This window comes from Gemmatimonadaceae bacterium, assembly GCA_036003045.1.
GTDB lineage: Bacteria > Gemmatimonadota > Gemmatimonadetes > Gemmatimonadales > Gemmatimonadaceae > JAQBQB01.
Genome location: DASYSS010000046.1, coordinates 1 through 57,118, shown reverse-complemented (window position 1 = coordinate 57,118; position 57,118 = coordinate 1). Strand labels below are relative to the sequence as shown.

53 protein-coding genes and 3 tRNA genes (1 of these 56 cut by a window edge) are annotated in these 57,118 nt (G+C 66.7%); 25 read left to right on the top strand and 31 right to left on the bottom strand.

Annotated features, from left to right (window positions below; translation table 11 throughout):
* The 7 genes from VGQ44_11730 to VGQ44_11700 all read right to left on the bottom strand — a co-directional run.
* On the bottom strand, window positions 1-1,288 hold the beginning of the coding sequence (locus VGQ44_11730; protein ID HEV8447487.1) for a 4Fe-4S dicluster domain-containing protein. It extends 1,544 nt beyond the left edge of the window; 1,288 of the gene's 2,832 nt are visible here — the first part of the coding sequence; the start codon lies at window positions 1,286-1,288; its stop codon lies off the left edge, out of view.
* Window positions 1,285-1,944, bottom strand: coding sequence for a cytochrome c3 family protein (locus VGQ44_11725; protein HEV8447486.1), 660 nt, complete (start codon window positions 1,942-1,944; stop codon window positions 1,285-1,287). Before VGQ44_11725 ends, VGQ44_11730 begins: the two co-directional genes overlap by 4 nt.
* A 55-nt stretch (window positions 1,945-1,999) precedes the next feature.
* Entirely contained in the window at window positions 2,000-2,962 is a 963-nt protein-coding gene (gene coxB, locus VGQ44_11720) for a cytochrome c oxidase subunit II (GenBank protein HEV8447485.1), read from the bottom strand.
* A 60-nt stretch (window positions 2,963-3,022) separates the two neighbouring features.
* Window positions 3,023-4,213 (bottom strand): cytochrome c oxidase assembly protein, encoded by a 1,191-nt coding sequence (locus VGQ44_11715; GenBank protein ID HEV8447484.1) that lies wholly within the window; start codon window positions 4,211-4,213, stop codon window positions 3,023-3,025.
* Window position 4,214: 1 nt separating this feature from the next.
* The gene (locus VGQ44_11710; GenBank protein ID HEV8447483.1) at window positions 4,215-4,820 is read right to left on the bottom strand and encodes a heme-copper oxidase subunit III; all 606 of its coding nucleotides are present in this window, start codon (window positions 4,818-4,820) and stop codon (window positions 4,215-4,217) included.
* On the bottom strand, window positions 4,817-6,757 hold the full coding sequence (locus VGQ44_11705; protein ID HEV8447482.1) for a cbb3-type cytochrome c oxidase subunit I: 1,941 nt from the start codon (window positions 6,755-6,757) through the stop codon (window positions 4,817-4,819). Before VGQ44_11705 ends, VGQ44_11710 begins: the two co-directional genes overlap by 4 nt.
* Before the next feature lie 86 nt (window positions 6,758-6,843).
* Window positions 6,844-7,254, bottom strand: a complete 411-nt coding sequence (locus VGQ44_11700; GenBank protein ID HEV8447481.1) for a hypothetical protein — start codon at window positions 7,252-7,254, stop codon at window positions 6,844-6,846.
* A gap of 213 nt (window positions 7,255-7,467) precedes the next feature.
* Between VGQ44_11700 and VGQ44_11695 the strand changes: the two genes are divergently transcribed.
* Both VGQ44_11695 and VGQ44_11690 read left to right on the top strand, forming a co-directional pair.
* A complete protein-coding gene (locus VGQ44_11695; protein HEV8447480.1) occupies window positions 7,468-8,118 on the top strand; it encodes an Hsp20/alpha crystallin family protein in 651 nt (216 codons plus the stop codon).
* A 31-nt stretch (window positions 8,119-8,149) separates the two neighbouring features.
* A complete protein-coding gene (locus tag VGQ44_11690) occupies window positions 8,150-8,644 on the top strand; it encodes a DUF6496 domain-containing protein (protein HEV8447479.1) in 495 nt (164 codons plus the stop codon).
* Window positions 8,645-8,659: 15 nt separating this feature from the next.
* On the opposite strand, the gene VGQ44_11685 is transcribed toward VGQ44_11690, so the two are convergent.
* A complete protein-coding gene (locus VGQ44_11685) occupies window positions 8,660-8,983 on the bottom strand; it encodes a DUF3175 domain-containing protein (protein ID HEV8447478.1) in 324 nt (107 codons plus the stop codon).
* A gap of 146 nt (window positions 8,984-9,129) precedes the next feature.
* Here VGQ44_11685 and VGQ44_11680 point away from each other — a divergent pair, with 146 nt between their 5' ends.
* Entirely contained in the window at window positions 9,130-10,461 is a 1,332-nt protein-coding gene (locus VGQ44_11680; GenBank protein HEV8447477.1) for an NAD(P)/FAD-dependent oxidoreductase, read from the top strand.
* 20 nt (window positions 10,462-10,481) lie between these two features.
* On the opposite strand, the gene VGQ44_11675 is transcribed toward VGQ44_11680, so the two are convergent.
* Window positions 10,482-10,631 (bottom strand): lmo0937 family membrane protein, encoded by a 150-nt coding sequence (locus VGQ44_11675; protein ID HEV8447476.1) that lies wholly within the window; start codon window positions 10,629-10,631, stop codon window positions 10,482-10,484.
* A 144-nt stretch (window positions 10,632-10,775) separates the two neighbouring features.
* Between VGQ44_11675 and VGQ44_11670 the strand changes: the two genes are divergently transcribed.
* The 4 genes from VGQ44_11670 (at window position 10,776) to VGQ44_11655 (ending at window position 16,085) form a co-directional block, all read left to right on the top strand.
* A complete protein-coding gene (locus tag VGQ44_11670) occupies window positions 10,776-11,417 on the top strand; it encodes a UdgX family uracil-DNA binding protein (protein HEV8447475.1) in 642 nt (213 codons plus the stop codon).
* Window positions 11,418-12,482, top strand: a complete 1,065-nt coding sequence (waaF, locus tag VGQ44_11665) for a lipopolysaccharide heptosyltransferase II (GenBank protein ID HEV8447474.1) — start codon at window positions 11,418-11,420, stop codon at window positions 12,480-12,482.
* A 3-nt stretch (window positions 12,483-12,485) separates the two neighbouring features.
* On the top strand, window positions 12,486-13,505 hold the full coding sequence (locus VGQ44_11660; GenBank protein ID HEV8447473.1) for an ROK family protein: 1,020 nt from the start codon (window positions 12,486-12,488) through the stop codon (window positions 13,503-13,505).
* A gap of 201 nt (window positions 13,506-13,706) precedes the next feature.
* Window positions 13,707-16,085, top strand: coding sequence for a DUF2723 domain-containing protein (locus VGQ44_11655; protein ID HEV8447472.1), 2,379 nt, complete (start codon window positions 13,707-13,709; stop codon window positions 16,083-16,085).
* Here the strand turns inward: VGQ44_11655 and menC are convergent.
* Entirely contained in the window at window positions 16,082-17,218 is a 1,137-nt protein-coding gene (gene menC / locus VGQ44_11650) for an o-succinylbenzoate synthase (GenBank protein ID HEV8447471.1), read from the bottom strand. The genes VGQ44_11655 and menC overlap by 4 nt on opposite strands.
* Window positions 17,219-17,246: 28 nt before the next feature.
* Complete coding sequence (locus VGQ44_11645) at window positions 17,247-18,296, bottom strand: cytochrome D1 domain-containing protein (GenBank protein HEV8447470.1); 1,050 nt, start codon at window positions 18,294-18,296, stop codon at window positions 17,247-17,249.
* Between the two features lie 136 nt (window positions 18,297-18,432).
* Between VGQ44_11645 and VGQ44_11640 the strand changes: the two genes are divergently transcribed.
* The 3 genes from VGQ44_11640 to VGQ44_11630 all read left to right on the top strand — a co-directional run bounded on the left by VGQ44_11640 (window position 18,433) and on the right by VGQ44_11630 (window position 20,180).
* Window positions 18,433-18,515: transfer RNA gene (locus tag VGQ44_11640), tRNA-Ser, on the top strand.
* 507 nt (window positions 18,516-19,022) lie between these two features.
* Window positions 19,023-19,445: a hypothetical protein gene (locus tag VGQ44_11635; GenBank protein HEV8447469.1), complete on the top strand. Its 423-nt coding sequence runs from the start codon at window positions 19,023-19,025 to the stop codon at window positions 19,443-19,445.
* A gap of 36 nt (window positions 19,446-19,481) precedes the next feature.
* Window positions 19,482-20,180, top strand: a complete 699-nt coding sequence (locus VGQ44_11630) for a hypothetical protein (protein ID HEV8447468.1) — start codon at window positions 19,482-19,484, stop codon at window positions 20,178-20,180.
* A gap of 6 nt (window positions 20,181-20,186) precedes the next feature.
* Here VGQ44_11630 and VGQ44_11625 read toward each other — a convergent pair whose 3' ends face one another.
* The 7 genes from VGQ44_11625 to VGQ44_11595 all read right to left on the bottom strand — a co-directional run bounded on the left by VGQ44_11625 (window position 20,187) and on the right by VGQ44_11595 (window position 28,940).
* On the bottom strand, window positions 20,187-22,589 hold the full coding sequence (locus tag VGQ44_11625; protein ID HEV8447467.1) for a carboxypeptidase regulatory-like domain-containing protein: 2,403 nt from the start codon (window positions 22,587-22,589) through the stop codon (window positions 20,187-20,189).
* An 11-nt stretch (window positions 22,590-22,600) separates the two neighbouring features.
* A complete protein-coding gene (locus VGQ44_11620; GenBank protein ID HEV8447466.1) occupies window positions 22,601-23,506 on the bottom strand; it encodes a diacylglycerol kinase family protein in 906 nt (301 codons plus the stop codon).
* 58 nt (window positions 23,507-23,564) lie between these two features.
* Window positions 23,565-24,266 carry an EpsI family protein gene (locus VGQ44_11615; protein HEV8447465.1) on the bottom strand — a complete coding sequence of 234 codons (702 nt, stop codon included), beginning with the start codon at window positions 24,264-24,266 and terminating at the stop codon, window positions 23,565-23,567.
* Window positions 24,259-25,194, bottom strand: a complete 936-nt coding sequence (locus VGQ44_11610) for an exosortase/archaeosortase family protein (protein HEV8447464.1) — start codon at window positions 25,192-25,194, stop codon at window positions 24,259-24,261. The genes VGQ44_11615 and VGQ44_11610 overlap by 8 nt, the downstream gene beginning before the upstream one ends.
* A 185-nt stretch (window positions 25,195-25,379) precedes the next feature.
* On the bottom strand, window positions 25,380-26,018 hold the full coding sequence (locus VGQ44_11605; GenBank protein ID HEV8447463.1) for a PEP-CTERM sorting domain-containing protein: 639 nt from the start codon (window positions 26,016-26,018) through the stop codon (window positions 25,380-25,382).
* Window positions 26,019-26,383: 365 nt separating this feature from the next.
* On the bottom strand, window positions 26,384-26,998 hold the full coding sequence (locus tag VGQ44_11600) for a hypothetical protein (protein ID HEV8447462.1): 615 nt from the start codon (window positions 26,996-26,998) through the stop codon (window positions 26,384-26,386).
* Window positions 26,999-27,050: 52 nt separating this feature from the next.
* Window positions 27,051-28,940 carry an ABC transporter ATP-binding protein gene (locus VGQ44_11595; GenBank protein HEV8447461.1) on the bottom strand — a complete coding sequence of 630 codons (1,890 nt, stop codon included), beginning with the start codon at window positions 28,938-28,940 and terminating at the stop codon, window positions 27,051-27,053.
* On the opposite strand from VGQ44_11595, the gene VGQ44_11590 reads away from it, so the two are divergent.
* From VGQ44_11590 to VGQ44_11580, 3 genes are all read left to right on the top strand, one after another.
* Entirely contained in the window at window positions 28,932-29,543 is a 612-nt protein-coding gene (locus VGQ44_11590) for a sigma-70 family RNA polymerase sigma factor (GenBank protein HEV8447460.1), read from the top strand. The two genes, VGQ44_11595 and VGQ44_11590, sit on opposite strands and share 9 nt — an antisense overlap.
* Window positions 29,544-29,610: 67 nt before the next feature.
* Window positions 29,611-30,012 carry a hypothetical protein gene (locus VGQ44_11585; GenBank protein HEV8447459.1) on the top strand — a complete coding sequence of 134 codons (402 nt, stop codon included), beginning with the start codon at window positions 29,611-29,613 and terminating at the stop codon, window positions 30,010-30,012.
* Window positions 30,009-30,458, top strand: coding sequence for a hypothetical protein (locus tag VGQ44_11580; protein ID HEV8447458.1), 450 nt, complete (start codon window positions 30,009-30,011; stop codon window positions 30,456-30,458). Before VGQ44_11585 ends, VGQ44_11580 begins: the two co-directional genes overlap by 4 nt.
* An 11-nt stretch (window positions 30,459-30,469) precedes the next feature.
* On the opposite strand, the gene VGQ44_11575 is transcribed toward VGQ44_11580, so the two are convergent.
* The gene (locus VGQ44_11575; GenBank protein ID HEV8447457.1) at window positions 30,470-31,207 is read right to left on the bottom strand and encodes a YdcF family protein; all 738 of its coding nucleotides are present in this window, start codon (window positions 31,205-31,207) and stop codon (window positions 30,470-30,472) included.
* Window positions 31,208-31,420: 213 nt separating this feature from the next.
* On the opposite strand from VGQ44_11575, the gene VGQ44_11570 reads away from it, so the two are divergent.
* A tRNA-Ser gene (locus tag VGQ44_11570) sits at window positions 31,421-31,511 on the top strand.
* Window positions 31,512-31,587: 76 nt separating this feature from the next.
* On the top strand, window positions 31,588-33,114 hold the full coding sequence (gene gltX / locus VGQ44_11565; protein HEV8447456.1) for a glutamate--tRNA ligase: 1,527 nt from the start codon (window positions 31,588-31,590) through the stop codon (window positions 33,112-33,114).
* Here gltX and VGQ44_11560 read toward each other — a convergent pair.
* The 11 genes from VGQ44_11560 to trxA are packed head-to-tail and all read right to left on the bottom strand — an operon-like array spanning window position 33,104 to window position 47,757.
* Complete coding sequence (locus VGQ44_11560) at window positions 33,104-34,033, bottom strand: hypothetical protein (GenBank protein ID HEV8447455.1); 930 nt, start codon at window positions 34,031-34,033, stop codon at window positions 33,104-33,106. The genes gltX and VGQ44_11560 overlap by 11 nt on opposite strands.
* Window positions 34,030-35,220 carry an aminotransferase class I/II-fold pyridoxal phosphate-dependent enzyme gene (locus VGQ44_11555; protein HEV8447454.1) on the bottom strand — a complete coding sequence of 397 codons (1,191 nt, stop codon included), beginning with the start codon at window positions 35,218-35,220 and terminating at the stop codon, window positions 34,030-34,032. Before VGQ44_11555 ends, VGQ44_11560 begins: the two co-directional genes overlap by 4 nt.
* Window positions 35,220-35,867, bottom strand: coding sequence for a fumarylacetoacetate hydrolase family protein (locus VGQ44_11550; GenBank protein HEV8447453.1), 648 nt, complete (start codon window positions 35,865-35,867; stop codon window positions 35,220-35,222). Before VGQ44_11550 ends, VGQ44_11555 begins: the two co-directional genes overlap by 1 nt.
* Window position 35,868: 1 nt before the next feature.
* The gene (locus VGQ44_11545) at window positions 35,869-38,439 is read right to left on the bottom strand and encodes a helicase C-terminal domain-containing protein (GenBank protein HEV8447452.1); all 2,571 of its coding nucleotides are present in this window, start codon (window positions 38,437-38,439) and stop codon (window positions 35,869-35,871) included.
* Window positions 38,440-38,454: 15 nt separating this feature from the next.
* Window positions 38,455-39,723 (bottom strand): hypothetical protein, encoded by a 1,269-nt coding sequence (locus VGQ44_11540; protein ID HEV8447451.1) that lies wholly within the window; start codon window positions 39,721-39,723, stop codon window positions 38,455-38,457.
* Window positions 39,720-41,441: a hypothetical protein gene (locus tag VGQ44_11535; protein ID HEV8447450.1), complete on the bottom strand. Its 1,722-nt coding sequence runs from the start codon at window positions 41,439-41,441 to the stop codon at window positions 39,720-39,722. Before VGQ44_11535 ends, VGQ44_11540 begins: the two co-directional genes overlap by 4 nt.
* Entirely contained in the window at window positions 41,422-44,859 is a 3,438-nt protein-coding gene (locus VGQ44_11530) for a hypothetical protein (GenBank protein HEV8447449.1), read from the bottom strand. Before VGQ44_11530 ends, VGQ44_11535 begins: the two co-directional genes overlap by 20 nt.
* On the bottom strand, window positions 44,856-45,548 hold the full coding sequence (locus tag VGQ44_11525; GenBank protein ID HEV8447448.1) for a DUF4159 domain-containing protein: 693 nt from the start codon (window positions 45,546-45,548) through the stop codon (window positions 44,856-44,858). The genes VGQ44_11530 and VGQ44_11525 overlap by 4 nt, the downstream gene beginning before the upstream one ends.
* On the bottom strand, window positions 45,545-46,423 hold the full coding sequence (gene rsmI / locus VGQ44_11520; GenBank protein HEV8447447.1) for a 16S rRNA (cytidine(1402)-2'-O)-methyltransferase: 879 nt from the start codon (window positions 46,421-46,423) through the stop codon (window positions 45,545-45,547). Before rsmI ends, VGQ44_11525 begins: the two co-directional genes overlap by 4 nt.
* Window positions 46,420-47,400, bottom strand: coding sequence for a hypothetical protein (locus VGQ44_11515; GenBank protein HEV8447446.1), 981 nt, complete (start codon window positions 47,398-47,400; stop codon window positions 46,420-46,422). The genes rsmI and VGQ44_11515 overlap by 4 nt, the downstream gene beginning before the upstream one ends.
* 18 nt (window positions 47,401-47,418) lie before the next feature.
* The gene (trxA, locus tag VGQ44_11510) at window positions 47,419-47,757 is read right to left on the bottom strand and encodes a thioredoxin (protein HEV8447445.1); all 339 of its coding nucleotides are present in this window, start codon (window positions 47,755-47,757) and stop codon (window positions 47,419-47,421) included.
* 113 nt (window positions 47,758-47,870) lie between these two features.
* Between trxA and mce the strand changes: the two genes are divergently transcribed.
* A complete protein-coding gene (gene mce, locus VGQ44_11505; protein ID HEV8447444.1) occupies window positions 47,871-48,293 on the top strand; it encodes a methylmalonyl-CoA epimerase in 423 nt (140 codons plus the stop codon).
* Window positions 48,294-48,301: 8 nt separating this feature from the next.
* On the opposite strand, the gene VGQ44_11500 is transcribed toward mce, so the two are convergent.
* Window positions 48,302-48,616: a hypothetical protein gene (locus VGQ44_11500; GenBank protein ID HEV8447443.1), complete on the bottom strand. Its 315-nt coding sequence runs from the start codon at window positions 48,614-48,616 to the stop codon at window positions 48,302-48,304.
* Window positions 48,617-48,813: 197 nt separating this feature from the next.
* On the opposite strand from VGQ44_11500, the gene VGQ44_11495 reads away from it, so the two are divergent.
* The 9 genes from VGQ44_11495 to ychF all read left to right on the top strand — a co-directional run bounded on the left by VGQ44_11495 (window position 48,814) and on the right by ychF (window position 56,811).
* On the top strand, window positions 48,814-49,542 hold the full coding sequence (locus tag VGQ44_11495; GenBank protein ID HEV8447442.1) for a pyridoxine 5'-phosphate synthase: 729 nt from the start codon (window positions 48,814-48,816) through the stop codon (window positions 49,540-49,542).
* A 57-nt stretch (window positions 49,543-49,599) separates the two neighbouring features.
* Window positions 49,600-51,132, top strand: coding sequence for an Hpt domain-containing protein (locus tag VGQ44_11490; protein HEV8447441.1), 1,533 nt, complete (start codon window positions 49,600-49,602; stop codon window positions 51,130-51,132).
* A gap of 6 nt (window positions 51,133-51,138) precedes the next feature.
* A complete protein-coding gene (locus tag VGQ44_11485) occupies window positions 51,139-52,158 on the top strand; it encodes a lysylphosphatidylglycerol synthase transmembrane domain-containing protein (protein ID HEV8447440.1) in 1,020 nt (339 codons plus the stop codon).
* Complete coding sequence (gene ispE / locus VGQ44_11480) at window positions 52,155-53,039, top strand: 4-(cytidine 5'-diphospho)-2-C-methyl-D-erythritol kinase (protein ID HEV8447439.1); 885 nt, start codon at window positions 52,155-52,157, stop codon at window positions 53,037-53,039. The genes VGQ44_11485 and ispE overlap by 4 nt, the downstream gene beginning before the upstream one ends.
* Window positions 53,040-53,053: 14 nt before the next feature.
* Window positions 53,054-53,124: transfer RNA gene (locus VGQ44_11475), tRNA-Gln, on the top strand.
* 80 nt (window positions 53,125-53,204) lie between these two features.
* Window positions 53,205-54,188 (top strand): ribose-phosphate pyrophosphokinase, encoded by a 984-nt coding sequence (locus tag VGQ44_11470; GenBank protein ID HEV8447438.1) that lies wholly within the window; start codon window positions 53,205-53,207, stop codon window positions 54,186-54,188.
* A 158-nt stretch (window positions 54,189-54,346) separates the two neighbouring features.
* A complete protein-coding gene (locus VGQ44_11465) occupies window positions 54,347-55,015 on the top strand; it encodes a 50S ribosomal protein L25/general stress protein Ctc (protein HEV8447437.1) in 669 nt (222 codons plus the stop codon).
* Window positions 55,016-55,023: 8 nt separating this feature from the next.
* Entirely contained in the window at window positions 55,024-55,704 is a 681-nt protein-coding gene (gene pth, locus VGQ44_11460; GenBank protein ID HEV8447436.1) for an aminoacyl-tRNA hydrolase, read from the top strand.
* A complete protein-coding gene (gene ychF, locus VGQ44_11455) occupies window positions 55,705-56,811 on the top strand; it encodes a redox-regulated ATPase YchF (protein ID HEV8447435.1) in 1,107 nt (368 codons plus the stop codon).
* Window positions 56,812-57,118 lie beyond the last annotated feature (307 nt).

The window sequence follows — 57,118 nt, the reverse complement described above, 5'->3', positions numbered from 1 at the left end:
AAAGCGTGCCGTCGTACGCTCGCGCGTCGCCCCACGACTCCAGATAGTGGGATTGCGGAACGAACCAGCGTGCGACCCGCGCGGTCTCGTTCTCGTAGAGCCCCACGTAGCCGACGTTGGGCACGCTTCGTATGAGCGACGCGAGAGCGAGAGCGGCGGGCGAAGCGTAAATCGGATTCCCTCCAACCACGATGAGCGTGTCGACCACCTTCGCGTGCAGCTCGGCGAGCAGCTCGGCGAAGGACCGGATCGGCACCGACCGGCCGATCAACGGGTTCGGAGCGTGCCACGCGAGACCCCCTGCCCCGGTCGCGCCAACGGCGCCATTCAACTGATCGACGATGCTCCGTTCTTCGGCCGACAGACGCGAGCCTCCGATGACAACGCTGCGACCGGGCCGGCTTTTCAGGTCTCTTGCGACCCCCTCAATCCACGCTGGTGCGCTCGGCCCACTCGAGTTCGCGACCTGAGCGATCAGAGCGCTCAGCACCATCGCGCGGTCTCGTGGTCGCACGGCGAATCGGTGGTCGGCCGCCGAGCCCGTCGGCGTGAAATCCGACTCGATCGCGTACAGGCGGTTCATCGCGTCGGTCGGAGCCTTCAGGCGGCGATTGTCGGCGAACTGGCGAGCGTATCGAAGGTGAAACGGACCGCTGGCCAGGAAGTCGGCGTCGACGGCAAGAATCACGTCGGCGCGAGAGACGTCGTGGTGCGGGACGAGCGGCGAGGTCGCGCGCTCCGCGACCATCGGCGCATACATGTGAACCGTCGCGCCCGGATACCGCTCCAACACCTTCGCCAGCAATTCTTCCTCGAGCGGCGACGACGTGGGCTCGATGAGAATTCTCAGTCGCTCCCCTCGAGATCCGACCCGCGCTCCCAGGCTCGACGGCGACAGTTCGGCTTGAATCTCCTTCCAGCTCGACCGTTTCTCTCCGATGCGGGCGAACTTCGCGCGATCCGGATCGTACAGTTGGAGAATCGACGCCTGCTCGATCGGGCCGCTGGCGCCGAGGCTCGCGGGATGATCGGGATTGCCTTCGATCTTCGTGGGCCGTCCCTCGTGGCTCTCGACGATCAGCCCCGTCGCGATTCCGTCGAGACACATCGCGGTCGCGTAGTGCTGACCGACGCCCGGCGTGAGCTCGGGACGATTGTCGACGTACGGCAGAATGTTTTCCGCCGGCATGCGAGTGCATCCGTCGAGTCCGGCGAGCGCGATGCTTGCACCGGCGAGCCGAAGAAACTCGCGGCGGTCGAGGCCCGCATCGCGCTCCCTGTCGTTCATCGGTGGCACGTGGAACAACTCGTGAGGCTCAATACGCCGTTCGTGTGCATCAGGCGCGCGCCGATCGAGTCGCGAGATCGCGCGGTGTGCGTTTCGAGCCAGCCCATCGTCGTGATTTCGTCGCGCGGCCGCAGGCTCGCCACCGGATTCCGATGGCAGCTGACGCACCATCCCATCGACAACGGCGTCGCTTGCGACACCTGCGCCATTTCGTCGACGCGTCCATGACACGACTCGCATCCGACGCCCTTGGCGACGTGGATCGAATGGTCGAAGTACACGAAGTCCGGCAACGCGTTCACGCGCCGCCACGGGATCGGCCGGCCCGACGCGAGACTCGCTCGCACGGGCGCGAACGTCGGAGACTCCTGGAGCGCTTTGGTGTGGCAGCCGACGCACGCCGTCGTCGGAGGAACACCGGCCGTCGCCGCGAGCTCGACCGACGCGTGGCAAAACCGGCAGTCGACGCGAAGCGAGTGCGCGTGTACGCGATGGTCGAAGGGCACCGGCTGGGCAACCATCCCCCCCTCACCGGTCGCGAATGGCGTGCGCACCCACGCCATCAGCGCCACCGGAAGTCCCACCACGAGCAGCGCAGCCACGAGCAACGATGCTCGCGCGAGGGAGTTCGTCCACCACGGAAAAAGCGCTGGCATCGTTCCGATTTTGACCTGCACCGGCGTTGCATGAATCGATCCCTCGCGTTCGTCGTCAACGAAGATTCGCCACGTAGGCCGCGAGCGCGCGCAACTCGGGCCCGCTGTACGCGTTGAGCGTCGGCATCGCCGCCCCGGGCTTGATGGCCTGCGGATCGGCGATCCATCCCTCGATCGCGCCGAAGGAGTTCGTCAGCGAGCCGGCGGCGATCGTCAGTCGACTTCCAACGTGCGTGAGATCGGGGCCGACCGGCCCACGCGCGTCGGTGCCGCGAACCGTATGACACGTCGCACACACACCCTTCGTGAACAGCTGCTGGCCCGCCGCGGCGGTCGAGTCCAGACTCGAAACACTTGGCGCGGCCTCGGCCGTTACCCAACGAGCGAACGATGCCGAATCTTCAGCGACCACCGTGATCGCCATGTGCGCGTGCTGCGCGCCGCAGTACTCCGCGCACGCGCCGGTGAACGTTCCGGCTCGGCGTGCCTCGACCCTCAGCTCGTTCGTGTCGCCAGGGAGGAGATCCATCTTCCCGGCGAGCGACGGAACCCAGAAACTGTGAATCACGTCGCTCGTCGTCAGCTTCAGGAGGACCGGGCGGCCGACGGGAACGTGGAGCTCGTTGGCCGTACGAAAACGCGTTTGAGCGGAGCCCAGGTCGTAGTCCAACTGCCACCACCACTGATGGCCGGTCACGAGGATGGTGACCGCGTTCTCTGCGGGAATTCGCTGACGCATGACGCGCACGGCGATGACCGACACGAGAGAGAGCACGACGACGGGGAGCACGAGTCCACCCCAGAGGAGCCAGCCGCGTCCGCGCTCTTCGAGACCCACGATCCCTCGCTCGCTGCCCTTTCCGCGCGCGATCGCCGCGACCATCACGACGCAAACGAGGATGAAGATCGCGGTCGACACCGCCACCATGAGCCACGAGAGGGTCGCCGTTCGCTCGGCCGCGTCGCTGGCGTGCGAGAACGTGCTGAGCGGCGTCGCGCAGCCCGCCCCGTAGAGCAACGCGGCGATCGCCGCGCACGGCAGAACGAGCCGTCCAACTCGCGAGCGTCGAAGCGTCGGTCACCTCTTCGAGTACAGGTACGCGGCGATGTCGCGAGCGGCTGCCGCTGAGAGACCGAGGTTCGGCATGGTCGTGCGCGGCGCGTACGCAGGCGGATCCTCGAGCCACGCGATCAGATTGTCCGGAGTGTTCGGCAGCACGCCGCCGACGATCGAACGGTCGCCCACGCCTTTCAGCGGCGGGCCGACCTGCCCGGCGGCGCCTTGAATTCCAGGGATGACATGACACGCGCCACAACCCGCCGCCACGATCGCCGCACGGCCGCGCGCCGCGTCGCCACCAGGCACGGTTCGCGCTTCCGCGCGGCCGCAACTCATCAGCCCGATCGCTCCGGAGGCGACCGTCAGCGCCGTCCTCGCACGGCGCGCCGGCCCGTCCAGCCATGCGACGAACAGGACACTCATCATGATCACATATACGATTCCGCCGGGAATCCACATCAGCATTCCGGCAAGCCGCTGATCCTCGAGCGGCGTCACACCCCACGTGGCGGCCGCCGTCGATTGCGACGGATAGATGACGTGGCGCGACAACGCGAAGAGCGCGCCGAGCGCGCCGGTTTGCAACGCGGTCGCAAAGATCGTGATGATTCCCAGGGCGAAGGCCGTGCGGCGGGCATCGAGCCCCGCCTTCCGGGGGCGAAGGATGCTCCACCACAGGCACACGCCCGTCCCAACCAAGCTCACGTGTTGGACGGCGTGGACGGCGTCATTCCGCAGCGAACGCTCGTAAAGCGCGGGAGCGTGCCATGCCCAGATGGCGAGAGCGTGTAGACCGCACGCGACGACAGGCAGAGACGCAAACCGCCACGCGCGACCGAGCCCCGTTCTCTCGGCGAAAACACCCAGCCACCGATCCATCGTCGGCGCCGCGAGGCGAATCGCTCGGGCGGTCGGCGCGCCGAGAACGAGGAGAGGCGGCGCAACCGTCGCCAACAGCAGGTGCTGGATCATGTGGGCGGCAAACAGGCGTTCGCTCAACGGCTCGAGCGGAGACACGAGCGCGACGGCGAGAACGAGAAAACCGGCGGAGAAGCACGCCAGCTGAGTTTTGGTCACGGCGCACGCGCGTCGAGGGCGCATCGCCCCCGCCGCGATCGCGTACGCAACGCCGAGAGCCGCGGCGGCAACCGTGGGCGCACCGTCGTCAAACCAGCCAGGCCAGCGCGCGACCTCCAAGAGCATTGTCATGTCACGACCAGCGCGGCGAGAGATACAGCGACGTCACGATCACCAGCCAAACGCCATCCACGAAATGCCAGTACCACGAGGCGTTGCTGATGGCGAGCGACTTCGGCGGGTGAGCGGTGTTTCGCACCTCTCGCAGCAGCGCCCACAACAGGAACAGAAGACCAAATGCCACGTGCACGCCGTGCAATCCGGTAATCGTGTAGAAGAGCGAGGCGTACGAGTTCTGCGAGGGGCGCAGGCGCTCGAGTTTGTCGGCGTACTCCACGCCCTGGAGCACGAGAAAAGCCGTACCGAGCGCGATGGTGAGCAGAACTCCGACCCGGTAGCGCAGCCGCCGTCTCGCCGCGAATCCACGCTCCGCGATCACCAGCACCCCACTGCTCGAGAGCAGCAATGCCGTCATTACCGCCGGAATGGGAAGCGACGGCTTCTCGACCCCAGCGGGCGGCCACGCGGGATTTCGTAGGGCGAGATAGAAGTAGCTGCTGACCAGACAGGCGAAGAGGGTCCCTTCGTTGATGAGGAAGAGGGTCATCCCCCACCGGCCGACCTCCGCGCTTCCGCGCCGCCCCGAAGTCGAACCGTTCGTCCATGCGACGCTCGTCATGCTTCCGCGGCTGCCGGGGTGTGGGCGCTCGCCGGCCACATCCAGCGGGCAAGGCACAACAGCGTCGTCACGAAGCCGGCGGCCGCAAGCACGTCGATACGCGCCAGCAACGCGGCGAACGCGACCAGCATCGCGACGGCGATCGCCACGCTCCACACGTTGTCTTCTGGGAGCGCGATCGGAGCCACCGGCTCGCCGTCTACTGCCGTCGTCAGCGGCGAAAGGCGCGCGCCGTCGAGTGACGGGCCTACGGAGTACGCACCGTCCCAAAGCGGATGGCGCGAGTCGACCAGAGGAACGTGAGCGAAGTTGAACGGCCGCGGCGGCGACGTGGTGAGCCATTCCAACGACGCCGCTCCCCACGGATTCGCGCCGGCCGCCGGCCCATGCGAGCGGCAGCGATACAAACTCCAAAGCCCGATCGCGATCCCGATCGCCAGCAAATAGGCACCGACGGTCGAGATGAGGTTGAGTCCCGCGAGACCGCTCGACGCCGCGTACGTGTAGACACGCCGCGGCATTCCGAGCAGCCCGCTCATGTGCATCGGAAAAAACCCGACGTTGAATCCGACGAACATGAGCCAGAACGCGAGTTTGCTCACCGCCTCGTTGGGCATGTGGCCGTACGCTTTCGGCGCCCAGTAGTACGCTCCGGCGAACAACCCAAAGACGCTTCCGCCGAGCAACACGTAGTGAATGTGCGCGACGATGAAGTAGGTGTCCGTCGCCTGCCAATCGAACGGAATCGCGGCGGTCATCACGCCGCTCACGCCGCCGATGACGAACTGGACGATGAACGCCAGCGCGAAAAGCATCGGAGTCGCGAGAACGACGCGTCCGTACCACATCGTCGCCAGCCACGCGAAGATCGTGACCGCGCTCGGAATCGAGATGAGCATGCTCGCACCGCCGAAGAAGCTCATCTCGAGCTGAGGCAGCCCGGTCGCGAACATGTGATGCACCCACACGCCAAAGCCGATCGCCCCGGTGGCCACGGTCGACAGTGCGACGTACGTGTGTCCGGTGATGGGCCGGCGGCAGAAGGTCGGAATGACCATCGACAACATCCCGGTCGCCGGCAGAAACACGATGTAGACCCAGGGATGCGCAAAGACCCAGAAGAGATGCTGCCAGAGGAGCGCGCTGCCTCCGCGCGCCGCGTCAAAGAACGCGAAGTGCCATTGTCGCTCGAGCTCCAAGAAGCCGAGCGCGACGGTAAAGGCGGGCATCGAGAACACGACGGCGAACGACACCGTCAACGAGCTCCAGAGAAAGAGCGGCATGGTCGACAGCGACATGCCGGGCGCGCGCAGCTTGAGAATGGTGACGATCGAGTTGAACGCACCCGCCGTCGTCGACGTGCCGAGGAACAGGAGCCCGAGAACGTAGAAATCGATGTTCCGTCCCGGGTCGTGAACCGCGTCGGCCAGCGGCGTGTAGTTGAACCAGCCGGCGTTGGGCGCCTGGCCGATCGCGAAGCTCGCGTACATGAAGACGCCGGCGAGCAGAAACGCGTAGTAGCTAAACGCATTCAGCCGGGGAAACGCCAACTCGCGCGCCCCGATCATGAGCGGCGTCAAGTAGAAGCTGAACCCCGACAGCACCGGCTGGATGAAGAGGAACATCATCGTCACGCCGTGCATCGTCATCAGCTGGTTGTACGCGTTTGGCGAGATCAGCGTGTTGTCCGGCCGCGCCAGCTGCAGACGGATCAGCAGTGCCTCGATGCCACCGAGCACAAAAAAAACGAACGCGGTGTAGACGTATCGTTTGCCGAGCGTCTTGTGATCGACCGTCGCGATCCGGGCGACCCACGTGTCGGGCGTCTCCCACAGCGCCGTCAATCTGGTGCTCAACGCGGGGTCGCCGCGGCCGATATCGTCGGCTGCCGATGACACCGGGCGCAGTCCGCTCACGCCGCCGTCGCTTGCCAGCACGTCTAGCCTATTGCTCGAGTTCGCCGCGCGAAAACTCCGGGCAATGTGAGACTGCATCACATGTGCCCCCAAGCCGAGCCAATCGCTCAGGCGGCTCGAATCAACTTGTCGCTGCGTCGACGATCGCGTGCCCGCGTCGCGAGGAGCGCCAAACCGAAAATCGTCGCGAGCACCGCCTGCGCCACCAGGCTCGGCCACGCCGCGCCGGGGAGTTGATGCGTCACGATGCCGGCGCCGCGCAACGCGAACCCGGCAACATGTACGAACAGGTTCGCGATCAGTATCGTGCGCAACATCTTCCCTTCGGCATTTCGACCCAACCAGTCCAGCACGGCAAATCCGAACACGAGGATCGACATATCCCGAGCAACGAGAATTCCGTCGCCGTGCGGCTCGAGGCCGAGACCGCGGAGGATTCCGTCGGGTGACGTGAGGAGCATCGCCCCGAACAGCAGCGCGCACGCGGCGCCGATGACGAGAGCTGTCTTTGGTTTCACCGCCCATCCAGGGTAAGGTTCGCCCGCCGCCGGCTAGTCAATGCAGTGCTCGCGCCAAACACCTCACGCGGTCCATCACGCCGCAACGCTTCTTACTCAGGGCATGCTGATTGCGGCGCGAAGCAGATCTGCCCATCGCTCGGCGCAATCGGCGTCGAGCACTTTCCCCACGCACGTCCCTCCCCGAGCACTCGGGGCACAAGGGAGAATCCAATGGCCGACGATCGAGACTACACACGGGATGAAAATCCGCACCAAGGGGCGAGCCACAGCTTCGGCAAGAACATCGGCACCGGTGACCGCGAACGGTCTATTTCGACCGAACGCGAAACCCGCGGTCAAGCCGCGACGCGGGCGCCCGCGGCTGAATCCGCGAACGCCCCGGTTCGCGGACCGCGCTCCGGAGCATTCACCTTGATGCGGCGCATGGCCGACGACATGGATCGCTTGTTCGAGAACTTCGGGCTCGGACGCGCGTTCGGTCTCGGGGCATCCGCGGGACCATGGCGAGGGTTTCTCGACGAAGACCAGTCGGCGTGGGCGCCGCAGGTCGAGACCTTCCGCCGCGGCGACAAGCTCGTCGTGCGCGCCGACCTTCCAGGTCTCAAGAAAGAGGACGTGAAGGCGGAGATCGAGAACGGCGTGCTCGCGATCTCGGGGCATCGCCATTCCGAACGAGAAGAAAACCGCGACGATTTCTATCGCAGCGAGCGGAACTACGGCTCGTTCTATCGGGCCATCCCGCTCCCCGAAGGCATCGAGTCCGACAATTGCGAGGCGAGCTTCAAGGACGGCGTTCTCGAGATCACGCTGCCGGCGCCCAAACTCGACGAGCGTCGTGCGCGCCAGATCCAGATTCGCTGACGTCGGACGCCGCCGAACCAACGGAGGGACAATGCCGGAACGTGAAACGATCGAGCGCGCACACGAGGACAAAGCCGAGGGCAAATCACCCTCGACGCAGGCCGGCGAGTTCGTGCGCGAGGAGATGCATCACATTCGCGAGGGCAAGCACGGCGCCCGGTCGACGAAGCAGGCGATCGCCATCGGACTGTCGAAGGCGCGACGCTCGGGCGTCAAGCTCCAGCCGAGCAAGAGCAGCTCGTCACGCACGCGCACGAAGGCGAAGCGCGACCTCGCCAAGGGAAAGTCGCGACGCCGAAAGACGTCGCGCAAGCGGTCGCGCGCCGTTGAGGGCGCGCTGCGCCGCGAAGGGCACAGCGCCGCGAGCCGAAAGTCGCTCAGCAGCCAGGCGCGCTCCAGCGCACGTCGGCGAGGCGCGTCGGCGCGCTCGGCGGCCGCGCGGAAGGCCGTTCGCACCAAGGGCGCTCGCGCACGGTCTGCCGCCGCCAAGAAGGCCGCTCGCACTCGCGCCCGGCAGTCGCGCTGATCGGCGTGTTCGCCGTTAGTCGCGGCCAAACGCGTGCTTGAGCTCCGCTTTCGCGCTCTCGAGCACGCGTCGCCGCGTCGGCGACAGGTTTTTTCCCGCGCGGTTGACGTAAAAGGTCAACATCGACATCGCCGATCGATACGGTTCGCTCCTGCGTCGCCGGCTGTGCTCGGCCGACCGCTTGAGCGATCTCGCGATACGCTTCGGGTCATCCCATGTGAATACGTCGCGATCCAGATCGAGCGCGTTGCTCTCGCGCGTCACGCGTGCCGACCACCGCCGCGTCCGTTTCGGTTTGGCCGCGCCCGCGCGTCGATGGTTCTTCGTATTCGTCGTCACGACTCGCCTTCCCTCCCGCCGCATGACGACCGTCTTTTCTTCAACTCGCGCGCCGTGCCGGTCGCGAACGCCTTGCTCGTCGTTCGACTCTTTGAACCTGGGTACCTTCGCTCGATGTCGCTCTCGCGCGCCCGCCCTCTCGACTCGTGGACTTTGACGTCGCTGTAATCGGCGCCGGCGCGTCGGGGCTCGCCGCCGCCTCCACGCTTCGGCGGGAGGGCTGTCGCGTCGTCGTGCTCGAGGCGCGCGCCCGTCTCGGCGGCCGCATCTTCACGCAGCACCAGTCGGATCTCGAGGTCCCGATCGAGCTCGGCGCGGAATTCATTCATGGCGAGGCCGATCCGATCCGTCGGGTCGCGTCAGAGCATCATCTGCCGACACTCGACATCGCGCCCCACCGTCTGACGCGCGCCGGCAAAGAGCTCGCGGTCATGGCCGACTTCTGGTCGACCATCGACCGCGTGATGCGGCGGCTCGATCCTGATCGAGACCAGGATCGCTCGTTCGCCGACGCCCTTGCGGCGAATCGCTCGTTGAAGCCTAGAGACCGTCAACGAGCGAAGCTGTTCGTCGAAGGCTTTCACGCCGCCGATACGACCGTGATCAGCGAAAAGGCCCTCGCCGACGGCGGTTGGCCCCAAGGCGATCGCCGCGAGATGCGCATGGGACGTGTCGTCGGCGGCTACGACACCTTGATCGAGCGTCTCGCCGATCAAGTGCGCGCCGATGTTCGATTCGAGACGCTCGCCGAGCGCATCGTGTGGCGCGATCGCCGCGTCGAGGTCGAGTGTCGCGACGTCGCCGGGGCGCCCAGCGGAAGCGTGACGGCGCAGGCGGTCGTGGTCACCGCCACGCCGGGAGTTCTGTCCGCACGGGACGGCGCGCCGGGAGCCATTCGGTTCGACCCGCCGCTGCCGTCGGCGATTCTGCGCGCACTGAGTCTCACCGCGATGGGGACCGTCGTGAAACTCGTATTCAGATTCAAGCGAGCGTTCTGGCGGGACGAGAAGCTCGCCGAGCGTCTCGGCCTGCCGGATCTCGACACCACATCGTTCCTTCAGACACGAGAACGTGTTGCTTTCCCGGTCTGGTGGACGTCGTACCCGATCGCGTCGCCCACCATGGTAGGTTGGGTCGGTGGACCGCCCGCTGCCGAGTTCTCCCGCCTACCTCGTGGTGAGCTCGAGAGCCTCGCCATCGCGTCGATAGCGACGGTTCTCGGAATGAAGCCCGCGGCGATACGGCGCGAGGTTGCCGCGGTTTTCTACCACGACTGGATCAACGATCCGTTCTCGCGCGGCGTGTACTCGTACTCACGCGTCGGCGGGGCGACGGCGTGTGAGACGCTCAGCCGTCCGATCCGCGACACGATCTGGTTCGCCGGTGAGGCCGCCGATCGCCTCGGCCGCACCGGAACCGTTCACGGCGCGATCGACTCCGGCTGGCGAGCCGCCGCCGCGATTCTGCGGCGGCGCTGACCACCCCGGACGAACTCGTGTCAGATCGGGCGCCGGCCCTGAATGACGCGAAGCAGAACCGCGATGACGGCGATGACGAGCAGTAGATGGATTAGCCCGCCGCCGACGTGAAACGCGAGGAAGCCGAGGGCCCACAGAACGATGAGTACGACCGCGAGTGTGTACAGCATCCGAGTATCCTCTGTCGAAGTCGCTGCATCGAAAGGCAACTGTCGTACCCAACCGTTGACTGGCAAGCGACCGCGGCCGTCGTCGACCGCATGGGTCCGCGGCTTGCCGCCTCTTGGATGTTCGTCAACGCATCGAGGAGTCGAGTGGCCACGACGATCGAATCAACCGGTACGGCGAACGACTTCATTCCCGCTCGGCCGACGCTTCCCAAGATGCGCGCCGCGGTGCAGGAGTGTCGCGGCTGTACGCTCTACGCGAACGCGACGCAGGCGGTCTTTGGCGAGGGGCCGAAGACCGCGAAGCTCGTCGTCATTGGGGAACAACCCGGCGATGCGGAAGATCGCGCGGGGCATCCGTTCGTCGGACCCTCGGGGCGCTTGCTCGATCGCGCGTTCGAGTCCGCCGGCATCGATCGCAGCGAGATCTACGTGACGAACGCCGTCAAGCATTTCAAATGGGCAAAGGACCGCCGCACGGTGAGACGCTTGCACAAGACGCCGAGTGCCGGCGAAGTCCGCGCTTGCCGTCCGTGGATGCTGGCCGAGCTGACACTGATTCGTCCGCAGGCGATTCTCTGCCTCGGCGCGACGGCGGCGAAGGCGGTGTTCGGTCCGGCGTTCAGCGTGATGAAGCACCGGGGAAAGCCGCTCGAGTCCGAGCTCGCGCCCGTCGCCTTCGCGACGGTGCATCCTTCCGCCGTGCTGCGGGCCCCCGAAAACGAACGGGCCGGCGCCGAGCGTAAATTTTTCGCGGACGTCGCACGAGTCGCCCGACGCATGCGCTGAGTGGACGGGAGGCCGGGCGGCGGACATACTCCTCCTCGCTTGCCTTCCTTTCTCGTCGTTCAAACGAGCTTTCTCGGTGACATGATTCTCACCACTCCGCTCCTCGCCCGCTTGGCGAAGGAGGGAGCGGTGGACGTCGTGTGCACGCCGGCGGCGGGCGCGGTGTTGCCGAATCATCCCGCGGTTCGCGAGGTGATCATTTACGACAAGCGCGGCAAGGATCGAGGCGTGGTCGGAATGGCGGGACTCGCGAGCCGCCTCCGAGCCCGTCGATACGCCGCGGCATTCCTCGCTCAGGGCTCGGTGCGCAGCGGCGCGCTCACGTTGTTGGCGGGGATCCGCGAGCGAATCGGATTCTCGACGTCGGCTGGACGCGCGTTCTACACCACGCGCGTCGTGTCCCCCGAAGGCGAGCACCACGCCTCTCGACTGCTCTCGCTCGCTGATCGCGGCGCGCGCGCGGGCGATGCAGAACGCGCACGCCCGCGTCCGACGCTCTTTCCCGGCGAAGCCGAGCGAGCCGCCGCCGACGCGTTGCTCCACGACGTCACGGCGGGCGTGCCGATCGTCGCACTCGCCCCGGGGAGCATCTGGGCCACGAAGCGGTGGCCCTACTACGCCGACCTCGCGCGAGCTCTGGTCGCCGAAGCCCGGATCGTAGTCATCGGCGGCGAAGCCGATCGTCCGCTGTCCGACGAAATCGCCGACGCGACCGGCGGACGATCGATCGACGCCACGGGGCGGCTTTCCCTGCTCGCGTCGGCCGAGGTCATCGGACGCGCTCGAGTGCTGGTGACGAACGACTCGGCACCGCTCCATCTGGCGTCGGGAATGAACACTCCGACCGTCGCCGTCTTCGGACCGACCGTTCCAGCCTTCGGCTTCGGCCCGCTGGCCGACCGCTCCGCCGTGGCGGAATTCGTGGGGCTCGAGTGTCGCCCTTGCGACCGGCACGGTCCAAGGCGCTGCCCCCTCGGACATTGGCGCTGTATGCGCGAGATTACTGCCGGCGACGTGGCCGCCCTCACGCGCGCCTTCCTCGTTTCCACACCCCGGAGCTCCTGATTCATGGCGACCAAGTCGTCGGCCACGAAGAAGCAGCAGCAATACATCATCGGCGTGGACCTCGGCGGCACGAACATCGTGGTCGGCGCGATGTCGGCCGACGGCAAGCAGCACTACGCCATGCGCTCCATCCCGACGAGTGCCGAATCCGGGGCTGAAACCGTGGCCGATCGCATCGTCGGCCTAATCGAGGACGTCATCAACGCGACGATGGCGGAAACCGGCGCCTCGCGCGACGACTTCATCGGCGTCGGCATCGGCGCGCCCGGTCCGCTCGACCGCGAGAAGGGCATCGTCATCGTGGCGCCGAACCTCGGCTGGCGGAACTTCCCACTCCGCGACCGCATCGCCGAACGGCTCAATCTCCCCGCCACGCTCGACAACGACGCGAACTGCGCCACGGTCGGCGAATGGTGGCAGGGCGCAGCGCAGGGTGCGACCAACGTCATCGGCATGACGATCGGCACGGGCATCGGCGGCGGGTTGATCATCGACGGAAAGCTCTTTCACGGATCGTCCGACGTCGCCGGCGAGATCGGCCACACGACCATCGACCTCAACGGCCGCCACTGCAAATGCGGCAACTATGGATGTCTCGAGGCCTACGCCTCCGGTCCGGCCATAGCCACTCGCGCACGCGAGGTCCTCGTGCGTGAGGAGACCGCGTCGATGCTCCCGTCGATGGTGGATGGGAAGCTCGAGTCCATTACGGCTGAGACGGTGTACAAGGCCGCGCAACAGGGCGACGCCGTCGCGAACGAGATCGTCCGCGACACCGCGCGCTATCTCGGAGCCGGAATCGCCAATCTCCTCAACATCGTGAACGCGGACGTGGTGGTGGTCGCAGGCGGAGTCACCCAGGCGGGGGACACGCTGTTCATGCCGATGCGCGCCGAGGTCCGCCGGCGTGCCTTCCGCCCCGCGGTCGACGCGGCACGGATCGTCCCGGGCGCCCTTCCGGGGACCGCCGGTGTGGTCGGGGCGGTCGCGACGTTCAAGATGCAGCACCTCGGCGGTTTGTAGGCGAGTCCGCTAGGATTGGGTGGACCGGTGGACCGGTGGACCGGCCTCGCAGCTGAGCCCTCTCGGAGTCGGCAGTTTCGCCGTTCGGCAGTTTCGCGGTTCGGCACCTTCGCAGTCTCGGTGTTCGGCAGTCTCGGAGTTTGGCAGTTTCGGAGTTTTGGCAGTTTCGGAGTTCGGCCTCTTCGCCTTTCGTCTTTCTAAATGTCCGCTCCTTCCACGTCCGACCTCGACTACCGCCCGTCCTACGGGGCCGCCCTCGGCGTCTCGTTGGGCGCGCTGCTTCTGTATCTCATCACGCTGTCGCCCTCTACGGCGATGTGGGATACGAGCGAATACATCGCGGCGGCGTACACGTTCGGGCTTCCCCACCCTCCGGGAAATCCGCTGTTCGTGATCTTGGGCCGGACCTTCTCGATCCTGCCGATCGCATCCACGGTCGCGGTTCGGATCAACATTCTTGCGGCGATCTGTAGCGCGGCGTCGGCCGGCATGTGGTTCCTCGTCACCGAGCGGATTCTGGTGGGGTGGTTCCCGGCGCGCTGGCAGCGAATCGTCGGTGGCGTGCTCGGCGCGCTGCTCGGCGCGACGGCGTTCACGGTCTGGAATCAGTCGGTCGTCAACGAGAAGGTCTACACCGTGTCGCTCGTCGGCATCGCGGTGATTTCGTGGTTGATGATTCGCTGGTCCGATGACCCCGACGGTCCCAAGGCCGACAGGATTCTCGTGCTCGTCGCGTATATCTGCGGTCTCGGCTACGCGAACCACATGGCCGGCATGCTCGCGGCGCCGGCGGTCGGCATCGCCGTGCTCATCCGCCGACCGACGACGATCACCCGATGGAGATTGCTCCTCGCCTGCTTCGGCGCGGTCGTCCTTGGACTCACTCCATTTGCGACGCAGCCGATTCGCGCGGCGTACTTCCCGGCGATCAACGAAGGAGAACCGACCGCGTGCCGCACGCACCTCGCGGCATCGTGCACGTTCTCCAAGGGGACGCTCGACGCGTTCGAGTACAACTTCAACCGCGGCCAGTACGGTAAGCCGGACTTGAGCGACCGCCAGGCGTCATTCGGCGAACAGGTCGCGATGTGGTGGCTCTACTTCAAGTGGCAGTGGATCCGCGACGCGCACGGCGACCACCCGTTCTCGCAGGCGCTGCTCGCCGCCGGCGCGCTCGTCCTCGGAGTCTTCGGCGGATGGGTGCACTTCAAACGTGACCAGCGGAGCTTCTGGTATTTCGGCTCGCTGATGTTCACGATGACGCTGTTGTTGATATTCTATTTGAACTTCAAGCTGGGCGCGTCGCAGGATCCGTCGTCGCCGGCGCCGCACGAGGTGCGCGACCGAGACTACTTCTTCCTCTGGAGCTTCTCGGCGTGGGGCGTGTGGGCCGCGCTCGGTCTGCTGTACGTCTGGGAATCGATCGCCTCGCTGCTCGGCACCGAGACGGTCAAGGTGGGACGCGAAGCCATCGTGATGCCCACGCAAAAGAGTTGGCAACTCAGCTCGCCGGTGCTCGCGCTGGCGCTGATCCCGCTTTTCGGGAACTGGCACTGGGCGTCGCGCGCCGGACATCGCGACACGCGCGACTTCGCCGCAGACATGCTCAATTCGGTCGAGCCGTACGGCGTGCTCGTCACCGTCGGCGACAACGACACCTTCCCTCTGTGGTACGCGCAGGAAGTCGAAGGCATTCGGCGAGACGTCATCGTCGCCAACACCTCGTTGCTCAACACCGACTGGTACGTCCGCCAGATCATTCGCCGTCCGATCTTCGAGTACGACGCCGCGAAGGGTCCGGCGATCTACAAAGACCGGCAGTGGCCCAAGCCGACGCGCTCGCCACTCAACATGACGATGCTGGACGCCGACTCCGTGCCGGCGTACTACCCGCTCAACGCGCCGATGAACTTCACCGCGGGTCCGCTCAAGGCGACGATCGACCCGCGGAATCTCGACCACGGCGTCCTGCAGCGCGCGGATCTCTTCGTGCTCCGCATGATCCAAGACTCGTGGCCCAACCGCCCGATCTATTTCGCACGGACGTCGGGGAGCTACGCCAAACAGCTTGGCCTGGGCGACAACGTGCTCACTCAGGGGCTCGCGGCCAAGCTCTTCATGCCGCCGAGCGCCACGCCGAAGGATTCGGTCTACTTGCAGGGAGACGGCTGGCTCGACGTGGCTACCAGCTATGCGCTCTGGACGCAGACGTTCGTCGGACCGCGCTCGGTGCTGAACACCGGCGACTGGATCGACCGTCCTTCCGTCGGCATTCCGTATCTCTACGTCGCGACGGGCATCGAGCTAGCCGAAGCGCTCAAGATGCAAGGCAGAACCGCGCAGGCGAAGGGCGTCTTCAACACGTCGCGCGAAGTCGCGCAGGCGGTTCGCCTCGAGGACTTGCTGCGCGGCGCGGAGGCAGAGTTCAACCAGCCGACCGACACCGGCGCGGCGACGCCGCTCCCTGGCGCCATCCCCACGGCTCCGTCACAAGACTCGGCGGCGAAGCCGAGGCCGGGGACCACCAAGCCCGCGGCGACGAAGCCGCCGGCGGCAAAGGCCCCGGCGAAAAAGCCCTAGTCGCGCCGCGGAGGTCGCAAGACTTCCCGGCGCGTCGTGATCAGGCCGATGCGGTTGGCGTCCACGGCGACGCCAAGCCCCGGCGTTTCCAGCGGCACGCGGACCATGCCGTTCGCGTCCATCGTCCACTCGGGCGACACGATGTCCGTCGCCCAGTAGCGCGAGCTGGGACTCAGATCGCCGGGAAGCGAGAAGTTGGGGAGCGACGCGAGCGCGACGTTGTACGCTCGCCCCACGCCGCTCTCCAACATGCCGCCGCACCACACCGGAATTCCCGCTTCGGCGCAGACGTCGTGAATGGCCTTCGACGCCGCGAGTCCTCCGACGCGCCCCGGTTTGATGTTGACGATCCGGCCGCTGCGAAGCGCGATCATGTCGCGCGCGCGCTTCACGTCGGTGATCGATTCGTCGAGACAGATCGGCGTGTGCATTCGCCGCTGGAGCGCGGCGAGATCCAGCAGATCGTCCGCGCCGAGCGGCTGCTCGAGCATGATGAGACCGTACTCGTCGAGCCGCGTGAGGTGCGTGCCGTCGTCGATCGTGTACGCGGCGTTGGCGTCGGCCATCAGCTCGATGTCGGGACCGACGGCCTTGCGCACCGCGCGGACGAACTCGATGTCCCGCCCCGGCTCGATCTTGAGCTTGACCTTTTGGTATCCGGCGCCGACGGCGGCCTGCGCGCGCTCGACCAACGCGGCGGGCGATTCCTGAAGCCCGAGCGAGATGCCGGTCGGCACTTCCGTACGCGTTCCGCCGAGCAAGGTCGCCAGCGGCAGCTTTCGCATCACCGCCTCGAGACCCCAGCATCCCATCTCGATCGCGGCCTTCGCCATGTTGTGCCCGCGCACGTTCGCCGCGAGCTCGAACTGTGCGTGCGACGCGTCGACGAGCGGGCGGCCGAGCACGCGAGGCGCCAGCCATTTGCTGATCGCGAGCCACGCGGTGTCGATCGTCTCCGAGGTGTAGTTCGGCAGCGCCGAGGCGACGCACTCGGACCAGACGCGGGCGCCGCTCTCGTCGACCAGCTCGAGCAGAAGGATGCGCCGCGTCGACTCGACGCCCGACGAGATGCGAAATGGTTCCTTGAGCGCGAGATGGATCTCGCGCATGGTGATTCGCTCGAGACAAATCATCGGTTGAAAGTCGACAAGCCGGGGAGGGTTACTTGCCGGAACCGCGCGAGGGATGGACGACCGGCGAAAAGGCGACGCCGTCGGACCAATTGCCGGTCGCCGCGAGCGCAATGATCGCGCCATGCTCGAGGTCGATCGTGGCGACCCGGTTGCGCCCCTGAAGGGTGACGAACGCCCACCGGCTGTCCCTCGAAATGGTGACACCCTCCGGCGCGGGCGATCCTGCCACCTCGGTCGTCGCGACGAGACTGTCCGCGGCGACGGCAATGTCGAACCGCTGCCGCCGCGTCGCGGCGTCGAACACGCGCACGCGCGCTTTGATTGGATCGGTGACCACCGCCGTCAGTCCGTCGGGCGAGATGGCCATACGGTACGGCAGCCCGAACCCGCGCAGCGTGTCGACCACCGTCGCGCTGCGCAGATCCACGACGAGCACCACGCTGTCGCGATTGCTCCCCGCCCACGCAAACGATCCATCCGGCGAAATCGCGACCCCCTCGGGCTGCGCAGCAACGCGAATCACGCGGCCGCTGTCCGTCGCGAGCGGATCGAGCACCGTGATCGTGCCGTCGCTGATGTTGCCCATCACGAGGCGGTCGCCACGTTCGCTCAGTCCCAGCATATGTGTGCCGCGGCCGGAGCTCGGCCGCGTCGTGACGACTGTTCCGCGCCTGAGATCGACGAGCAGAACGGCCCGGCTCACCTCCGACGTAACCGCGAGCAGCGTGTCGCCGGGGAGAAAGACCATCCCGTGCGGGCGCTGGTGATCGCGAAGATCGATCGTGCGAATCGTGTCGAGCCTCTCGACGTCGACGAGGGTGAGCGAGTTTCCGGGCTTCCCTCGCACGCCGTAGTTGCTCACCACGGCCCGTCGCCCATCGTGCGACACGGCGACCTCGTGCGGCCCCTCGCCGGTCGCGAGCGTGGCGAGCCTGCGGCCGCTCTCCGCGTCCACGAGCATCGTCGTGTTGTCGTTCATGTTGCTGACGATGACCGTGCCGCGCGGCCGCTCCTGGCTTCGCGCGGTCGATGCGGCAATCGCGACTCCGACGACGATTTGAATCGCTCTGTGCGTCATCCTGGCTCCTCGGCTTGCTGACAATCTATGTGCGGGGCGGGACCTGTTCGCCGTGACGCGGTGTACGGGATCGATGTCCGACGGTCGCCTGTCCACCGCTTTCGCGCTCGTCCCGCTCCGACGATCTTTGATACCGGGAGGGCTGGCAGAATGGCTAATGCACCGGTCTTGAAAACCGGCGTCCGAAAGGACTTGGGGGTTCGAATCCCTCGCCCTCCGTTCCCGGTGCATACCGCCGAGCGTCGCACGTACCCGTTCGACTTTCCGCGACGTTCCCCGCGATGGACCGAGATCGGAGCGTCCGGCATTGCCACGGCCGTGCTGTTTCTCGCCGCGCTGGTCTCCATGACCTCGGTGTCGGACAGAGCCCGGTTCCGTTCGGGGCTCGACGACGGCCGCACGCAGACGCGGGTGACCTTTTTCCCACCGCCCGCGCCCTTGCCCCCCGCGCCGCGGCCGAAAGAGACGCCCGTCCAGCCTCGAACGGCTCCTCGACCGACACCCGTTCCACCGACGGCCGCGCCGGTCCTGCCCGCCGTTCCGACGGCCCCGCCGCGAACCGACACCGCCAGTGTGCCGACGCTGCCCACCGCGCCGCCGACAAACGTCACGCCTCCGAGTGATCGCGTCGAGTTTCGCCCCAGTGCCGGCGGGTCAGGCCTCGGCGCGCCCGCGGCCCCCGCCGGCCTCACTGAGAAATCGCGAGCCGCGCGAGGGGCGTCGACCATGACGTCGCGCGACTCGTCGCTCGCCGCGTGGGCCGCCGCCGCTCACGAGGCTCAGCGCTGGAGCACGATGAGCGACGACATGAAGAAATCGATCGCGGAAAGCAAAAAGGACGGCGTCAAGCTCGCGCAGCGAGTCGGCACAGCGGGGAATTCGGCCGACATCCACGTGATGCAGGGCGAGGGCAAGGACGGCGTCGGTGCCGTCGGCGGAGGCGGAGGATCGTTGGGGAGCATCAGCCTTCCCCTCTTTTCTCGCGGCAAGTCGCGCGAGCAACGCATGCGCGATTCGGTGATCGACGCCGAAATCCGCGCCGGACTCGCTCGATCCGCGGCGATCATCAAAGCGAGACGCGACTCCGTGCTCGCGGACTCGATTCGGGCGGATTCGCTCCGCAAAGTGGCACAGCTGCGCAAGCCATAGCAGTGACTGCCGCCCGCGGCGGCTCGTCCTTGCTGTATGGCGGCCTTTAGAAAAGTCTCTTGCCTGCTCTGGCAAGCGATGCTCGCCCTGGTGATTCCGGTCACGCTGTCGTCGCAACAAACTGATACACGTTTGTCGGCACGCGTGCGCGACGGGCGAATCGTTCGCTCGACCGCGGACGGCGAGGTGGTCCGGTTCGACACCCTCACGGTCGTCGCCGGGCCGGGAATTCGCGGGCAGATCGGCGCGCAGGAGATCCGGCCGGGCGCCACGTCGAGCGACGACATTCGCACGCTCACCGTCGTGTGGCCCCGAGGCAAGCGCCTGCCCTACGCGATCGTGGCCGACGCGGGTTACCAGAATCCGATCGTCCTGCTCGACGATGACTCGATCGGCGTGAAAGGCACGGTCAACCTCACGCGCAGTCGTTCACTCGCCATCGCCGCCGACCGCGCGATCGGCGTGCGCAGCGCCAATCGACAGCTGTACGAGCTATTGCGCCGCCAGCTGACCGCGGCCGATCCGCTTTCCGCTCACGTCGACGTCGAGTGCGAGACGGCGCGGCTCCGGAAAGCGTTCCCCGATTCCGGCGAGACGCTCATTGACGCCGCCGAGCAGCGCGCGATCGACCCGATGCGCGACGCGAAAGCGTTGCGGCGCCTCGACAAAGCGCTGAGCGGACACGCCTTCGAAGGCTGCCGCGCGGACAGGAAGACCTACCAGAAGAAATCGTAGCCCTGTCTACGGACTACGCCGCGTCCAAATCACCAGAACGCCGCACGTCGAGTTGAGGCGCGTGTACTCCGCCGGCGTTTGCGCTGGCGTCGCGTAGTACTCGATCGCCTCGATCTGACTCGGCGGAATCGAGTTCACGTCGAAGAGCGGCTCCGAGTCGCGCCCTTGGTAAATGGGCGTCCGGTCCAGATACACCTGCGCGTAGCAGCTCTGATGCGCACCAAGCGTCTTGTCCTGCGCATCCGGATTGACGAGGCGCAAGCCATGCGCGCCGGTGATCCAAGCGCGTCCGCCCTGTCCCCGCACCATCGAGAGACCGTTGAAGGACTGCAGAACCGACGACGTCGACGGTCCGCCCTCCAGCTTCGCGAGGTCGGCGCGAGTCAAAAAATGACCGAGCCCGAGACGGCGATTGTCTTCGAAACTCGCCATCCCTTTGTCGACCGCCGCTTCGTTGACAATCACCGAATCCAGCGTCACCGCGCGCGTCAGCTCGAATCGGCGTTGCAACGTGCGTCCGATCGGGAACGCGAGATTCGTATCGATCGCGCGATAACCGATGCGGCGCACGAACACGCGCTGAGATCCCGCCGGAAGCCCGTCGATCCGGAATCCACCGGCGGCGTCGGTCAACGTGCTCTTCGACAATTCCGGTACGACGACGTTGGCCGCCACGATCGGCCGGCCAGCCGAGTCGACGACGGTTCCGGCCAAGGTCGCGAAGTCGGTGACCGCGTTCCGCGCAAGCGTGAGCTCGGCTCGAGCGAAGCGTCCCTTCGCAGGAATACGCACGACGACCGGCACTCCGCCCTCGCCGGCCGTCAGTGAAATCGGTTTGTCGACCGGAACTCCGCACACGCGAAACGCCCCGCGCGAATCGGTCCGCGCGTCCAGCCACATCGTTCTGCTGCTGACCTCCGATGCCAGCTGTCCGCCGAGCGGCATCGACATCTGGCTCCATTCGGCGGTGACCTTCACGTTGCGCGGCGGCGCCGAGTCGCCAATCAATGCGACCGTACCGAGCACGATCCCCGGCGTGTCGAGCGACCTGTTGCCGCACAGGTTCGACAACAGCTGCGGCCCGCTGGGGATACGGAGCTCGATCGATGCGGACGAGTCCGTGAACGTGATCGGTACCTGCTGCACCGCGTTCACCGAATCGAGCGACGGCGTTCGCACCTCCATCGTGTATTCCCCGAGCAACACACCGGGCAGAGCGAAACGTCCGCGGCCATCGGTCGCGCCGACGACGGCGGTCCCCATGAGTCTCAGTCGCGCGCCGGCGATCTTGTCACCCGACCCCGAGTCGACCACGATCCCGGACAAGGCGACCGGCGGGCGAGTCCACAGCGTGTCCTTGCCTTGCCGCGCCATCGCGAGCTCGCCTCCGGCGACCCGCACGGCGATCACCTGGATTTGGTCGCCGCCGCGGCTTTGCGACCGCACGACGTGTTCGAGCAGCGGCATGCGGATGTTCCAACGCGAAATCACCCAGGTCCCGTTCGCCATCCGGATGAAGCCGGCCTCTCCGCGCGCGACCGCATCCTGCTCCGGAAGAATGTTGGAATATCTGAACTCCATTGTGCGCAGCTCGGCGCTTTTCGCGTCGAGCCAGAGCGTGCCGCGAACCTCCGGCTTGTTTCGCCTGTCCGGCGTCGGTTCGAACGCGAGGCCGAGCCGATCCCGGTCGCTCGTCAGGTGGAAGCAGTGGTCTTCGACGAACGACGGCGACAGGAGGACGTCGAGCCCGGGCGCGTAGTACGTCATCGAGTTGTCGCGGTCGGTTACGACGTAGCCGTCCCGATGCAGCGCCTCGGGCGAGTGCGACGTCCACGGCTCGCGAGCGTAGCCGGAGGTCACCGTCGAGCTTTGGGTGCGTACTCGCCGCGCGTCTGCTTCGAGCGTTCGCTCGAACGAGATGACCGTCGTGTACAGGTTCTGCGCCGCCGCCGTGAGCGACGCCGCCGTAACGGCGCCGTGAACCTGCTCCCACACCGCGTAAGCGGCACCCGAGTCGCCGAGCGCGCGGCACGCGTTGCGCCCCGCGACGCGAACGGTGTCGAGGCCGACCGGCAATCCCGTCAGGACGATGCGCCGCGACACGTCCGGCCCAGTCTGCAAGACGATCGGCGGCGAGTCCGTCGGATGAAAGCCAATGCGCAGCGTGTGCAGCCGGTAGGTCCCCGCGGTTCGCGCCACGACGCGAAATTCACCCTGCGCGTTGGTCAGGGCGCGACCGGCAATGTGCGACGCGCTGTCGACCAGTTGGACCACGACACCCGGCACCGGGACTTCGGCGCGATCGACGACGATTCCGCGAACGCTTTGCGCCGGGAGTCTGGTTGAGCCGGCGGCGGCGAGCGACGCGGCGACGACCACTGCCGCCCATCCAGAGACGCGAATCCGCATTCTCTACTGTGTCACTTCTCCGCGGCTCGTGCAACGTCACTCGGCGAAGCCGACGGGTCGGGCCGGACGAGCCGCACGGCGTTCCTCTCGAGCGAGAAACGAAGCGGGCTCTCCATCACGACCAACTCGCCGTCGACGGCGATCGTCGCCCGGGCGTGCCGGAGCACGATGTCCGCCCCGGCCGCGAGGTGCGAATCGATCCCGTCGAGTCGAAGAAATTCTTCTCGTCCACGCAGGAGGGCGCCGAACGCCAGCGCGGCAATCCGCGGACGGCGCCGCTCGTTGATCACGATGACATGCAGCGCTCTCGCTCCCTCGGGACGGCGCTTCCCGAGCCCGCCGCGACCGAATTCTCGCTCTCCCACGCCCACGAACAGCAGCGGCGTGCGAAAGGCCTCGCGCTCCCCGTCATCGGTGCGAAGCGCGACCTCGATCCAACGCGGCCGTAGCCAAACTCTGACTGCCGCGACCAGACTGGCGAGGTAGTAGCCAAGGTATCGTTCGCGGGACTCGCGGTGGCGGACGAAGTCGACGTACGCACCGACCGAGGCGGTGTTCACCATGACCCGGCCGTTGACCATGCCGACGTCGATCGGCTGCGACGAGCCGCTCGCTGCCAGCTCGAGCGCCGCGGCCGGATCCAGCGGCAGGTCATAGTCGCGCGCGAAATGGTTGAGAGTGCCCGCCGGCACAATCGCGATCTCGAGCGGCGTCCCGATCGCCGCTCCGGCCGCGGAGGCAATCGTTCCGTCGCCGCCGCAAACCAAGATTCTTTGGCGACCCGCCGCCGCCTCGGTGCGAATCAGCGCTGGGATCTCGTCCGGACCGGCCTCGCGCGGATCGAAACGCCCGTCGCCGGCGAGTGCGCTCCTCACCGCCGCGGCGTTACCGGACTTCGGGTTGACGAATGCCGGAATGCGCCCGTCTTGGGACGGTTCGTCGGGCGTAGGCGCGACGCCGCCGGAGCTTGCCGTACTAGCCGGCGCGACCCGGCAGCGCCCGTGTCACTTCGCGGATCAATCGCGTAGCGACGCTGTCCCCGAGCGAATCGGCGGCGGCGAATGCGCCGCGCGCTTCTGGCGAGTCCGCTGGCGCGGCGCTCGGAACACGCACCGGAATGACGATCCGGACGAGCGCCTCTTCGGTATGCCCGAGCAGCGCCGCGTCGCGGAGAAGATTCCACTTCACGCGATATTCGCTCGCGACGACTCGGCCGCGCCCCTGATACCAGTAGTACACGACGTCCGTCGCCCTGCCGTTCTTGAGCACATAATAATTCACGTCGTGCGATGCGCCCTCGGCCACGATCGCTCGCGTACCGCCGCGCAGCACCTCCCACCCCGCGCCGGGAAGACAATTGCGCGGCGAGTGGATCGTCTTTCCCTGCCCCTGCCGGTCGTAGTACGACACGAGCGTCTGAAACGCCTGCGCGGAATCGCGCACGTACGCGCGGGCCACGTAGTCCGACATGCCGGCGACGCGGCGCTCGTCGTCGCCGATGTGCAGATCCGCGACCTTGTAGCCGTCGAGGGTCGGAATGATCGAGGTCAGCGGCGCGGCAAGCGGCATCTGGCGCTGCGAATGTGTCTGCCACACGAAGCCGCACCCGACGAGCAGGATGAAGGCGGGAACGAACCCCCGCCACCCCAGGCCATCGCTCGGCGTTCGGTCAAGCATGCTGAGGCTCCGCCGCTTGGTCATTCGATTGCGTCAGCCGCTCGACGAGTCCGCCGATCCACGCCATGCCGGCGAGAATGGACAACGACACGAGAAAGAGCAGCCAGCCTTCGGTGACGTGCATGAAGCCCTCGCCATACGCGGGGCTCACGTAATAGACCAGATATCCCGTCAGGAACACGCGAATGCCGTTCACCACGATCGCCACCGGAACCGCGAACAGGAGCAGAGCCATGCGGGTCACCGGCTTCTTGAGCACGAGCGCGCCGAGCAGCACGGACATGCTGAGGAGCGCGGTGAGCGACCGCAGGCCGCTGCACGCTTCGGTGACGAAGAGCTCGCGCCCGGGAAGCTGAATCACGTTGCCGGCCAATCGTACGGGCACGCTCCGCATCTCGAGGAGCGCCGCTCCCATGCGCGACGCCTTGAATTGGAGCGGCAGCGCGAGCGTCTGCGTGATCAATTCCGGCAACGGAATGGAGAGGCAGATGAGCGCGAAGGGCAGCCACCAGCGAAGGAGCTGCCTGAATCCGAATTCGTAGACGGTAATGCCGGCCAGCGCGATCACGACGGAGCCGCGCATCGTGAACAGCTCCGCGGCCAAGCCCGATGCGGTGCGCACGGCGATCGCGAGCAGCAGCAGCGTGATGCCGAGCGTACGATTCGGCTTGGCATCGGGTCCGATCCCCGACCGCCAAGCCATCCAGATCGCCACGGGCGCGAGCAGGAGTCCGTGACCAGCCTCCGGCATCGTCCACCAGTCGCGGGCGAGCAGGTAGATGGGCTTCGCGAATAGCACGGCGAAGGCTACGGCGGTCGCGATCCAGGGCAGAATCGCCGCGGCGCGCACAGTCGCAACTGCTCCGGCCGGAGCAGCGGATTCAGGCGAATCTGAAGAGATCGGCGGTGCGGAGATTCCGGTGCCCATACCTATCGCCTAGTCGAAGCGACCCACGCGTGGCCCACCAACACCCGGGCGTCGTCCCAATATACCGTTTTGACGCCCAAACTCCGCGAAGCCAATTCGATGCAAGATGGGGGGATCCACTCTCACCTCAGAACAAAACGGGCCGGGCGAAGGTCGCCCGGCCCGGAAACGCTCGATACGGCGTGCTATTGTCGCTGGCGACGCTTGCGTGCGGCGCCAAAGCCGCCCAACCCGATGAGCCCCGTGCCGACCAACCAAAGACTCGCCGGCTCCGGTGTCGTCGTCGTACTGGCTCCGCAGCCAGCCTCGACGTCCGTGTAGAACGTGGTCGTGTTCGTTTGCGCGTCCGTGGCAGTCTTGACCGAGCAACTGGCGCCAGTCGGAGTGGTCAGTCCCTGAATATGGGCGGCCACGTCGCCTCCGGAGAGGTCACCGGGAGCGCCCGTGTACGTGAAGGTGAATCTGATATCGGTGGCCTTCGCGCCGTTCTTATTGTCGCAGATGACCGTGCTCTGGGGGCTGAGGTCGGTGCATCCGGTGAAATCCCAGCCGGAGCAGCCTCCGTTGTCACACGGATTCAAACCGGTGAACGTTCCGCTTCCGGTCGTGTTGAACAGACCGAAGGTCGAAAACCCGACGCCGGAAGGGGCGCCCCCGTTGATCGAATTCAAGGTCAGCTCGAGCGAGTACGTCGTCGAGCTTGACCCCCCGATCTGAATCAGGTTGAACCCGAGACAGATGTTGAGGGATCCGCCGGTGCACGAATTGGCGGTGCTTTCAAGTGTCGTGTCCGCCAAGGCGGTCGACAGCGGGAGAAGTCCCACGGCTCCGGCAACCAAGGCCGATCGGCCTGCCCGTCCGAAACTCAGCATCGCCCGATACCCAATCTTATGAGGTTGACCGACACAAGTCGCAGCTTTGCTTCAGCATGGTACGTGCCCGACCGTGAAAATCCACTCGCTTGAGTCCGCAACGCACCGAAACGCTGCAACCAAGCCCGTTTGTAACCGAGTTCGCCCCGCGAGCCGTTCCAATCCGGACATGCAGTTGTCGACGTGACGCCACAGAATTGATGTTGGCACCCAACGGTTCGTCCAGGCCCTGATCCGTGTGAGAAGGACGCCGCGGAGTCCGCGACGGCCGGTCAGATCAGAATCACCAAACTGGCAACGCCATGCGCGACCGCTCCCTACTCATCCTTGATTCTCCCGAACACGTAGCGGAACGACAGGATGACAGCCGCGAGATACGCAATTTCGTACGAGAAACCCATGACCGCCGTGCGCACGATCGCCTTCTTGATCGCCGTCAGCGCGGGTCCCGGTGGGGAACGTAATGCCAACGGGATGTCGAGCGCAAACAGGACCAGCGCGGCGCCGACCACTAAGAAAAGGCAAAGGAAGGCCACACCCATCGCGACCACCCCCTCCCGCTTCGCCCGCGACAGAAAACTCGCAAGGAGAATCGTCATGCCGATAGTCAAAAGCGGCAGCGAGGCGATCGTTACCGCCGCGGTCCCGAACTCCCACTCCGCGCTGTGAAAGGCTGGCGGGTACCACTGCGAGAGGATGTCGCTTCCGCCGACGACCACCAACAGCAGGCCAAACCACCCGAACAACCGCCACGCCGTCTGGGGCGCGCCGTGGGCAAGCGGATCCCGCGCTCGCCGGTCGGACTGAATGACCACATGGGGCGCCGATGTCGGCGTCGTGGCCGGGAGTCCCCCTCCGCTTCGCCCGCGCTTGCTCTCCGTTTCAGCAGCCACAGTCCACTCCCAGTCGCGGATGGCCGCCCCGAAGAGCATGGGGCGACAATGAATGGTGAATATGCCGGCCCTCTAAACAGTCGGCAACCGGTTATCGGTAGCCCGCCGCCTGCATCGAGAACAACTCCGCATAAAGCCCGCCCGATGCCACCAGCTGGTCGTGGGTTCCCTGCTCCACGATTTCGCCCTTGGTCAGCACGACGATCCGGTCCGCCATCCGAACCGTCGAGAACCGGTGCGAGATGACGACCGCCATGCGGCCCGCCATCAGCGCGTTGAACCGAACGAACACGTCGTACTCGGCTCGCGCGTCGAGGGCGGCCGTCGGCTCGTCGAGAATCAGGAGCTGCGCGTCGCGCATGTAGGCGCGCGCCAACGCGACCTTCTGCCACTCTCCGCCCGAGAGATCCACGCCGTCGTCGAAGCGGCGGCCAAGCATCTGGCGGTAGGAGCCCGGCAGTCGCGGCAGCAGTGAGGCGGCGAGCGATTTCTCGGCGGCGCGGGCGATCGCTTCGGGCGGTTGTCCGTTCGTCTTCGACGGCTCCGCGTCGAGGTACTGCCGTACATCTTCGACCTCGCCCACGCCCACGTTCTCGTCGAAGCGCATGTCGTACCGCACGAAGTCCTGAAAGATCACGCCGATCGCGTGCCGCACGTCGTCGAGGTCGTATTCGCGAAGCTCGACGCCGTCGAGCAGAATGCGCCCTTCGCTGGGGTCATAGAGGCGCGCCAGGAGTTTGGTGAGCGTCGTCTTTCCGGCTCCGTTCTCGCCGACGAGTGCGACCCGCTCGCCGGGACGGATCTCGAACGACAGGTGCCGCACCGCCCAGTGCTCGCTTCCCGGATACTTGAAGCCGACGTCCTCGAACACGAAGCCTTGGCGAATCGGTTTGGGAACGGCGAGCGCGCCCGGTTGGCTCCGAATCGACGGCTGCATGTCGAAGAAGTCGAACAGATCCTTCAGGTAGAGGCTCTGCTCGTAGATGCCGCTCGCCGACATGAGCAGCGACTGGATCAGATCGCGGCTCTGGCGGAACGACGCGGCGAGAAAGGTGAGCGTGCCGATCGTGATCGATCCGCCGACCGCGCGCACGAGGACCACGACGTACGCCGCGTAATACCCCGCCGTACCGACCACCGAGAGCAACGAGCTCACGAACGCCTTGCGGATCACCAACGAGCGATTCTCGTCGTAGAAGCGGTCCGACAGCGCGCGATATCGGTCGATGAGCCAGGGCGCGAGGCCGAAGAGCTGCACCTCTTTCGCCGTGCGGTCGCTCGCGCCCACGTAACGGACGTAGTCGAGCTGCCTCCGCTCGGGCGTCCACCGAAAGAGCAGCGCGTAGGAGAGCGCCGCGAAATGCGTCTCGCCGAGGAAGCTCGGAAGCACCGCGAGGACGAGCAGCACGAGCAACCACGGGGCCTGGGCCGCGAGCGCCGCGCTCAGTGAGATGAGCGTGAGCATGCTCTGTCCCATGCCGAGCAACTGCGAGAGCAGCGCGACGCGGCCAGCGGTGCCCTGCCGCGCCCGCTCCAGGTGGTCGTAGAACTTCGGGTCCTCGAACTGGTGCAGGTCGAGCGTCGCCGCGTGCTGCATCAGGCGGACGCTCATCCGGTTGGTGAACCGGTCCCCGAGCAGCGATTCCACGAGCCCCGACGTGCGCGCCAACAACTCCCCGCCGACGACCGTAGCCATTTCGAGCGCAACAAGCATCCACAGGTGGTGCGACGACCCGCCCCCCCCGAACCGCGCCAACCTGATCACTTCATCGATGATGAGCTTTCCAACCCAGAGGGTGGCGACCGGCACGAACGAACGAGTCACCCGGAGCACGATCATGGCCGCGGTGTATCCGCGGTGGGTCTCCCAGACGAGGCGAATGAGCCGCGGCACCAGCCGCATCGCCGCGATCCGCTCGCGAAGCGGTGGTCTGGGAGCTTTCGGATCCGGCCGCCCTCGCACGATCATGGGATGACTCATCAGGACAAAGTTACCGGGGACCGGGACGTCACAAACGATCCTGAACCCGGGGTTGTAGCATCGGCAGCGGAGGAGGAACGGGCGATCGTCGCGCGAGTACAGCGCGGCGACATCGATGCCTTCGACGCTTTGGTACGCCGCTACATCGATCGGGCGCTCGTCGTCGCACGGCGCATCACCGGGAACACGCACGACGCCGAGGACCTGGTGCAGGACGCGTTCATGCGCGCGCTCGAGCGAATCGGCAGCTTCGACAACTCACGTCCGTTTGGTCCGTGGTTCTTTCGCGTGCTCACCAACACCGGTCTCAACGCGCGCCGCGCGCGGATTCTGCGCATGACCGAACCCGAGGCGGTGGACGCGCCCTCGCGGGACGCCGGCCCGGACGAGATGGTGGAGCGACGCGAGATCCGAGAACGATTCGACGCCGCATTGGCAACCCTTTCACCGCGCCAGCGTCTCATTGTGACCTGGTTCGAGGTAGACGAAGTCTCCTCGTCGGAGATCGCCGAGCGCCTGGGGATTGCGCAGGAGACTGTTCGGTGGCATTTGCATCAGGCGCGTCGCGTCTTGCGCGAAGCGCTGGGAATCGTCAGAGATTGAGACGGCCGCGGAGACCCGAATGAGCCGACCCCCGATACGACCTTCCCGGACGAGGCCAGACGAACCATTGGATCGCGATCCGTCGCGAGACCCGCAGTTGGTCGCTGCGCTGCGGCGGCGCGACGCCGTCGTCTCGGACACCGATACGCTTCGCCGCTCGATCGCGGCGAGTGCCCGCGATCGACTCGCGCGTCTCGAGCGCGGAGACGTCAACGGCGATCAGTGGTGGGACTGGACGGCTCGTTGGGCGCGCGCCGCGATTCCGATCGCGTGCGCGGCCGGCTTGGTCGGCGTTGCCGTGACGGCGATGCTCGCGCTTCCTGCCGCCGAGGAGCAGCAGGCGCTGCGCGCTCCCGTCGTCGCGTTCGCGACGGTCGCGTCGCCCGACGCCAGCCCGGCACAACTCATCGACTCGCTCGTCGGCCCGGCGACGCACGACTGGGTGCTGAACGGAGCCGTCTCGCGATGACGGCACGCGGCACCGCCGCCGTCGTCCTCGCGCTGTGCGTTTCGGTTGGCGTCATCGGGGGAGTGGTGCTGGACCGAGTACTCCTCATCCCGAATCAGATCGGGCGCCGCGGCCCACCTCCGCGCGGACAACGGCCGTTGTGGCCGGCCAGCCAGGCCGCGTCGCGCGATCGCTTGGCGACGGAGCTCGCGCTCACCGACGCGCAGCGTGCAAAACTCGATTCGGTGCTCTCTCGCCAGACCGCTCGCTTCCGCTCGGCGCGCGAACAGATCCAACCGCAGATCGACAGCATCTTCCAACAGACGCGCGCGCAGATCGATTCGATGCTCACGCCGAAACAGCGCGAGCAGCTTCAGAACATTCGCGATCGAAATCTGTTCGGATTTCCGCCTGGTATCGGGCCGAGACCGAGCGATTCATCGAGGCCGAGGAGACGAGGGCGCTGAACGCGCCCAACTCAAATCCACCCGCGGACTCGATACTCGAGCAGCGCCAACTGCTCGTACAGCCAATCGGCTGTCGCGTGCAACCGAGTCGTCGACGAATTGAACGTGTTCACCGTGTACTCTCGCTCGTCCGCCGGCACGCACGTCACCTGAAAACCGACTTTCTCGAACGCTCGGCAGGCGCGCGTCGTGTGGAGTGGGCTCGTTACCACGGCGACTCGCTTCTGTTCGAGCGGGAGCAGGAGCGCCGCGGTCCGCAGCGCTTCGTCGCGCGTCGTGGCAACCGGCCCAACCGCGTGCCAGCGCCCGGTGTCGGCGGCGAGATCGACGAGCCGGCGGCGATCCCAGTCCGATTCGAGACGGTTGGTCCCGGGGATCGCGCTGCGTGTGGTCACGAGGAGACGAGCGCCGTTGTCACGGAAGACCGCGAGGCCGGTCAGGAGTCGCTCGAGCGCCGACGGATCGAGTAGGCTGTCGGCGCTTACCGTAGACGACAGCACGATGACCGCGTCGAGCCGATCCGCGGGCATCGGGTCTCGGCGTATCAGCGAGTGAACCGGCCCGCGCATCACCGACGTGAAGCCGATGACGTACACGACGGCGGCGACGATCGCGCTTCCGATCGCAATCGTCCGGGTCGAGACGCGCGCGCCAAGCCACGCGCCGACGGCGACCGCGACGATATGGTCGAACCATGGAAACGGGGCCGGACGTGGGAAGCCCGTCGCGGCGTAGGTGATGACGAACACGAAGCCGATCGACGCGCCGATGATCGCGCCCGGCCAATTCGCGCGGGGATGTTTCCGCGCGCCGTGCAGGTAGACGGGAGTCTTCAGTGGACCGGAGAGGGTGAAATGTTCCTAGCACGACGAGCGAGCGCGCTCGGGCGTCCCACTCTGTAGCGCGACGGTGCGCCGGATAGTTTCGCGGGATTCGAGATCCGTGCTAGATTTGGTGGGTCGGGGGAGGTGGCCGAGAGGCTGAAGGCGGCGGTTTGCTAAACCGTTATACGGGCTTAAACCCGTATCGAGGGTTCGAATCCCTCCCTTCCCGTGAAGAGATGGCGGGGAGCCCGCGACAGCGGGCTCTCGTCGTTTTCGGCATTCCGAATCGCACGCTCCCCCCTCCCATGGCCCATCGTCTCCGCTTTGCTCCGTCACCGACGGGATACCTCCACGTCGGGAGCGCGCGCACCGCGCTCTTCAACTGGCTCTACGTGAAGCACTACGGAGGCCAGTTTCTCCTCCGCGTCGAGGACACCGACCGCGCCCGCAGCACCGAGGAGAGCACGCGCGCGATCTTCGAGGGACTCGGCTGGCTCGGACTCGGCTGGGACGAGGACGTCGTCTTTCAGGGCGGGAACCTGGCGCGACACCAGGCGGATACGCAGCGGCTCCTCGAGGCCGACGCCGCTTATCGCTGCTTTTGCACTCCCGCCGAGCTCGATGAGATGCGCAAGGCGGCCGAGGCTCGCGGCGAGGCGTTCAAGTACGACCGCCGCTGTGCGCGGCTCGACTCGAGCGAGGTTCAGCGCCGCATCGCGGACGGGATGCCATTCGCCATCCGGTTCCGCATGCCCGAGGGTGAGACGTCGTGGACGGATCTCGTTCACGGACCGATCAAGTTCGCCAACAAAGACATCGGCGAGGGCGACTTCATCATTCTTCGCTCGGACGCCACGCCGATCTACAACCTGGCGGTCGTGTCGGACGACATCGCGATGGGCATCACGCTCGTGATGCGCGGTGACGACCACATCTCGAACACGCCGAAGCAGATCCTGCTCTACAGAGCGCTCGGCGCGACGGTGCCGGAGTTCGCGCACCTTCCGATGATCCACGGCCTCGACGGAAAAAAGCTGAGCAAGCGCCACGGCGCGACGGCGGTCGGCGACTACCGGCACATGGGAATTCTGCCGGAGGCGATGCTCAACTTTCTCGCATTGCTCGGCTGGTCGCCCGGCGGCGACATCGAGGTGATGACGGTCAAGCAGATGATCGACGCGTTTTCCGTCGAAGGACTGTCGAAGAACGCGGCGGTGTTCGACACGAAGAAGCTGGAGTGGATGAACGGCCAGCATTTGAGCATGCTGTCCGCTGAGGAGCTGATGCCGACGTTCGTGCAGGCATTGACCACCGTGGATCCGAACGCGCCCGCTCTCGTGTCGCGCGGCGCGCTCGACGCCGGCTACTGGATCGATCCGACGGCCGCGGAGCCGGGGTTGGACTGGCTTCGCATGCTCATTGACCTGCTCAAGGTGCGCGCGCGAACCGTCGACGACATGGTCCGCCAGGCCGCGCCGTATCTGCAACGCGACATCGCGTACGACGAGGACGGCGTCGCCAAGACGTGGAAGGATCCCAAGGCCGCGCACGAGATTCTCTCCGCGACGCGCGACGCGCTCGCCGACGCCAAACCGTGGGACGCCGCCGCGCTCGAGGGTGAGCTACGCTCGTTCGCCGAGTCGCGCGGCATCGCGGCGGGAAAGCTGTTTCAGCCGCTGCGACTCGCGCTCACCGGCGTGACGGCGAGCCCCGGAATCTTCGATGTGCTCGTTTTGTTGGGACGTGAGCGCTCGCTCGCGCGCTTGGACGCGGCGCTCGCGTGGTTGGCCGCCGCCGGCGCGACGACCGACGCGGCGGACGCTACGGAATGATCGGCGACTGCGTCGCTTTCGTGTCCGCGGCGTCCTTTCGCTCGCGGTCCATTCGCTCGCGGATTCGCTTCACCGCGGCGCGGAAGTCGTCTTCACTCATCCCCTGCGCATGCGAATAGATGTCCTGCTGAATCCAGTTCGCGTTGCGCGCCTCGATGATGCGCGAGCCGTCGACGCCACCCCGATTGAGCGGTAGCGCGGCGAGAATCGCCGACGGAAGCTTGAACTTGCCGAGGTAGATGTACTGCGAGTCGAGGCCGTACTTCTGGCCGTCGTGCGTCATCGTCCAGTCGCGCGGACTGCGGCCGCGATGTTCTTCGGCCTCGATCTCCGCCTGACGGAACGCCACGTAGATCGCCTTCACGGCGCTGTCGTTCTTCTGTGCCATCGTGAGCGGCAGACGGAGCCCGTTCGGACGCAGCTCGATGCGCGGATCCGGCAGCGCGGGCTCGATTCCGGTGGCAATACCGTTCGGAGCGCCGCCGGTACCGTTCGGCGTTCCTGAGATCGCGCCGGGGCTCGCGGTCGGCGGCGGCAGCGGGGGAATCGAGGTTGGGATCGTAGACGGCGGAAGCAGCTGCGCCGGTGTCGGGATCCGCTTCAGGGTTCGCTTCTCCTGCGCGCCGTTGCCGACGGCGCCCGACGGCGCCGCCGCGGGCACCGAGCGAACGTACTGGATTCGCTCGACCGGCGTCTTGTCGCGATCGGAGTTGAACAGGGACGAAAGCGGATAGCGGAACGTGATTGACGCGATCGCGACGATCACGAACGCGTGGATCACGAGCGACAGGGCGATCGAGCCGCGGTCTCGCTTGGGCGGAGCGATCATCAAACGTCGCGACGCGGACGGCCGTGCGGCCGTCGCGGCTGCGGTCGTTACGGGATCGTTCGTTTTCTTCACGACTTTCGCGCGGCTCATGCGACCTCCGCGGTGATCGATGCCAGCACCTTGCCCGCGCGTCGAGCCGCCTCGGCGATCCGCTCCGGCGACGTGACGAACGAGATGCGGAAGAACCCTTCCCCACCGGCACCAAACGCCGACCCAGGCATCACGACCACTCCTTCCTCCTCCAACAGGCGATCGGCGAAGAGCGCGCTAGGAACTTCGCCCGGGAGAGGGATCCACAAATACATAGTCGCCCGCGGCGATTCGCAAGCAAAACCGGCGGCCCGGAAAGCGGCCACCGCAGAGTCGCGGCGCACGCGGAACGTCGCAACGTTAGACGGCACAAAGGTTTCATAGCTTTCGAGCGCCGCAACGCCGGCCGCCTGGACGGCCATGAACTGGCCGGTGTCGGTGAACATCTTGATGCGGGTCAGCGCCGACGCGATCTCGGGGCGAGCGACGGCCCAGCCGCACCGCCACCCCGTCATGTTGTACGTCTTCGAGAGCGAATGAAATTCGATGGCGACGTCGCGCGCGCCATCGATCTCGAAGATGCTCGGCGGCACGTAGCCGTCGAAGGCGAGCTCCGAGTACGCGTTGTCGTAGACGAGCAGAATGCCAAGCTCGCGGCAACGGGCCACGACGCGCGCGAGATAATCCGTCGGAGCGATCGCGGCCGTGGGATTGTTCGGATAGTTCAGATAGACAACTCCGGCGCGGCGCAGGGTGCCCTCGGGAATCTCGTCCAACTCGACGAGGAAGTTCGTGCGCGGCCGCAGCGCGTAGCGATACACCTCGCCCCCGGCGAGCAGCGCCCCGCCCTGGTACGCGTTGTATCCCGGTTCCGGCACGATCGCCACGCGACCCGGCTCGACGTACGAGAACGCCAGGTGCGCGATCCCTTCCTTTGACCCGATCAGCGGAACGACTTCGGTGAATGCATCGAATTCGACGCCGAACCGCTTGCGCATCCAGGCGGCGATGGTCTCCCGGAACGGGACGAAGCCAAGCCCGAACCCGTAGCGATGCATCGACGGCTGATGGGCCGCGCTTGCGATCGCTTCGATGGCCTTGGGCGGCGGCGCGAGATCCGCGTCGCCGGCGCCGAGATCTATCACATCTACACCTCGCGCGGCCAACTCCCGCTTCTTTTGCGGAATCGTCGCCAGAGGGTACTCCGGCAACGTCTCGAAACGGGCAGTCAATCGCGGCAAAGCCACTAGGCGTCCACCTTCACTGGGTTCGTTACACGAGAATGCCCGACGATCTCTACTTCTACCTCGTCCCCGGGGGAGAGTTTCCCCACGCCAGCCGGCGTGCCGGTCAACACCAGATCGCCGGGCTCGAGCGTCATTACCTGCGAAACGTAGGCGAGCACGTCGGGAATGGGGAACACCATGTCCGCCGCGTTCGCCCGCTGCCGTTCCACGCCGTTCACCCGCGTGACGACGGTCAAGCTGGACAAATCGGCAGGCGGCGGGACGAGTTCGCCCGTCGGGCAGAACGTATCGAACCCCTTGGCACGGGTCCACTGCGAGTCCGAGCGTTGCAGGTCGCGAGCCGTCACGTCATTGACGGCCACGATGCCTGCGATCGCGCCGCGCGCCTCCGTGCTCGTTACACGCCGCAGCGTGCGACCGATGGTCACTCCGATCTCACCTTCGAATTCCACCTGCGTCGATTGCGGCGGAAGGACGATCGCGTCGCCCGTCCCGATGACGCTGCTCGGCGGCTTCAGAAAAATTAGCGGCTCCTTGGGGACCGCGTTCCCCATCTCTTTCGCGTGGTCCACATAGTTGCGGCCGACGCAGACGATTTTTCCGGGACGCTGGGTGCTCGAGGGCGACGGGGGCCGGGGCGGGTTCATTTCAGAGTGAATGGGCGTTGGCGGCGCGCGCGCCGCGTGGCAAACCGGCGCGCTTTGCGCCGGCCGGAATCGTATAGAACTCTCGTATGGCGGGGAGCACCTCCGACCACGGGCCGACGACCCGGCGCGCCGGCGGCAGTCCCTCGATCAACGCGCGCCCGTACGCCTTGGTGACGACGCGCGGATCGGCGATCACCACCACACCGCGATCGGTCCCGCTGCGAATGAGACGTCCAAACCCCTGCTTCAATCGCAGCGCCGCGTGGGGAAGCATGTACTCCACGAACGGATCCCCGCCGCGTTCCGCGATGGCCTCGCAGTTGGCCGCGGTGATCGGTTCGGTGGGCACTCGGAACGGAAGCTTCGCGATGAGCAGCGCGCGCAGCGCGTCGCCGGGAACGTCGACGCCTTCCCAGAACGACGATGTGCCGAGCAGAATCGCGCCGCCCGAATCGCGAAAGCGAGCGAGCAGCGAATCACGGGTGTCGTCGCCGTGGACCAGGACGGGCCAGCGCCGCTCCGCACCCCGCCCTCTCAACTCCGATGCCATGGCGCGCACGTCGCGATGGCTCGTGAACAACACGAACATCCCGCCGTCGCTCGCTTCGGCGAGATCGTGCGTCATGCGGGCAAGCGACGAGAAGTGGCCGCCCGCGTCGACGTTGGGCGGCGGCACGTCGCGCGCGATCGCCAGCATCGCCTGCTCTCTGTACTTGAACGGCGACGCGTAGATCCCGGTCCGCGGTTCGAGCTCCGAGTCGTCGAGCCCCAGGCGCGACGTGAGAAAATCGAAACGGCCGTCGGTGGCGAGCGTCGCGCTGGTGACGACGGTCGTCGTCGCACGCCGGAACAAGTCCTCGCGCAGGATCGGCGCGAGGTTGAGGGGCACCGTCGAGACGCTTGCCGCTCGGTCGCGCCCGCGCGACTCGATCCAGCGAATGGACGGATCGTCGTCCGGCGGCGGGTCGAGCGCGCGCCGCAGGCCGTCGCCCGCCGCTTGCAGCCGCCGCGTCACCGAGCGAATCTCGGCGACGAGCATCATCACCGAATCGTCGGGACGCTGGGCGCCCTCGAGCCGTTCGCGCACGAGATCGAGACCGTCGGCGAGAACATCGATCTGGCTCAGCGTGTCCTCGAGCGCGAGCCGCAGTCCCGCGCGCCAGATCGGGTGCTCGGCGAAGTCCGCGGTCAGCCGCTGAACTTGGTCGCCGCCGTTGGCGAGAAAGGTCTCGAGCAAGTCGAACAGCGTCGAAGCCTTCGTGCGCGCCGACTCGAGCGCCGGCGAGAGCCGCGAAAGCACGAGGTCGAAGCTCGCGGTGCTGAGCAGGTCGTCGGATTTCGCGAGGCGGGCCATGAGCGCGCCGAACAGACCTTTGCCCCGCCGGTCCAGACGACCGAACAAGCGCTGCAGCGAACGACGCGACACCGTCGCGCCGAGGTGGCTCGCGGCCGCTTCCTCGAGATGATGGCCCTCGTCGATGACGAGACGGTTGTAGGCGGGCAGCACCGCGGCCTCGCCCCAGTTGTTCGAGATGCGGCGCACGGCAAGGTCCGACAGCAGCAGATGGTGATTGACGACGATCACGTCGGCCTGCGCCGCTTCACGCCTCGCCTTGAACAAAAAACATTTGTCGTACACCGGACACCGCGCCCGCTGGCAGAGGTCCGGCTCGGCGGCGACCTCGTCCCATACCTCGGGTCGCGGCGAGATGGTGAGATCGCTCAGCGATCCGTCGCGAGTCCGCTCGGACCAGGCGCGAATCGCCTCGAATTCGTCGTTGAGCCCCTCGTCGAAGAGCGCGTTCCCCGCCGCTCTCGCCTGGTCGAGTCGCACGAGGCACAGGTAGTTGCGCCAACCCTTGAGCAACGCGAATCGCACGCGCTGGTCGTCGAGCGCTTTCTCGAGGAACGGCAGATCTTTGCCGACCAGCTGCTCCTGCAAGTTGATCGTGTTGGTCGACACGACGGTGCGTTCGCCATTCGCGGCGGCCCAGCGCAGCGCCGGCACGAGATAGCTGAGCGACTTGCCGACGCCGGTGCCCGCCTCGAGAAGTCCGACGCCGCCGTCGTTGTACAGCTTCGCGATCTCGGCGGCCATCGCGCGCTGACTCGGCCGATCCTCGTAGCGTGGCAGCGCGCCGGCGATTGGTCCGGCCGGGCCCAGGTCGTCGTTCACCGTGCCGGCGTTGAGCTCGCGGAGCGCCGCATGCTCGGGAACTTCGACGACGACGTACAACTCCGTCGCGTCGTTGTCGACGATCGCGAAGCCGATGCCGTCGTCGTGGATCCGTGCGGCCACCTCGAGGTCGGGATGCGACGGATCGAGGTTGCCGGACGGATGGTTGTGGATCAGCATCTGCCCGCGCTGCGCGAAGCCGGGGAGCGCGAGAACGCTCATGGAGTCGCCTCGCGCTACCGTCTTCACTGTCTGGACGACGCCTTCGTCGTCGAGGGTCGCGGTGAAGCACACTTCACGGCCCCCGGCCAATCGGATAGCGGCACGAATGGCAACGGCCGCGGTCGGACTGAGTCGAGTCCCCGGATCCGCGGCCGCGTGTGAGGGAGGGGGCATGCCCCGAAATTTAGCCTACGTCTTGAGCGGCTTCTTCTTCGCGGCCGGGAACAGAACGTTGTTCAGAATGAGCCGGTAGCCGGGCGACGTCTTGTGCAGCGACAAGTCCGTGGGCGGATTGCCGATGCCGTGAGACGGGTCCTCCGGATCGTGGCCGCCGTAGTAAGTCCACGTGCCCTTGCCGTAGTCGCCGTGGAGGTATTTCACCCAGGGAGCGCCTTCCTCGTCGGCGAGGATCGTCACGCCCGGCTTGAGCACCGACTTGCTGAAACTGGTCGTGACCCCGAAAAAGTCATTGATCACCGCGCGGTGGTCCTGCACGAGCATCGAGTTCACCGGATCGATCTTCGCCGAGAAGTTGAACAGCGTGAACGTGCCGAGCGGCTGGCGTCGACCAGCGACGTTGACTTGATGCCCGTCGATGTCGCTCATCGAGTTCACGAACTGCGACATCTCGAGGTGCGCGTCCTTGAACGCGAAGGTCTTGCTCCAGTCCATCTTCTTGTCGGCGTCGGGATCCATCGGCGTGCCGTCGATGAACGGCTGCGCGATGTCGACGTGTTGGCTGGCGATGGCCAACTCGAGCGTCTCGGTCGCGCCGCACATCGCGAACAGAAACCCGCCGCGTTCCACGAACTCGCGAATCTTCTCCGCCACGTCCTTCTTGAGCGCCGGCATGTTGGCGAACCCGAGGCGCTTGGCCGCCGCCGTGTTCTTTTGGAGCAGGTCGATGAACCAGGGCGCTTCGCGATACGTGAGGTAGAACTTGTTGAGCTGCCCCGTGAAGTCCTCGTGGTGCAGGTGCAGCCAGTCGTACTTGGACAGGTCGCCGCGCTCCACCTCGTCGTCGTACACCGCGGTGTATTCGATGCCGGCGTATTTGAGCGCGAGCGTGACGGCGTCGTCCCACGGGAGCGCGTCGGGCGGCGTGTACACGGCGATCTTGGGCGCTTTCTCCAGCGGCACCGACTCCATGTTGCTCGACGCGATCTGGGAGCGAATCTGGCCGAGCTGGGCGTCGTTCAGCGCTTCGATCGTGATCCCGGCGAGCCCCGCTTGCCGCCGGAGCTCGGGCGTGTCCCCGAGCAGAAACGAGCCGCCTCGGTAGTTGAGGAGCCACTCCGCGCTGACGCCGGCCTTGATCGCGTTGTACGTCAGTCCGTACGCCTTGAGGTGGTTCTGCTGCGCGTCGTCCATCGGCACGAGCAGCCGCTGCGCGCCGGCGCGGGCGAGCGCGATCACGACGACGGCGGCGGCAATCGATAGCTGTTTGAGAAGTCTCATCGGCCCGGAGGCGGAGATGTAGAAGGCGGATTTCTGAGGAGGTCGAGCTCACGCCTCGCCTGCGGCACGAGCGAGCCGCCGGGATAGGTGAGGATCAAGTGCTCGAGATGATTCGCGGCACCCGTCGTGTCGCCTTTGCGGCGCAAGAGGCGCGCCCACTCGAGCTCGACTTGCGGCGCTTCGGGCGAATCTTTGTCTTGGTCGAGGACGCGCGTCCAGAGTGCGACCGCTTGATCCTCGCTTCCGAGCGCGAGGTCGATCTGCGCCGCGGTGGTCAGGAGCAGCGACCGCACCGGTGGTGTGGAGTCCGCGGCCGTGACGAATTGCGCGGCGGCGCCGGCGCTGTCGCCGCGCGCCAGTGCCAGAAACGCATGCCCGATCGCCGGCGCGCTGTCCACTTTGAGACGCGCGACGAGCCCCAACGCGAGGGCGAGCTCCGGAGAGCTCTCGGTGCCGCCTCGCAGGAGACCGCGCGCCACCTTGAGGTTGCCGTCGTAGAGCGCCAGCCAGCCGGCGGCGTCGCTGGAATCGCCCTCGACGCCGGTCGCCGCCAGCGCGGCGCGCGCCTTGTCCATGTCGCCCGTGCGCACCCAACCCCACGCGATCGTCCGCGTGAGCGAATTCTTGGCGCCGGGCGTGAGGAATTTGTCATACGTGTCGACGAGTTGTTGCGCCTCGGTCGGCCGACCCACCGCCGCCAGCGCCTTGACCCGCACGGGAAGGTACTCGCGCGCCGCGAGGGCGGAGTCGTTGCCCGCGTCGGCCAACGGTGCGAGCCGCAGCGCGGCGGCTCCGTCACCGGCATTCAGCGCGGCGGTCGCGGCGCGCACCGCGAGGTCCGGCGTCCGTTTCCACCTGAGCGCGGACTCGAGCGCCTCGCGTGCCAGCGTCCAGCGATCTTCCGCCTCGGCCCGCTGCGCGAAGTCCGACCAGGCCGCGGCCGACACGCTGTCGGGCGGCAGGCCCTTGAGGGCGTTCCATCCGTCGGCGAGCGAACCCCAGCTTCCCTCGAGGTCGGCGAGGGCGCGCCTCGCCGCCACCTCGATGGGCAGCGCCAGGAAAATGTCCCGAATCTGATCCCGCGCCGACGACGGGGCCGGCGCGAGCGCGTAGGACGCCGCGGTCGAGAGATAGTCGGCGTTGGACAGCGCCTCGCGCCACGCGCGCGCCGATTCCACCCACTGCCCCTGGGCCGCGCGCGCTTGCGCAATTTCCAACGACAGATCCTTCGTCGTACCGAGCGCCGCGGTCGCACGCGCGATGACGCTGTCCGCGGCCGACGCTCGATTGTGCTGCAGCAGCAGCTTCGCGTACTCTCGGTACGGCGCGGAGCTCGTCGGCTCGTCGCGAATCCACTTGTCGAACGCGCGACGGAGCTCGGTTTCGCGGCCGATGGCGTCGAGCGTGCGCAGCTGCACGGTGCGATACGTGTCTTCGCGCGGATTCGACGCGATCAGCGAATCGAGGGGCGCGACGAGCGAGTCCGTCCAGCCGAGCTCCGCGTACACGCGCTCCAGACCGAGCAGCGCGTTCACGCCGGCGGGCGTGCGGAGGACCGAACGGAAGAGCGGCGCCGCCTCTTTGTACTTGCCCGCGGCCTCGAGCTCCATGGCGCGGTAGAACGCCATAGTGTCCGCGGCCTGCGCAACGAGCGGGGTGTGCGAAGGGGAAAGCGCGACCAGCGCGACCAGCGCGAGGCTACGGCGGATTCCCCGCATTGATCCGCTTGAAGTATTCCAGGATCGCGCGCCGTTCGTCGGCGGTGAGACCGCGCAGCTCGTCCCAGGTCGGCTCGCGGAACTTCAGCGCGGCCTTTCCGGTGGCGTTGCCGTTTTGCGGCTGGAATTCGTTGCCCGGCTTGGCCGACGTCGCCTGCCGCTTGCCGGTGTCCTCTCGGTCTTCCTTCTCGAGCGAACGGCCGGCGTCGAGCAGCCGGCGGAAGAGCTGTTGCTGCCGCGCGACCGTGGCGGCGTCGAGGCGTCCACCCTCGAGCGCGTCGGCGAGCGTCTTCGCTTCCTTCGCCAGCTGCGCGGCGCGGTCGCCACCCACAGACTCGCCCAACTCGTCGAGCTGCTGCGCCACTTGTCGCTGCTCGCGCGCCAATGCGCGCGACGTCGCCTGGTTGCCGGCCGACATCGGTTGGCCGAGACTGGGCAGCAGTCCCTGCGCCTGCGCGTTGATCGATCCCTGCTTCTTCGCCATGTCCTGCAACTGCTGCAGCATGTCCGCGAAGCCGGTCGCCGAGGTCGACGAATTCGCTTTTTCGCGGTCGCGCGCCAACGACGCCGCGGCGCGATTCAGCGCGTCCGCCGCGTCGCCGAGCGCGCTCGCCGTCTGCTGGCTGCCGCGCGCGTCGCCCGTCGATTGGAGCGCTTCACCAACCTTTTGCTGCGCTTCGGAGACCGACCGTTCGGAGCGGCCGGACAGCAGCGAGGACTTTTGTCCCTCCTGCTGCAACCGCTGCGCGGCGTTGTCGAGGCCCTGCTTCACGGCGCTCTGCGCGCCGCGGAGATCCTCGGGCTTCGACTGTCCCGAGCGCGCCTGTTGCTCGAGCGACTGTTCCTGACGCGCCATCTGCAGCATGTCCTGCACGGCCTGATCGAGCGCGTTGGTCAACTCCGACTTCCATTGGTTGACCTGCGACGCGCGCGCCTGCTTCATCGCGTCCGACGCTTTGTCCATCTGCGACGCGGCATCCTGCGCATTCTGCGAGAGCCCGCCGCCTTTCTGCCCGTTCTGTTGATTCTGTCCGTTCTGTTGGCCGTTCTGTTGGCCATTCTGTTGTTGCTGTCCGCTTTGACCGCTCTGCGGCTGACCGTTGGATTGCGGCTGGCCGTTCGCCTGCTGCTGACCGTTCTGCTGTTGACCCGCCTGTTGTTGCCGCTGATCCGACGCGGCTTGGCGCATCGCGTCCTGCGCGGCGTCGGCGTGTTGCTTCGCCTCTTTCGCGCCGTTGGCGCCCGCGTCGGCCTTCGCGTTGTCCAGCCGATCCTGCAGCTTCTTCACTTCGTCGGAGAAACGCTGCGAGCGGTCGGCGAGCTGCTTCGCCTCGCGCTTCTGCGCCTCCGACGCCTTGGCCGCCGCCGAGTCGGCGAGGGCTTTGTCTTTTTGGGCGATGTCCTTGGCTTCGTCCTTGAGCGTTTCCATCGCGCCCTCGAGCGCCGCCCGCTTCAGCATCTCGGCGCTCTTCTCCAACTGCTCTCGCAGACGCTCCTGCATCGCCTGGAGATCCTTGAGCGATTGCTGTGACTGTTCCTTCGACAGTTGCTGCGTCGCGTTCTCGAGCTTTTGCATTTGCGCGAGCAGCTCGGGCGTGAGCGCGTCGCGCAGCATCGCCTGCGCTTCCTGCAGCTGCCGCTGGATGGCGCTGTCGAGTACTCCGGCTTGCTTCAACTGCTGCTCGATGTTCGCCGCCGACTGCTGAAGGTTCTTGACCTGGTCGGTCAGCGCGCGCTGATCTTTCGCGACGGCCTTTGCCTTTTCCGCCGCCTCATACGTCATGTTGCCTTGCTTGCCGTTCGCGCCCGTGGGCGGCGGCGCGTCGGCGGGCGTCCGCTGACGGTCACGCGCTGCGTCGCTGGTGCGCTCTTGAATCGACTTCTCGGCGGCGGCCGTCGCCTTCACCTGGCTCACCGCGGAATCCATCGCGTCGCGCACGATCGCGCGGCGCTCCTCGAGCGTCGGAATTCTGAGGAGGAGCTCGCGGCTTTCACCGCGCTGCGTCCATGGCGAATTGTCGGTGGCGACGAACTTCACGTGCAGCGCGTCGCCGGGACGCAGCTTCAGCTGCGCCAGGTCGAGCGTACTCGTCCCGTTCCAAACGGTGCCGGCCGATTCAGCGGCTTTCTCGAGCACCGGCGGACGCTGGCCGACCCACGAGCTCGCCCAGGACATGATCTCGACCTTCGCGAGTCCGTGGTCGTCGGTGGCCGTCGCGTGCAGTGTGATCTTGTCGTCACCGGCGATGAGCGTGTCGGTCTGCGGCGACACGATGTCGACGCGCGGCGCGGAGTCGGGAACGACCTCGAGCTCGACCGGCGCCGGAACATCGGTGATCGGTCCGGTCGTCCCGGCCGCGATCCACGTGTAGTGCCCTGTGTGACGTGCGGCGAAACGACCCGAGAACACGCGATCGTTCGCGTTGAGATTCACCGTGTCTCCCGACGCGGCCAGGTGTACGCTGCGCAAAGCCGCCGATGCGCGCCCGGAAACGTCGATGACGGTTCCCTGCGGCACTTTCGCGGGTTCGCCGATCGGCAATCCTTCCGGGGGGCGGCCAAGGTACGACGGATAGGTCGCGCGCATCGAGACCGCGCCGACGAACGGACGGTCCGTGACGCGCACGAGACCGGTGTCGCTCGCGCTGCGCCCGTCGCTCGCGACGACGCGCAGATCGCCACGAATCGGGCCGACCTCGACCGACGCGATGCTCGTGCGCGGATCGACCATCAGCGTTTGGGTTCGCCAGGCTTCCCCCGGCACCCGCTGCGACAGCGACACCGACGTGCGACGAGGCGCGGCGATTCGGATTCGCACCGTCTCGCCGCGAAGCACGTCGGGCGGAAGGTTCTCGAACGCGAGATGCGGCAGCAGCGTCCCCTTCCACGCGCTCACCGGTTCGAAAATCGCCAGCATCCCGTCGTTGAAATTCGGAACGGCGAAGACCAACGCCGCGACCGCCATCGTCGCGGCTCCCGTAGCCTGCGCCGCACCGCGCCGGACTAACCGCCGTTCACCGACGGCGAGCTTGCCCGCTTTGGGTCCGAGCCGTTCGCTCAGCGTTGCCGCCGCTCGGCGGCCCAACGCGCCCGAGTTCGCGACCTCGATGACGCCGCGCAAAGATCCCGCGCGGAGCAACTGTTCGCGTTCGATTGCGGCCGCGACGCTGTGCGGCGTGGCGCGACGGCCGAGCCGGCGAACGGTCCAGGCGACGACGGCCACGTCCGCGACAATGACCACGAGCCAGACGAGGAATGGTGTGCCGCGCGGCATCGCGATCCATCGGGCGCCGCCCAACGCCGAGCCGGCAGCCGCGAGCAAAGCGCAGGTCGCGCCGATGGCGAGCGCCGCGCCCGCCAGCACGTACAGGCGCCGCAGCCGCGCGCGCTCGCGCTCGACCAGCTCGACGACGGTCACGGTGTCGGCCGGCTGGTGACGGCGTACACGAACAAGTTCACGCCCATGCGCAGTGCGGCCTCGTGCAATTCCGGCGGGTCGTGGTAGACCTCGGGATCCTCCCAACCGTTCCCGAGGTCGCTGGAGAAGCTGTAATACACCGCGAGCCGGTCTCCAAGGAAGATGCCGAACCCGCGCGCGGGAAGTCCGTCGTGCTCGTGGATCTTCGGAATCCCCTTCGGGAAATCATAGACGACGTGATAGATCGGATGCGTCAGCGGCACGTCGACGAGCGGCCGGTCGGGGAACACGCGCTTGATCTCTCGCCGAAAACTTTCATCGAGACCGTAGTTGTCGTCGACGTGGAGAAAGCCGCCCTTCGCCAGATACTCGCGGAGGCGCGCGATCTCGGCGTCGCTGAAATGGATGTTCCCGTGCCCCGTGACGTGGATGAACGGATAGTCCCAGAGCTTGTCGTCCATCAGCGTGACGCGCGCTTCGGTCTTGTCGACCTGCAGCGACGTGCGTTGACGGATTGCGGCGAGGAGGTTCGGCAGGCTCGACGGGTTCGCGTACCAATCGCCGCCGCCGTCATACTGAAGGCGCGCGATGGTGAGCACGGGCGCAGCCGGGCGCGCTCCAATCCCGAGCGGCAGAAGCGCCGCCAGGAGCGCGAGGCCACGATATCGTTGCAGCCGACCGAAAGTCATTCCGCGGTTTCTCCTCCCTCGGCCTCGCCGCCACCTCGAGCGAGACGATACGCCACGCGCTTCGAAACACCCAGTTCCGCCGCGACCTGCACCGACGCGTCCCGAGTGCTGAGGCCCGCGGCGCGAAGCGATCGAACCCGAGCCGCGACTTCCTCCTCACTCACGATCCGATCGACGCCTTTGGTCTCCACCCGTCCAGCCACAAGGAGCACAACTTCGCCGCGCACGGGCCGTTCCCGATAATACGCGAGGAGGTCGGCGACCGTTCCTCTTTGGATGTTCTCGAATTGTTTGGTCATTTCGCGGGCCACGACCGCGGGGCGGAGTCCGCCACCGAGCCGCTCGAGCTCGGCGAGCGTGGCCGAGAGACGGTTCGGCGATTCGTACACCACCACCGTGTGGGGCGAACCGACAATCTCCTCGAACGCCTCGCGCCTGTCTCGCCCGGTCCGCGGCAGGAATCCGAGGAAGAGAAACCGGTCGGCGTCCAGCCCGGAGGCGACCAACGCCGCGAGCGCGGCCGACGAGCCGGGAATCGGGACGACGCTCACTCCGGCCTGGATCGCGGCGCGCACGAGACGAGCCCCTGGGTCGGACACGAGCGGCGTCCCAGCGTCCGAGACGAGCGCCAGCGATTCGCCGGCCAGCAGACGGGCGACGAATCGCGGCGACGTCTTGGCTTCGTTGTGCTCGTGGTACGCCGCCATCGGTGTCGAGACGTCGTAGCGGTCGAGCAAGCGCCGCGTGTGGCGGGTGTCTTCGGCGAGCACGAGCGCGACAGACTTGAGGACGTCGACCGCACGAAAAGAAAAATCCCCCATGTTGCCGATGGGGGTGCTCACGATGAACAAGGTGCCCGGTTCAGGCGCCGTCACACGACCTTCCAGGGCATCTGATCGAAGAGCCCGGCGGACTGGAAGATGTGCCGTCGCTCGTACGTGAGCTCGCGGAACAGGTCTTCGGGCGGTTCGCCGTCGGGGCCCTTGGCGGTCCAGAGCACCTCGCGGATCCACGCCGCGACGCCGCCCGTGAGCTCGCGCGTGTCGGCCACGGGATCGGGCGGCGCGACCGCGTGCCGGGAGACCGAGAACGATTCGAGCACCGGGTGTTGCGTCGCGAGCATCTGACGTGCGTGTTCGGCGATTGCCGAAGCATCCTCCTGTCCCCGTTCGGTGACTCGAGTGATCAGCGCGCGCACGAGGTCCCGGTAGGCCTGCACGAGAGCGTGCGGCGCTTGCACCGGAACCGGCAGCGGCCTCGCCCAACGCGCGACGCGAAGATCGCCAATCCGCCCCTCCCGGTTGAAGAGCTTCGACACGCGCTCGACGACCGTCCCCATCGCCGGCGTCGTGAGGAACGCCTTGGCCACTGCCCCGTTCTTGAGCACGAGGTAGTTGGCGTGATCGTTGGCGATGATCTCGACGAATCCGTCGAACGTCGTCGCCGCGAGATGCGGAAAGAGCACGGTGGGGTCGGCCGCGTCCATGCCCGATGGCCAGGGGTCGGGAGCGACGGTCCGCGAAGCGAAGATGCAGGCCAGCTCTTCCGGCGCGGCTTCGTGGAAACAGCACTCGCCGTATTCCGGCTCGTGCGGGACTTTCTCGATCGCGCTGGCGATCGAGATCGCGCGGGAGCCGCGCGCGTCCGTCAGGCTCGCGTTGGCCACCTCGCCGTTCAACAAATAGAAAAGGATCAGCTCGTCGAGCTGAGAGACCGCTACGTAGCCGGAAATGCGCGCGCCGCGATCGCGCTTGGCGTCGGTGAGGAGATTCCGAAGGTGGACGTAGGCCAGCCGCGTTCGCGCCAGAAGAACGCGGCTATGCGGAAAATGAAGGGCGGCGTGCGACGACACTGCGCGCGCGCCGCGGCCTTACGCGGCCGAGTTGGCCGAGTGTTGGACCAATTTGGCCTCGATGAATTCGCGACGAACAGCACCGATGATCTGGTCGACGACGCGGCCCTCCTTGAAGAACAGCAGCGTGGGAATCGATCGCACGTTGAAGCGCGCGCTCGTCCGGACGTTGGCATCGGTATCGAGCTTGGTCACTTTGACCTTGCCCTCGTATTCGGTCGCAAGTTGATCGAGGATCGGCGCGATCATGCGGCACGGGCCGCACCACGTCGCCCAGAAATCGACGATCGCCAGGCCGTCGTGTTTCTCGACTTCGGCCTCGAACGTGGCGTCGGTGACATGCAGGACGTTGGACATGGGTTCCTCGGCAATAATCTCACGGCAATCGGCGCTGCGCCGGAGCCAGTTGTGACGGTTGAACGGGCGAGAACGATTGACGCGTTTTCCTCCGCTGCCTGTAGCTTAATCACATGCAAAAGGCTTCGGACAGCGCGCGAGCGCTGGGTGCGGTCATCGCGCACATCGGCATCGCGGTGCGCGGTCTCGACGAGGGCGTTTCGTTCTACCGCGACGTCCTAGGCATGAACGAAGTTCCGCTCGCCGATTCGGACGGAGCGCGGATCGCGGGCTTCGCGGCCGGCGACTCGCTCGTCGAATTACTGGAGCCGGCGACCGACGATTCGCCGATCGGAAAATTCGTCGCGAAGCGCGGCGGCGGACTCCATCACGTGTGCTTCGCGGTGCCAGACCTAGACGCCGCGCTGGATCGCTGCCGCGAATTCGGAATACGCCTCATCGACGAAACGCCGAGGACGGGCGCCGAAGGCAAGCGCATTGCCTTCCTGCACCCGTCGTCGACGTCGGGCGTGTTGGTGGAGCTGACCGAGCGCTGACCGCGTCGTTACGCGACGCAGATCGAATGCAGCGGCTTGAGGTCCACGTTCTGCACGTACCAGCGGCTGTGCGGCCCCGCGACGACGGTGAGATGCGTCGTATTCTCGGCATCGCGATACATGACGTTCACGATCACGTCGCGCGCACCGCCCTCCGTCGGCGCTTCGCCGACGACGGCGTAGCGATCGTGCTTGAGGCACTTGAGCATGATCAGCTCGCGCTTCTCCAGCTCGTCCTTCGCGATCAAGTCGCGCGTGGGTCCCTGCGTATCGCCCCACCACAGCGCGAGCGATTGCACGCTCTGGAGCTTGGCGGCCGCCATGAATCCGCGGACCGCGCTCGTCGCGTCCGGCGCTCCGTCGGATCCCGAATTGCCGCTGGACGCGGATGTCGTTGGGCGCGGGGCGGGCGTCGGAGCCGACGACGAACACGCCGCGAGAGTCGAAAGCGCGATTACCGCCGTGATTACTTTCCTCACACCACCCCCCCTGTGACCGGAGACCTGGGACCAGAGACCGGATGCTCCACCAGCGCCTTTACATCAACGTCGACCACATCGCCACGATCCGCCAAGCGCGCCGATCGACCTATCCCGATCCGGTGGAAGGAGCCGTCGTCTGCGAGCGGGCGGGCGCCGACGGGATCACCGCGCACCTGCGCGAGGATCGCCGCCATATCCAAGACGACGACGTGGACCGTCTCGCAAAAACAGTTTCGACGGTCTTCAATCTGGAGATGGCCTGCACCGACGAAATGATCGGCATCGCGCTCCGTCTTCGTCCGCACCAGGTCACCCTGGTGCCCGAGCGCCGCGAGGAGATCACCACTGAAGGTGGCCTCGACGTGCTCCGCGAGAAGGACCGAATCGCCGCCGGGGTAGCCCGGCTAAACGCGGCGAAAATCCGCACCAGCCTCTTTGTCGGACCCGATCGGCCGACGGTCGAAGCGTCGCGCGCCGCCGGCGCGGCAGCCATCGAGCTTCACACAGGCGCCTATGCCCACGCCGCCGACGATCCGGGCAAGCTCCGCGATCTCCGTGACGCGGCGGGCTACGGGGCGTCGATTGGGTTGGCGGTGCACGCGGGGCACGGGCTCACGACGGACAATGTGGGCCCGGTCGCTGCGATCCCGGAGATCGAGGAGCTAAACATCGGACACTGGGTTATAAGCCGCGCCATCATCGCGGGGTTGGCGGAGGCAGTTCGCGAGCTGCGACAGGCGATGGACGCGGCCCGAGCGACTTTCTAGCTTGCTGGCGCTCGGACGCGGAGAGAGGGGAAGGCAATCGGATCACTCGGAGGACGGATGACCGCACCTGCGGGTTTTCTCGAGTTCTTCATCCTTGAAGCGAGCGAATACGTCGAGCAGCTGGACGGCCTTCTGCTCAGCGCCGGCGCGTCGGGGCCGGACAGCGCCGCGTTCCAGCGAACGGCGCGCGCCCTGCGCGGTACGGCCACCATGGCCAAGCTGGGTCCCTTCGCCGAAGTTGCCGCCGCCCTCGAGCGCGTCGGGCGCGTTTTGCAGGACGGCGCTTTGCGCTGGGAGCCCGCGCTTCGCGGCGCCTTGGTCTCGGCGGTAGACGACCTCAAGGTGTTGCTCCACTCCGTTCGCTCCTGGTCGCCGGCCGAAGATGCCCGGGCCCGGGCGCGCACCTCGGAGCTCGCGAAGTATCTGCCTCGCGCCGCGAGCGCTGCCGCGGCAGCCAGCGCAGCGACGGCCACGGCCGCGCCGTTCCTCGCCGGCGAAGCCGCGAACATCGCCGCGGGCCTCGAGCTTCTCACGACTCGGCCAGGTGACATGGGCACGGCGGCCAACGTGCTCAAGCGCGTTCGCGCGCTTCGCGGGGTCGCCGGCGTGTCGAGCGTCGGGCCGCTCGCCGACGCGCTCGAGGCCACGGAAGACGCAGCGCGTGGCCTGGAAACCGGAAGCGAAGGCATGACGCCGCAAGCGCGCGCACTTCTCGAGGCGGCGGCCGCACATTTACGAACGCTCTCCGCCGCGATGCGCGGTGGCGGCGACGTCAACGCGCCGAGCCAGACTCGCGACGTCTTCGATGCCGCGCTCGACAATTGGAGCGCCAGCACGAGCGAGCGTGAGCGCGTCGTCCCGATCGCTGAGCTCTTCTATGGAGAGAGCGAGGGCGTCGTGTCCGCCGCGTCGGCGCCACCGACGTCCGCGTCGGAGCGATTCCGTCTCGAGCTGGTCAGCCAGGGTGAGCACCTTCGCCAGGTCGTGGCCGCGGCGCGCCAGTCGAGGGACACATCCGGCTTGGCGCGCTCGCAACGCGACCTCCGCCGCGCGTTGCGTGCTTTGCAGGCGGCCGCCGAGAGCTTCGGTGAGACCGAAGTCGCGACGTTGATCGGCCGGCGAATCGAGGCATTGACGCAGCTCGACGGGCGCACGCTCGACGATCTCAACTCGGTCGCCGCCGCCCTTACTGATGCGACCGCGCCGGGGACGGATCTGCGCACGCGGCTTCGACAGATCGCCGACAAGACCGCGACGCGCGCGCCGACGCCGTCAGCGCCGATATCGTCCGCGCCGCCGCCGCTTCGCGCGCCGCTCGAGTCGCCGCGGGGGCGTACACCGGCGCGCGTGGCTGCGCTCCTCGATTCGGCGGTCTTGGCGATCGAGTCTCTCGGCGGGCAGCCGCTTGCCGCCGCCGTCGAAATTCCGGAGGACGCGCTCGTGCCGATCGGGTCGTTGTTGTATCGCGGACGCGCCGCGCTCGATCGTGCCGCCGAGCTTCGCGACGAGATGCGCCAGAGCGGCAGCGCGGCAAACAAGGCGGCGCTCGACGAGCTGTTCGAGTTGATCGATCTCGCCCGCACGGAGTAATTGGAAATGAAGTTCGGCTGGCGTGCCGTCCTTGGGATCGTCGTCAGCATCGCGTTCTTGTACTTCGCGTTTCGGAATCTCGACCTGTCGCGAGCGCGCGCGATGGCGCGCGATGCGAATTACTGGTTGTTGATTCTCAGCGCCGCAGTCGCGACGTGCATGTTTCCGCTCCGCGCGAGACGTTGGAAAACGATCCTCGATCCCGTCGCGCCGAACCTTCCGTTCGGTCCGCTCTGGCGAGCCACCGCCATCGGCGTGATGGTCACCAACGTGATTCCACTGCGAGCCGGCGAGCTGGCGCGACCACTTGCGCTCACGCGCCAGATCCCCTCGGTCAGTTTCTCGACCTCGCTCGCCTCCGTGGCCGTGGACCGGGTCTTCGACGGAATCGTCGTCATGGTCTTGCTGGCGATCGGCGTCTCACTCGCCCACTTCAACCCCAGCACGACCATTGGCGGATATTCTCTAACGCACGCCGCGGGGCTCGTGGTCGGCGGGGCCGTGGCACTGCTGGTCGCATTCTACATTCTCGTATTCTTTCCGAAAACTCTCATTCGAGCGTTCGAGTTGGTTGCGCGACGCGTGTCGCCTACGGTCGAACGGCGGGGCGCTGAGATGCTCGCGCGGTTTTCGGAAGGGCTCAGTGTTTTGAAGACGCCGGGGCACTTCGCCGCGGTGTTCGGTTGGACGCTCGCTCATTGGCTCGTGCAACCGCTGGCGTTCTGGCTGGCGTTTTTGGCGGTTGGCGTCCACGTGACTTTCGTCGCCACGCTCATCGTTCAGGGGATCATCGTCATCCTCGTGGCGCTTCCGTCGGCGCCCGGCTTCTTCGGACCCTTTGAGGTGGGCGCGGCGATCGGATTGTCGCTCTACGGCATCAGCCAATCCGAGGCGACGACGTGGGCGCTTCTCTTCCACATCGCCTCGTACATCCCGATCACACTCATCGGCGGGTACTACGCCTTGCAGCTCGGCCTCTCGCTCGGCGACATGCGCGTCGATCCGACGCCCGACGCCGCCGATTGAACGCCTCCGCTCGCGTCGCGGCGCAAGCCAAGATCAATCTTTTCCTCGACGTGCTCGAGCGGGACGCTCGCGGATACCACGCACTCGAGACCGCCTTTCTCCGTATCGATCTCGCCGACGACGTTGCGATTCGGGAGTCCCCCGGCCGATCCCTGGCCGTCAGCGGTCCTTCGCTCCCGCTTGGCGGGCTCGGACCGAACGAAAAGAACCTCGCGTATCGTGCCGCGGTCGCGTACGCCGACGCAGCGGGATGGCCTTCCGGGTTCTCGATCGACCTCGTCAAACGAATCCCCGCGGGCGCGGGGCTCGGCGGCGGTAGCGCCGATGCCGGCGCGGTCCTGCGGGCGCTCGAGGCCCTCTCGCCTACGCCGCTCGGCCCGCGACTCGCCGAAATCGCCTCGGGGCTCGGCGCCGACGTTCCGTTCATGACCATCGACGAGCCGATGGCGCTCGGGTCCGGACGCGGCGATCGCGTGAAGCCGATTCGCCCGCTCGAACCGCGGGCCATCGTGCTGGCGGTACCGTCGTTTGGCATCTCGACCACCGACGCCTACGCCTGGCTCGATGCCGACCGGTCCGCGCAGTCCGACAGACCGCGGCCTGGTCTGGCCGAGCCGGTGGCGACCTGGGATGACGCGGCGTCGTCCGCGCACAACGACTTCGCCGCGGTCGTCGCCCGGCGCCACCCGGAGATCGCCACCCTGACCGAGCGGCTGCTGGGCGCCGGCGCGTCCATCGCGATGCTCGCGGGCTCCGGATCGACCGTATTCGGCATCTTCGAGTCGGCCCCGGACGTGGCGTCCTTGGGATTCGGCGCGGATGTGCGCGTCATCACCACGCGGACGAGCGATCGAGTTGAACGAGTGACGGTCGATCGGTAGCTTTCAAGGCTCGCTGCCCCCTCGTCCAATGGCAGGACATCGGACTTTGGATCCGAGAATGGTGGTTCGAATCCACCGGGGGCAATGACGCGAGCCCAACGGCATTGAAATGGACGCGCGTTTCGTCCGCCCCCGCGCCAGCTTTCAGCCAACCTCGCTCGTTCGATGCTTACCGCCCAAGCCCCAGCGCCGCGCATGGATGGATTAGCCGTACCGAGCCACGGCCTCAAGCTGCTTTCCGGGACCGCCAACCGGCCGCTCGCCGAGGAGATCGCGCGCAACCTCGGCGTGGACCTGTGTCGCGTGAACCTGGGCCGCTTCGCCGACGGCGAGATCTCCGTGCGCATCGACGAAAACGTCCGCGGCAACGACGTCTTCATCTTCCAGCCGACGAATCCGCCGGCCGAAAACGTGATGGAGCTGCTGCTGCTGATCGATGCGGCGCGCCGCGCATCGGCGGCGCGGATCACCTGCGTCATGCCCTACTACGGCTACGCGCGGCAGGATCGCAAAGATCAGCCTCGCGTGCCGATCGGCGCGAAGTTGATGGCCAACATGATCCAAGCCGCCGGCGTGGACCGCGTGCTCGGGATCGATTTTCATCAGCACCAATTGCAAGGGTTCTTCGACGTTCCCGTCGATCATCTCTATGCGATGCCGGTGTTCACGGCGCATTATCGAAGAATGCAGCTCAACGAGCCGGTGGTCGTCGCGCCGGACGTCGGGTCGGCGAAGATGGCGCGCGGGTTCGCCAAGCGCTTGAACGCGACACTGGCCATCATCGACAAGCGGCGCCCGCAGCCGAACGTCTCTGAAGTGGTGAACGTGGTCGGCGAGGTCGAGGGCCACGATTGTATCCTCGTCGACGACATGATCGACACGGCCGGGACCGTGACGGAGGCCGCACGCGCGCTCCGAAACCTCGGCGCGAAAGACATCTATATTTGTGCGACGCACGCGTTGCTTTCCGGACCGGCGCGGTCGCGCCTCAACGACGCGCCGATCAAGGAAGTCGCGGTCACCGACACGATCGCGATCCCGGAAGAGCGGCGTCCCAACAAGCTCTGCGTGTTGTCGGTCGGCGAATTGCTTTCAAAGGCGATTCGCTTCACGCACGCGGAGCAGTCGGTGAGTTCGTTGTTCGATTAGCAGGTTGACGGGTGGACGGGTGGACCGGCATTGACGAGTAGTGCGTAGGAGTGTTGGAACTCGCGCAGTCACATGGTAGGGAAGACGCAGCTTCCCGAGAGTAGACGGACGGCGCGGGCGGGCTGCGATGGTCAGGCAATTCGACGGAAATAACAGAAATGGCAACAGCATCTTTGAAGGCAACGTCGCGCGACGAGACCGGCACGGGCTCGGCGCGCAAGCTCCGGCAGGGTGGCAACATCCCCGCGATCATCTACGGCCACGGCCGTGAGCCGCAAAAGCTTTCGCTCGAAGGACGCGAGGTCGAGCGTCTGCTCGGCACGATTTCAGCGGCGAGCACGGTCATCGAGTTGGCGGTGGATGGCGCGATGGCACGCACGCTGATCCGCGAGGTCCAGCGGCATCCCGTGCGACGCAACATCCTCCACATCGATTTCCAGCAGCTCGTCGCCGGTGAGAAGGTCACCGTCAGCGTGCGCATCCGCTTCACGGGAACGGCCGACGGCGTCCGCAACTCCGGCGGCATCCTCGCCGAGACGATGCACGAGCTGTCCGTGCGCTGCGACCCGTCCCTCATTCCGGATCACGTCGAAGTCGACGTCACGCCGCTCACGATCGGCCACAGCATCCACGTGCGCGACCTGACGCTGCCCGAAGGCGTGCAGGTTCTCGACGACGAAGGCGCGACGGTGTGCGTCTGCACCGCGCCCGCCGCAGCGATCGAGGAGCCGACGCCGGGGGTCGAGGGTGCCGAGCCGGCGGCGGCGGCGGAGCCGGAGCTCATCCGCAAGCCGAAGGCGGAAGAGGAGGAAGAAGAGGCCAAGTAATCGGCGTCGTGCTCCGATTCCTGTTCGGGCGCGCACGATCGTCGAAGGCGGACCCCGAAGCGGCGGTCCGCCCCGACGAACTCGACGCCGAAGCCATGAAAGTCATCGTCGGGCTCGGAAACCCCGGACGGGAATACGAGCGCACGCGGCACAACGTCGGCTGGTGGGTCGTCGACCACCTCGCCGACGTGTGGCGTTTCGAGCCGTGGAAGCGCGACGGAGAAGCGCGCGTCACGACCGGTTCGGTCGGCCGCGCGCGCGTTCGCCTCGTCAAGCCGCAGACGTACATGAACCTCAGCGGGTCGGTGCTCCGGTCGTATCTGCGCCGCCCCGCCTGGTCGGCGGCGTCGGACCTCATGATCGTGGTGGACGAAGTCGCACTGCCGCTGGGGCGATATCGTTTTCGCGCCCGCGGAAGCGCCGGCGGGCACAATGGCCTCAAGAGCATCGAGGCTGCGGTGGGATCGCAGGACTACGCCCGTCTCCGCATCGGCATCGCGCCCGACGATCCTCGGCGGCGCGGTGACCTGAGCGACTTCGTGCTCGACAACTTCGCCAAACAGGAATCGGATGTCGTCCGCGCGCTCATGCCGACCCTGACGCAGGCGCTGGAGCTGTGGACGTCGCACGGCATCACGCCGGTGCTGAATCGATTTACCGGAACGACGGAAAACGGCAGCGAAGAATAAATGCTCAAACTCGGAATCGTCGGACTGCCGAACGTCGGCAAGTCTACTCTCTTCAACGCGCTGACGTCGGCGGGCGTGCTTGCCGCCAACTATCCGTTCGCGACCAAGGACCCCAACGTCGGCCGGGTCAACGTCCCGGATCCGCGTCTCGACGTGCTCGCGCGCATCGTGCGCCCGGAGCGCGTCGTGCCGGCCGTCGTCGAGTTCGTGGACATCGCCGGCCTCGTGAAAGGCGCGTCGCAGGGCGAAGGACTCGGCAACCAGTTCCTCGCCAACATCCGCGAGACCGACGCGGTCGTGCACGTCGTGCGCGCGTTCGACGACGACGACGTGCTGCACGTGATGGGTGCGGTCGATCCGGTGCGCGATCGCGAAGTGATCGAGTTCGAGCTCGCGCTCGCCGACTTGAGCATCGTCGAAAAGCGTCTCGACCGCGTGCGGCGCGCCGCGAAGACCGGCGACAAGGAAGCTCTCGCCGAGCTGGGACCCCTCGAGGCGGCGAACGCCGAGTTGAAGGAAGGACGCGCGCTTTGGCATGCGAAGCTGTCGGCCGACCATCGCCGCGTGCTCGCGCCGCTGTCGCTGCTCACGCTCAAGCCGGTGCTCTACGCCGCGAACGTCACCGACGCGGAGCTCTCGGGCAGCGAGCAGGAAGGCACGCACATCGCGAAGCTGCGGTGCGCCGTCGCCGAAAGCGGAGAGCCAGCCGAGGTGGTTCCCTTCTCCGCCAAGATCGAAGCGGAGCTGGCCGATCTTCCGGAAGACGACCGCAAAGCCTTCCTCGAGTCCCTCGGCTTGGAGTCTGCGGGTCTCGATCGATTGATTCGCGCCGGGTATCACCTGCTTGGGCTGCAGACCTATTTCACGGCGGGCGAGCAGGAGGCCCGCGCCTGGACGATCCACCGGGGCGACACGGCGCCCGCGGCGGCCGGAGTGATCCACACCGACTTCGAGCGCGGATTCATCCGGGCCGAGACGGTGGGCTACGAGGATTTCGTCGCCAACGACGGGTGGAAAGGGTCGCGCGAAAGGGGCGTCGTCCGCTCCGAGGGTAAGGAGTACGTCGTTCACGACGGCGACGTGATGTTGTTTCGATTCAACGTCTGAGCTCGCCTTCGATCGCTCGAGGCCGTCTAGAACGGCTACATTCGCGGCTCGCGCAAAGAGCTCGGCGTCGGGCGGGCGGCGGCAGTTGCCCTTTCCGATTCTCGTGTTTAATCGTCCGGGTGGAAGCGGACCGAACGCCGACAAGTGGTTGTTGAACCCATTTCCGGCCGCAAGCGTAGTATCCCTTAGCGGCGATCTCGACCGCCGCCCTACCTCAGGGAATGCTCGTGATCCTTCCGGGTCTTGGTGTTGTTTGGCGCAGCGCCATGGTGGTCCTCGGCATCGCGGCCGTCGTGCCGGCCGGAGC

Excerpts from the sequence above, each read along its gene's own strand:
- VGQ44_11725 (HEV8447486.1), bottom strand. The coding sequence starts at position 1,944 with ATGCCAGCGCTTTTTCCGTGGTGGACGAACTCCCTCGCGCGAGCATCG.
- VGQ44_11715 (HEV8447484.1), bottom strand. The coding sequence starts at position 4,213 with ATGACAATGCTCTTGGAGGTCGCGCGCTGGCCTGGCTGGTTTGACGAC.
- VGQ44_11710 (HEV8447483.1), bottom strand. The coding sequence starts at position 4,820 with ATGACGAGCGTCGCATGGACGAACGGTTCGACTTCGGGGCGGCGCGGA.
- VGQ44_11695 (HEV8447480.1), top strand. The coding sequence starts at position 7,468 with ATGGCCGACGATCGAGACTACACACGGGATGAAAATCCGCACCAAGGG.
- VGQ44_11690 (HEV8447479.1), top strand. The coding sequence starts at position 8,150 with ATGCCGGAACGTGAAACGATCGAGCGCGCACACGAGGACAAAGCCGAG.
- VGQ44_11675 (HEV8447476.1), bottom strand. The coding sequence starts at position 10,631 with ATGCTGTACACACTCGCGGTCGTACTCATCGTTCTGTGGGCCCTCGGC.
- VGQ44_11660 (HEV8447473.1), top strand. The coding sequence starts at position 12,486 with ATGGCGACCAAGTCGTCGGCCACGAAGAAGCAGCAGCAATACATCATC.
- VGQ44_11655 (HEV8447472.1), top strand. The coding sequence starts at position 13,707 with ATGTCCGCTCCTTCCACGTCCGACCTCGACTACCGCCCGTCCTACGGG.
- menC (HEV8447471.1), bottom strand. The coding sequence starts at position 17,218 with ATGATTTGTCTCGAGCGAATCACCATGCGCGAGATCCATCTCGCGCTC.
- VGQ44_11645 (HEV8447470.1), bottom strand. The coding sequence starts at position 18,296 with ATGACGCACAGAGCGATTCAAATCGTCGTCGGAGTCGCGATTGCCGCA.
- VGQ44_11635 (HEV8447469.1), top strand. The coding sequence starts at position 19,023 with ATGACGTCGCGCGACTCGTCGCTCGCCGCGTGGGCCGCCGCCGCTCAC.
- VGQ44_11630 (HEV8447468.1), top strand. The coding sequence starts at position 19,482 with ATGGCGGCCTTTAGAAAAGTCTCTTGCCTGCTCTGGCAAGCGATGCTC.
- VGQ44_11625 (HEV8447467.1), bottom strand. The coding sequence starts at position 22,589 with ATGCGGATTCGCGTCTCTGGATGGGCGGCAGTGGTCGTCGCCGCGTCG.
- VGQ44_11615 (HEV8447465.1), bottom strand. The coding sequence starts at position 24,266 with ATGCTTGACCGAACGCCGAGCGATGGCCTGGGGTGGCGGGGGTTCGTT.
- VGQ44_11610 (HEV8447464.1), bottom strand. The coding sequence starts at position 25,194 with ATGGGCACCGGAATCTCCGCACCGCCGATCTCTTCAGATTCGCCTGAA.
- VGQ44_11600 (HEV8447462.1), bottom strand. The coding sequence starts at position 26,998 with ATGCTCTTCGGGGCGGCCATCCGCGACTGGGAGTGGACTGTGGCTGCT.
- VGQ44_11590 (HEV8447460.1), top strand. The coding sequence starts at position 28,932 with ATGACTCATCAGGACAAAGTTACCGGGGACCGGGACGTCACAAACGAT.
- VGQ44_11595 (HEV8447461.1), bottom strand. The coding sequence starts at position 28,940 with ATGAGTCATCCCATGATCGTGCGAGGGCGGCCGGATCCGAAAGCTCCC.
- VGQ44_11580 (HEV8447458.1), top strand. The coding sequence starts at position 30,009 with ATGACGGCACGCGGCACCGCCGCCGTCGTCCTCGCGCTGTGCGTTTCG.
- gltX (HEV8447456.1), top strand. The coding sequence starts at position 31,588 with ATGGCCCATCGTCTCCGCTTTGCTCCGTCACCGACGGGATACCTCCAC.
- VGQ44_11560 (HEV8447455.1), bottom strand. The coding sequence starts at position 34,033 with ATGAGCCGCGCGAAAGTCGTGAAGAAAACGAACGATCCCGTAACGACC.
- VGQ44_11550 (HEV8447453.1), bottom strand. The coding sequence starts at position 35,867 with ATGAACCCGCCCCGGCCCCCGTCGCCCTCGAGCACCCAGCGTCCCGGA.
- VGQ44_11545 (HEV8447452.1), bottom strand. The coding sequence starts at position 38,439 with ATGCCCCCTCCCTCACACGCGGCCGCGGATCCGGGGACTCGACTCAGT.
- VGQ44_11540 (HEV8447451.1), bottom strand. The coding sequence starts at position 39,723 with ATGAGACTTCTCAAACAGCTATCGATTGCCGCCGCCGTCGTCGTGATC.
- VGQ44_11535 (HEV8447450.1), bottom strand. The coding sequence starts at position 41,441 with ATGCGGGGAATCCGCCGTAGCCTCGCGCTGGTCGCGCTGGTCGCGCTT.
- VGQ44_11525 (HEV8447448.1), bottom strand. The coding sequence starts at position 45,548 with ATGACTTTCGGTCGGCTGCAACGATATCGTGGCCTCGCGCTCCTGGCG.
- trxA (HEV8447445.1), bottom strand. The coding sequence starts at position 47,757 with ATGTCCAACGTCCTGCATGTCACCGACGCCACGTTCGAGGCCGAAGTC.
- mce (HEV8447444.1), top strand. The coding sequence starts at position 47,871 with ATGCAAAAGGCTTCGGACAGCGCGCGAGCGCTGGGTGCGGTCATCGCG.
- VGQ44_11500 (HEV8447443.1), bottom strand. The coding sequence starts at position 48,616 with ATGGCGGCCGCCAAGCTCCAGAGCGTGCAATCGCTCGCGCTGTGGTGG.
- VGQ44_11495 (HEV8447442.1), top strand. The coding sequence starts at position 48,814 with ATGCTCCACCAGCGCCTTTACATCAACGTCGACCACATCGCCACGATC.
- VGQ44_11490 (HEV8447441.1), top strand. The coding sequence starts at position 49,600 with ATGACCGCACCTGCGGGTTTTCTCGAGTTCTTCATCCTTGAAGCGAGC.
- VGQ44_11485 (HEV8447440.1), top strand. The coding sequence starts at position 51,139 with ATGAAGTTCGGCTGGCGTGCCGTCCTTGGGATCGTCGTCAGCATCGCG.
- VGQ44_11470 (HEV8447438.1), top strand. The coding sequence starts at position 53,205 with ATGCTTACCGCCCAAGCCCCAGCGCCGCGCATGGATGGATTAGCCGTA.
- VGQ44_11465 (HEV8447437.1), top strand. The coding sequence starts at position 54,347 with ATGGCAACAGCATCTTTGAAGGCAACGTCGCGCGACGAGACCGGCACG.
- ychF (HEV8447435.1), top strand. The coding sequence starts at position 55,705 with ATGCTCAAACTCGGAATCGTCGGACTGCCGAACGTCGGCAAGTCTACT.